The sequence below is a fragment of the Paenibacillus sp. Soil787 genome, from assembly GCF_001429545.1.
GTDB lineage: Bacteria > Bacillota > Bacilli > Paenibacillales > NBRC-103111 > Paenibacillus_E.
This window is the reverse complement of record NZ_LMSP01000001.1, coordinates 114037-171707: the sequence shown is the minus strand read 5'-3', so window position 1 is coordinate 171707 and position 57671 is coordinate 114037. Positions and strand designations below refer to the sequence as shown.

At 43.2% G+C, this 57671-nt stretch carries 46 protein-coding genes and 1 pseudogene (2 of these 47 only partly in view); 11 read left to right on the top strand and 36 right to left on the bottom strand.

From position 1 onward, the window contains the following. Both ASG93_RS00800 and ASG93_RS00795 read right to left on the bottom strand, forming a co-directional pair. On the bottom strand, window positions 1-961 hold the 5' portion of the coding sequence (locus ASG93_RS00800; protein WP_235550689.1) for an alginate lyase family protein. It extends 161 nt beyond the left edge of the window; only the first 961 of its 1122 coding nucleotides appear in the window; it begins with the start codon at window positions 959-961; the stop codon falls past the left edge of the window. Window positions 962-1040: 79 nt separating this feature from the next. After that, window positions 1041-2150, bottom strand: coding sequence for a glycoside hydrolase family 88 protein (locus ASG93_RS00795; RefSeq protein ID WP_082614690.1), 1110 nt, complete (start codon window positions 2148-2150; stop codon window positions 1041-1043). A 201-nt stretch (window positions 2151-2351) separates the two neighbouring features. Here ASG93_RS00795 and ASG93_RS00790 point away from each other — a divergent pair, with 201 nt between their 5' ends. After that, on the top strand, window positions 2352-3230 hold the full coding sequence (locus ASG93_RS00790) for an AraC family transcriptional regulator (protein WP_056827862.1): 879 nt from the start codon (window positions 2352-2354) through the stop codon (window positions 3228-3230). A gap of 47 nt (window positions 3231-3277) precedes the next feature. Here the strand turns inward: ASG93_RS00790 and ASG93_RS00785 are convergent, their stop codons facing one another. Continuing rightward, window positions 3278-4222 carry a fused MFS/spermidine synthase gene (locus ASG93_RS00785; protein ID WP_235550720.1) on the bottom strand — a complete coding sequence of 315 codons (945 nt, stop codon included), beginning with the start codon at window positions 4220-4222 and terminating at the stop codon, window positions 3278-3280. Window positions 4223-4437: 215 nt separating this feature from the next. Between ASG93_RS00785 and ASG93_RS00780 the strand changes: the two genes are divergently transcribed. Then, complete coding sequence (locus ASG93_RS00780) at window positions 4438-5694, top strand: glycosyl hydrolase family 18 protein (RefSeq protein ID WP_056827857.1); 1257 nt, start codon at window positions 4438-4440, stop codon at window positions 5692-5694. Window positions 5695-5714: 20 nt separating this feature from the next. Here ASG93_RS00780 and cdaS read toward each other — a convergent pair whose 3' ends face one another. After that, a complete protein-coding gene (gene cdaS / locus ASG93_RS00775) occupies window positions 5715-6338 on the bottom strand; it encodes a sporulation-specific diadenylate cyclase CdaS (RefSeq protein ID WP_056827855.1) in 624 nt (207 codons plus the stop codon). 243 nt (window positions 6339-6581) lie between these two features. On the opposite strand from cdaS, the gene ASG93_RS00770 reads away from it, so the two are divergent. Beyond that, entirely contained in the window at window positions 6582-6866 is a 285-nt protein-coding gene (locus ASG93_RS00770; protein WP_235550688.1) for a spore coat protein, read from the top strand. 25 nt (window positions 6867-6891) lie between these two features. Continuing rightward, window positions 6892-7170, top strand: a complete 279-nt coding sequence (locus ASG93_RS00765; protein ID WP_056827853.1) for a spore coat protein — start codon at window positions 6892-6894, stop codon at window positions 7168-7170. A gap of 107 nt (window positions 7171-7277) precedes the next feature. Here the strand turns inward: ASG93_RS00765 and ASG93_RS00760 are convergent, their stop codons facing one another. Next, window positions 7278-7463, bottom strand: coding sequence for a hypothetical protein (locus ASG93_RS00760; protein ID WP_056827851.1), 186 nt, complete (start codon window positions 7461-7463; stop codon window positions 7278-7280). Between the two features lie 204 nt (window positions 7464-7667). Then, window positions 7668-7883, bottom strand: coding sequence for a helix-turn-helix domain-containing protein (locus tag ASG93_RS00755; protein WP_216625547.1), 216 nt, complete (start codon window positions 7881-7883; stop codon window positions 7668-7670). 207 nt (window positions 7884-8090) lie between these two features. Here ASG93_RS00755 and ASG93_RS00750 point away from each other — a divergent pair, with 207 nt between their 5' ends. Then, a complete protein-coding gene (locus ASG93_RS00750) occupies window positions 8091-8486 on the top strand; it encodes a helix-turn-helix domain-containing protein (RefSeq protein ID WP_056827849.1) in 396 nt (131 codons plus the stop codon). 6 nt (window positions 8487-8492) lie between these two features. Here ASG93_RS00750 and ASG93_RS00745 read toward each other — a convergent pair whose 3' ends face one another. The 4 genes from ASG93_RS00745 to ASG93_RS00730 all read right to left on the bottom strand — a co-directional run bounded on the left by ASG93_RS00745 (window position 8493) and on the right by ASG93_RS00730 (window position 12176). Then, window positions 8493-9215, bottom strand: coding sequence for a metallophosphoesterase family protein (locus ASG93_RS00745; RefSeq protein WP_056827847.1), 723 nt, complete (start codon window positions 9213-9215; stop codon window positions 8493-8495). A 100-nt stretch (window positions 9216-9315) separates the two neighbouring features. Then, window positions 9316-10005 carry a metal-dependent hydrolase gene (locus ASG93_RS00740; protein WP_056827845.1) on the bottom strand — a complete coding sequence of 230 codons (690 nt, stop codon included), beginning with the start codon at window positions 10003-10005 and terminating at the stop codon, window positions 9316-9318. 92 nt (window positions 10006-10097) lie between these two features. Further along, window positions 10098-11003: an RNA ligase family protein gene (locus tag ASG93_RS00735; RefSeq protein WP_056827843.1), complete on the bottom strand. Its 906-nt coding sequence runs from the start codon at window positions 11001-11003 to the stop codon at window positions 10098-10100. Window positions 11004-11078: 75 nt separating this feature from the next. Then, window positions 11079-12176 (bottom strand): threonine aldolase family protein, encoded by a 1098-nt coding sequence (locus tag ASG93_RS00730; RefSeq protein ID WP_056827841.1) that lies wholly within the window; start codon window positions 12174-12176, stop codon window positions 11079-11081. A 91-nt stretch (window positions 12177-12267) separates the two neighbouring features. On the opposite strand from ASG93_RS00730, the gene ASG93_RS00725 reads away from it, so the two are divergent. Both ASG93_RS00725 and ASG93_RS00720 read left to right on the top strand, forming a co-directional pair. Beyond that, entirely contained in the window at window positions 12268-12561 is a 294-nt protein-coding gene (locus ASG93_RS00725) for a Rieske (2Fe-2S) protein (protein WP_056827839.1), read from the top strand. Between the two features lie 30 nt (window positions 12562-12591). Further along, a complete protein-coding gene (locus ASG93_RS00720; protein WP_056827837.1) occupies window positions 12592-13203 on the top strand; it encodes an amino acid permease in 612 nt (203 codons plus the stop codon). 2 nt (window positions 13204-13205) lie between these two features. On the opposite strand, the pseudogene ASG93_RS33555 reads toward ASG93_RS00720, so the two are convergent. Beyond that, window positions 13206-13707: pseudogene (locus ASG93_RS33555) on the bottom strand (LysE family transporter). A gap of 160 nt (window positions 13708-13867) precedes the next feature. Here ASG93_RS33555 and ASG93_RS00705 point away from each other — a divergent pair. Beyond that, window positions 13868-14632 carry a MerR family transcriptional regulator gene (locus tag ASG93_RS00705; RefSeq protein ID WP_056827831.1) on the top strand — a complete coding sequence of 255 codons (765 nt, stop codon included), beginning with the start codon at window positions 13868-13870 and terminating at the stop codon, window positions 14630-14632. A gap of 179 nt (window positions 14633-14811) precedes the next feature. Here the strand turns inward: ASG93_RS00705 and ASG93_RS00700 are convergent, their stop codons facing one another. From ASG93_RS00700 to ASG93_RS00655, 11 genes are all read right to left on the bottom strand, one after another. After that, window positions 14812-16179 carry an MATE family efflux transporter gene (locus ASG93_RS00700; protein ID WP_414858830.1) on the bottom strand — a complete coding sequence of 456 codons (1368 nt, stop codon included), beginning with the start codon at window positions 16177-16179 and terminating at the stop codon, window positions 14812-14814. A 2079-nt stretch (window positions 16180-18258) separates the two neighbouring features. Beyond that, window positions 18259-18444, bottom strand: a complete 186-nt coding sequence (locus tag ASG93_RS34720; protein ID WP_156410746.1) for a hypothetical protein — start codon at window positions 18442-18444, stop codon at window positions 18259-18261. Between the two features lie 31 nt (window positions 18445-18475). Then, window positions 18476-20713, bottom strand: coding sequence for a glycoside hydrolase family 105 protein (locus tag ASG93_RS00695; protein ID WP_056827827.1), 2238 nt, complete (start codon window positions 20711-20713; stop codon window positions 18476-18478). Between the two features lie 10 nt (window positions 20714-20723). After that, the gene (locus ASG93_RS00690) at window positions 20724-22475 is read right to left on the bottom strand and encodes a hypothetical protein (RefSeq protein WP_056827825.1); all 1752 of its coding nucleotides are present in this window, start codon (window positions 22473-22475) and stop codon (window positions 20724-20726) included. Beyond that, on the bottom strand, window positions 22462-23457 hold the full coding sequence (locus ASG93_RS00685; RefSeq protein WP_056827823.1) for a sugar phosphate isomerase/epimerase family protein: 996 nt from the start codon (window positions 23455-23457) through the stop codon (window positions 22462-22464). The genes ASG93_RS00690 and ASG93_RS00685 overlap by 14 nt, the downstream gene beginning before the upstream one ends. 12 nt (window positions 23458-23469) lie before the next feature. Beyond that, a complete protein-coding gene (locus ASG93_RS00680; protein WP_056827821.1) occupies window positions 23470-24342 on the bottom strand; it encodes a carbohydrate ABC transporter permease in 873 nt (290 codons plus the stop codon). Between the two features lie 26 nt (window positions 24343-24368). Continuing rightward, the gene (locus tag ASG93_RS00675; protein ID WP_056827819.1) at window positions 24369-25265 is read right to left on the bottom strand and encodes an ABC transporter permease; all 897 of its coding nucleotides are present in this window, start codon (window positions 25263-25265) and stop codon (window positions 24369-24371) included. A 98-nt stretch (window positions 25266-25363) separates the two neighbouring features. Beyond that, window positions 25364-26977 (bottom strand): extracellular solute-binding protein, encoded by a 1614-nt coding sequence (locus ASG93_RS00670; protein WP_056827817.1) that lies wholly within the window; start codon window positions 26975-26977, stop codon window positions 25364-25366. 253 nt (window positions 26978-27230) lie between these two features. Continuing rightward, entirely contained in the window at window positions 27231-29462 is a 2232-nt protein-coding gene (locus ASG93_RS00665) for a helix-turn-helix domain-containing protein (protein ID WP_056827815.1), read from the bottom strand. Between the two features lie 1050 nt (window positions 29463-30512). Continuing rightward, entirely contained in the window at window positions 30513-31532 is a 1020-nt protein-coding gene (locus ASG93_RS00660; protein ID WP_056827813.1) for a Gfo/Idh/MocA family protein, read from the bottom strand. 5 nt (window positions 31533-31537) lie between these two features. Further along, window positions 31538-32380, bottom strand: coding sequence for a sugar phosphate isomerase/epimerase family protein (locus ASG93_RS00655; RefSeq protein WP_056827811.1), 843 nt, complete (start codon window positions 32378-32380; stop codon window positions 31538-31540). A gap of 158 nt (window positions 32381-32538) precedes the next feature. Between ASG93_RS00655 and ASG93_RS00650 the strand changes: the two genes are divergently transcribed. Then, the gene (locus ASG93_RS00650; RefSeq protein ID WP_056827809.1) at window positions 32539-33438 is read left to right on the top strand and encodes an AraC family transcriptional regulator; all 900 of its coding nucleotides are present in this window, start codon (window positions 32539-32541) and stop codon (window positions 33436-33438) included. Window positions 33439-33691: 253 nt separating this feature from the next. Here the strand turns inward: ASG93_RS00650 and ASG93_RS00645 are convergent, their stop codons facing one another. From ASG93_RS00645 to ASG93_RS00630, 4 genes are all read right to left on the bottom strand, one after another. Continuing rightward, a complete protein-coding gene (locus ASG93_RS00645; protein ID WP_056827807.1) occupies window positions 33692-35404 on the bottom strand; it encodes a hypothetical protein in 1713 nt (570 codons plus the stop codon). A gap of 36 nt (window positions 35405-35440) precedes the next feature. After that, the gene (locus ASG93_RS00640; protein ID WP_056827805.1) at window positions 35441-36742 is read right to left on the bottom strand and encodes an efflux RND transporter periplasmic adaptor subunit; all 1302 of its coding nucleotides are present in this window, start codon (window positions 36740-36742) and stop codon (window positions 35441-35443) included. Window positions 36743-36773: 31 nt separating this feature from the next. Then, window positions 36774-39893, bottom strand: a complete 3120-nt coding sequence (locus tag ASG93_RS00635) for an efflux RND transporter permease subunit (RefSeq protein WP_056827803.1) — start codon at window positions 39891-39893, stop codon at window positions 36774-36776. Between the two features lie 212 nt (window positions 39894-40105). Then, entirely contained in the window at window positions 40106-40663 is a 558-nt protein-coding gene (locus ASG93_RS00630) for a hypothetical protein (protein WP_056827801.1), read from the bottom strand. Window positions 40664-40860: 197 nt separating this feature from the next. On the opposite strand from ASG93_RS00630, the gene ASG93_RS00625 reads away from it, so the two are divergent. After that, window positions 40861-41895, top strand: coding sequence for a YheC/YheD family protein (locus ASG93_RS00625; RefSeq protein WP_235550686.1), 1035 nt, complete (start codon window positions 40861-40863; stop codon window positions 41893-41895). An 87-nt stretch (window positions 41896-41982) separates the two neighbouring features. Here ASG93_RS00625 and ASG93_RS00620 read toward each other — a convergent pair whose 3' ends face one another. The 6 genes from ASG93_RS00620 to ASG93_RS00595 all read right to left on the bottom strand — a co-directional run bounded on the left by ASG93_RS00620 (window position 41983) and on the right by ASG93_RS00595 (window position 46366). After that, window positions 41983-43383, bottom strand: a complete 1401-nt coding sequence (locus ASG93_RS00620) for a sensor histidine kinase (protein ID WP_056827797.1) — start codon at window positions 43381-43383, stop codon at window positions 41983-41985. After that, window positions 43380-44057: a response regulator transcription factor gene (locus ASG93_RS00615; protein WP_056827795.1), complete on the bottom strand. Its 678-nt coding sequence runs from the start codon at window positions 44055-44057 to the stop codon at window positions 43380-43382. Before ASG93_RS00615 ends, ASG93_RS00620 begins: the two co-directional genes overlap by 4 nt. A 33-nt stretch (window positions 44058-44090) precedes the next feature. After that, entirely contained in the window at window positions 44091-44816 is a 726-nt protein-coding gene (queC, locus tag ASG93_RS00610; protein WP_056827793.1) for a 7-cyano-7-deazaguanine synthase QueC, read from the bottom strand. A gap of 55 nt (window positions 44817-44871) precedes the next feature. Further along, the gene (locus ASG93_RS00605) at window positions 44872-45552 is read right to left on the bottom strand and encodes a 7-carboxy-7-deazaguanine synthase QueE (RefSeq protein ID WP_056827792.1); all 681 of its coding nucleotides are present in this window, start codon (window positions 45550-45552) and stop codon (window positions 44872-44874) included. Next, the gene (queD, locus tag ASG93_RS00600; protein WP_056827790.1) at window positions 45552-46025 is read right to left on the bottom strand and encodes a 6-carboxytetrahydropterin synthase QueD; all 474 of its coding nucleotides are present in this window, start codon (window positions 46023-46025) and stop codon (window positions 45552-45554) included. Before queD ends, ASG93_RS00605 begins: the two co-directional genes overlap by 1 nt. 71 nt (window positions 46026-46096) lie before the next feature. Beyond that, window positions 46097-46366, bottom strand: coding sequence for a hypothetical protein (locus ASG93_RS00595; RefSeq protein WP_235550719.1), 270 nt, complete (start codon window positions 46364-46366; stop codon window positions 46097-46099). A 216-nt stretch (window positions 46367-46582) separates the two neighbouring features. Between ASG93_RS00595 and ASG93_RS00590 the strand changes: the two genes are divergently transcribed. Next, the gene (locus ASG93_RS00590; RefSeq protein ID WP_056827784.1) at window positions 46583-47212 is read left to right on the top strand and encodes a nitroreductase family protein; all 630 of its coding nucleotides are present in this window, start codon (window positions 46583-46585) and stop codon (window positions 47210-47212) included. Between the two features lie 66 nt (window positions 47213-47278). Here ASG93_RS00590 and ASG93_RS00585 read toward each other — a convergent pair whose 3' ends face one another. The 4 genes from ASG93_RS00585 to ASG93_RS00570 form a co-directional block, all read right to left on the bottom strand. Then, window positions 47279-48358, bottom strand: coding sequence for a hypothetical protein (locus ASG93_RS00585; protein ID WP_056827782.1), 1080 nt, complete (start codon window positions 48356-48358; stop codon window positions 47279-47281). Between the two features lie 232 nt (window positions 48359-48590). Then, window positions 48591-50291, bottom strand: coding sequence for a hypothetical protein (locus ASG93_RS00580; protein ID WP_056827779.1), 1701 nt, complete (start codon window positions 50289-50291; stop codon window positions 48591-48593). Window positions 50292-50407: 116 nt separating this feature from the next. Beyond that, on the bottom strand, window positions 50408-51205 hold the full coding sequence (locus ASG93_RS00575; RefSeq protein WP_056827778.1) for a Cof-type HAD-IIB family hydrolase: 798 nt from the start codon (window positions 51203-51205) through the stop codon (window positions 50408-50410). A 115-nt stretch (window positions 51206-51320) separates the two neighbouring features. Then, on the bottom strand, window positions 51321-57671 hold the 3' portion of the coding sequence (locus ASG93_RS00570) for a PKD domain-containing protein (RefSeq protein WP_056827776.1). It continues 603 nt past the right edge of the window; 6351 of the gene's 6954 nt are visible here — the last part of the coding sequence; its start codon lies off the right edge, out of view; it ends in the stop codon at window positions 51321-51323.

The following is a 57671-nucleotide window of genomic DNA, read 5'->3' as shown; positions in this document are numbered from 1 at the left end:
ACTCCACATCATCCTTGTAAGGCCATTCAGCTTTATTCATCAAATATGGCGTCAAAAAATCGATTCCCTTTCGGATTCCCCTTCCGTCGGGGAGTTGATAATCCCATAGGTTATCACTCGGAGTCGATAGGATGTGGCAGAGAGTGACCAGATTATCCAGTGCAAAGATGGAATAGGCATAAGGCTTAGTTCGCGTAAGTTCCCTCGGTAAGCTGCCGTTCTGATCCATTTGCTCAGCCAGCAGACGGGTCTTGAATTGTTCTCGGCAAAAGCCAAGCATCTCTTGATTTCCGGTCATCCGTCCAAATGCAGCTGCTTGCACGAACCAGCAGATCCCATGATTATTGGATGCGTCCCTTTCCTCAATGCCTTGAGGATGCGTGCTCATCCAATTCAAGTAACTGGAGAACCAATCTATAAGGCCCAGCCTTATAGATTCCTCCACACGCAATGCCCTTTGTAAAGCTTCAAAAGCAACCGTAACGTCGATCAAGTGAAGCGTATCAATAATCCCGATTCCTCTTCCCTCACATATGCCAGGAATCGCTTGGGCATACAGCAGATGCGGATTCATTCGGGTCTGTTCATCCAAGAAAAACCCCTTCAAAAGCTGTATCGCTTTTGCCGCATACCGCTCGTCCTCTGTGATCCGATAAGCCGAAGCCAACCTTACTACATGCGATCTCATTAGCCGCAGGGTGCTCCGGTGATGATCGAAATTACCTGGATTACTTTCGCCATCTCGGCGAATATACGGCAGTCCGTCCTCCGTATCCGGATTCGGCCACCAGTAGTCGCCATTCGAATAATAATCATGCAAGCCCCCAGGACTTCCAGGAGCAATATGATCTGTTATATGTAACATCGGGGCGTGAAGCGACTCCTCCGCATCATGGAGAATTTTGTTCTTATCAAAATAATCGTTCCATTGTTCCTTGTTTAACTTTAAGATTCCCATCATCAGGCTCCTCCCTGCAGAAAGAAATTGGCCTATGACTCACTAATTCATAATGAAATTAGCTAATCACAGGCCAATGCTGCTAGAAAATACGATTTTTCCAGCCTAACAGCTTCGCGATGGCTTCAACATAATAATAATCTCCATAGATCAAGGAAACATCGATGTTCTGTCCAGCGGGGAAGTTGCCCGTTCCGCCAAGCAGGATTGCCTCGTGCTCCGGTTGATCCCATGTCGCATAGTTCTGGGTCAAGGATAGCAGGATCCGTTCCGCTGCCCGTCGATAGAGGGCGCCCTCAACCGCTGGGAGTGCATCAGCCAGCTCAAGCAAACCAGATGCAGCGCATGTTGCCGCAGACGTGTCGCGCGGGAGACATTCCAAGGATTCGTCTGCTCGGAAATCCCAATGCGCTACATAATCCTCAGGCAAGCATGCAAGGAAATAGTGTGCAACGCGTCTAGCTGCATGGAGATATTTGGTATCCCCTGTGTAACGGTAAGTGTTGGCCATGCCATGCAGCGCCCAGGCTTGCCCGCGGCTCCAGGAAGATTGAGGTCCTGCCCCCTGCCCGCCAAGAGATTCGATGAGTTCACCCGACCTAGGGTCAAAGCTAAGAATGTGATTCACAGATCCGTCTTCTCGGATAAAGTGTTCCACCACCGTATCTGCATGTGCCTTCCCTATATGCTCGAACCTTGGATCAGCAGACTCTTGTGCAGCCCAAAACAAGATAGACAAGTTCATAGACGAATCTACGATAGACCAACCGATTTTTTCTTGATTCCATGCTCTCAGGAATTGACCAGCCAGATTGAAGCGTCCGGTTAAGAAGTTTGCCGCAAACAGCCCCCGGCGCTTACCGTCCTGATCGCCTGTCAGCTTGTATTTGATAACCGCCGTCGGCAGGAATTGAAAGCCGACATCATGATGATAGTTGTTAGCCTCGACCATCTTCTTTTCAAACTTCTCGTCCCAGCTCCAAGCCGCTTTTTTGTAATGCTCCTTGCCGGTCATTTCGTGCATAATCCACAGGATGCCTGGCCAAAAGCCGGAGGTCCACCAGTCGTGCCGCATGTCATCATAGACACCGTTTTCCTTAGCGACATGCGGAGATTTATCTCCAAGCTGCTCGATCATTCGATCTACTTTAACCTGCAGCGCCTCCCATACGAGGGGCAGTGCTTCCTTCATGCTTGCCGCGTTCTTCCACTTGTCAGCTTGAATCGTTGTCTTGTTCTCCATTCGATTCGCTCCTTTGATTGTCTATGACTCCCACCGAAATTCTTGCCCTCATTATAGCAAAAATCAATCGAACAGAGTGTAGTGCTCTTATGTTAAAATGTTGTTGTATTATGATTTAACAGAATAGAGAAGATGGGAGTCATTCTGAGTATGAAGGTAATGAATTACTTGAACCTGAATCAACACCCGGCACATCTTCAATTTTATCGAAATCGGACAAATGAATTCGCGGAAATCTATCACGCACATCAAGGCATGGAAATCCTTATCGTCCACGAAGGCACTGGTACAGTCATTGTGGAACAACAAATTTTCGATCTGGCTCCGGGTATGCTCTTTTACTTCAGACCCTTTCAGCTTCATCGGATACGCATGAACGAAGGAGCTCATCAAGCATACATTCGATCATTTTTCGTATTCGAACCAGATGTGCTTGATGGCTGTATGGCGGCATTCCCTTCTACACGTGAATTTTTCCAGAAGCTTTGGAAAGACCCCCTAACTATTCAAATGATAAGCGGATTAGACACGGAGGCTCTGCATAACTTACTCCAATCGCACCAACATACAATTGAGCATGCCAAACCAGAACAATTGCTCGAAGAGCAATTATTCTTCTTGACCAACTTGATGCATCATTTGAAAGCTTCCTACCCATTAGCCGGTTACAACTTATCTACGGAACGCAATTCCAAAGTAAAGTCCTCCTCTATTGCTGAGAAGGTCATGGAGTGGATCGAAATCCATTACATGGAGCCATTTGAGCTTAATCAACTCGCACAGGCCATCCATTTATCGCCAAATCACATATCCGCGGTTTTTAAGCAAATCGTAGGCAGCAGCATTACCGAATATTTGACTGCTAGACGCATTCGTCAAGCCTGTTTATTGCTTAAAACAAGCGATATCTCTATCCAGGGAATCGGATTGGCCGTGGGTCTGGGGAACTTCTCTTATTTTTGCCAAATGTTCAAGAAACACGTGGGATTGACCCCCTATCAGTTTAAAAGGACGTCAGGCCAACCCTAATATGAAAAGACACAAAGAGGACTATCCCATAGCCCTCTAACTTTTCCTTAACCCCCTACAGATTCTTTCTGATCAAGATGATAATATTTAAATAACCTCAGGTTTTTCAAGCTATTTGGTAAGGCTTCATTTTTTGATTCAAGAACTTCTGATGGCAATTTGAACAATGTTGCGATGTTTTTGGGGAGTGTTTGGTTGGGGACAGGCACCTTCTTTCTGCCAGGGACAAAGTTTTTAAACGAAGCGATCTGGAAGCCCCAATCTCCGAAAGAAGGGACATAAACAAAGTAGCTTTTCGTCTTCATGCCTATGCTTCTCAATGTATGATGAATGCTCCAATAGACACGCGGCATATCTTCGGTCGAATTGGATTGGATGACAATAATACCGCCTGGAGCAAGCGATTTTACTACACGTTGAAAAAACTCTTTTGTGTACAGCTTACTTATCACTTTGTCTGATGGATCGGGAAAATCAACGATAATCACCTGATAGGATTTAGTGGCAGGGAAAAATAAATTGGCATCCTTTTGATGGACATTCACGCGCTTATCAAATAATGATCGGTGATTTAATGTAGATATGGGCTTTCTTTTGGCTATTTTAATGATTTTGGGATCCAACTCAACCAAATCAACCGTTTTTACATCCTTGTATTTGAGCACTTCTCTTACTGCGAATCCATCGCCTCCGCCTAATATCAAAACATTACGTCGTCCAGGTGACATCGTCATTGCCGGGTGAACAAGTGCCTCATGATAAAAGCGTTCATCCAATGAACTGAATTGCAGCTGCTTATCCAAATACAACCGTACATCTTTCGCTTCGAGCAAGACAATATTTTGAAAACGGCTTTTACCTTTATATATGATTTTAGGTTTCCTTTGCATTAAATGTTTTAGTGTGTATTGATCCCATATATCCCCCCGCATTTGATTAGACTTTGGTTTTCTAGCTATCACCTTTTTAATCTTACTTGGAGTCTTTGTCATTTTTTGCAATGATTTCACCTCACATCATCATTTCAGTTTCATTGAATTTTCCAAACAAATTAAAATTATGATATGCCATATTTTTCGGGAAGTGTGGGCTGCGGTTCTCCTCGAATTGCCCTCCGTTAGCAAAGTGCAGCTGTTCTGAAACAGGCCTGCCTATGAATATGATTGGAAGGAAGTATCTTTGCTCTGCTGGGGGGAATGACTTTCATATGTTTATTTATACCGTAAAAAGTGGTGATTCTCTTTTTTCTATTGCTTCAAAATTTCAATTTCCCCTCGATAAAATTCGCGATGTTAACGGCGTGTTTGATCCGTCACTGGTTCCTGGTCAAGCTTTGATCATTCCAGCAACTTTCTATATCGTTCAGCCCGGAAATTCGTTATATACGATATCCCAGATGAGTTTGGTACAAATGGATACCTTGCGTAAGGCTAACGGGCTTCAAAGCGATGTATTATCCGTAGGCATGAAGCTGAATCTGCCGGTGAGACCCAAATATCCGGAAGAAGGCTTAAGTTATTTCATTCCTGCTACGCCTGAACAAATTGAAATGACGACCCGTGCCTTTTCTCCTTACAATGCCTACTTTGGCATTTTTGAATATCACATTACCGAGGAAGGGAACTTGAGCACTCTAAACAACGATGAATTAGCCGTAAGAGCTTCGCGGAAACATAGAGTTGCTCCACTGGCGACAATTACAAATTTAACTCCGGAAGGGTTCAGTCCCAATGTGACAAGACAAGTACTTAACTCTCCTGAATTAAGGAACCGTTTAATTAACAATATTTATAATTTAGTGAAAACAAAAAATTATGCTGGCGTTAATATTGATTTTGAGCAGATTCGTGCAGGGGAAAGGGACTTGTATACCGGTTTTTTACGCTTATTGAACGATCGTTTGAATCCGGAGGGATTCTTGACATCGGTCGCCCTTCATGTAAAAAAAAGCGATAGTGATTATCCTGGTTATGATTACGGAGGGATCGGTGCTGTCGTAGATTTCGTTTTCATAATGGCCTATGATTGGCATGAAACGCATTCTGGTCCTGGACCTGTCGCCCCAATCGATGAGATACGCAAAACTCTCGATTATGCCGTGCAGCGCATACCTCGGAACAAAATTATTCTTGGGGTACCCAGATATGGATATGACTGGACGATGGACAATGGAACCGTACTCAGAGCGAAAGCTGTTTCCGTTACATCAGCTACCGAAACAGCTATGAAGTATGAAGTGCCGATTCAATATTCCATTCAGTACCAACAACCTTATTTTTCATATTGGGACGAGAACGGCAAGAGACACTTTGTATGGTTTGAAGATGCGCGAGCCCGTGCAGCCAAATTTCAAACCGTTGTCGATTATAGGCTTAGAGGAGTTGGAGCGTGGCAGCTCGGATTGAATTTCCCTCAATCTGTTTTCTTGGTAGAGCATTTTTTTTATCAAAAAAGAGTGCTTTGAATCTAACGCTCTATGATCGGCTAAATCATTGGGTCCAAAGAATGAATGGGGTGCAGGATTCCCTTGTAGGCAAAGGAAGCATTGCCGGTTTCCTCTGAAACGACGAGCACAAGAGCATCAGTTCGTTCTGTCAAACCTATCGCGGCACGGTGTCGTGTCCCCATTTTCTTTTCAACCATAATATTAGATACTGGCAAAACGTTCGCAGCCGAAACGATTCGATCGGATTGAATCAATAAGGCTCCATCATGCAGCGGGTTGCCTGGGTAAAAGATAGTTTCCAATAACGAGTAAGTCAACGTTGCTTCCAATCTGATGCCAGAGTGCATAAACATATCCAGCAGATCATTCCTCTGGATCACAATCAAAGCACCATGCCTTCGTTCTGACAAATGCTGAATGCAAATGGACAAGTCTAAATAATGGCTTGTGAATGAGGATAAATAACATTGCAAATAGAAGGAAGCAGCTGTGGATTCGACTTGTTTGAAGGCTTCGCGAATTTCGTTAAATCGACTTAAGAGACAGTTATTTTCATCACTATCTAAGGTATCCAAGCTACACTCTATTTCAGCGGAAATGTGGCGCAATTGTTGCTTCAACTGTTCTTTCATCGGAGATATATCACAATTTTCTTGCTGCATCGCCACACCTCAGAACTTGATTTTATATTCACGAATAAGTTTGATCAACCACCGGTATACCTATGAATTAATATGTGCATTCAACCTTATTTGTATGACATAACATTCTGAAGGAACCTTTAAACGCCTTCGTTACATTTTGGAGGCGACCGCCCTAGTCGAACTGTCTACCTGACACTTTCCCATACCGGATTACGGTACCAGGTTAAAACTCCGATACGATTAGGGTGGCAGACTAACCCAATGTACTTACTTCAATTGAATAACAAGATGAGATTGGGTCACAATAACCAAGGGATTGGGGGTGAAGTAAAAATGTCTCAACAAAGTTTAGCTATTCACGAAGCGTTGGAATTACATGAATTGCTTTCTGCTAAAACTGTATGTCTAACAGAAGCAAAAGCAAGAGAAAAATTAGTTCAAGATCCTCAGTTAAAAGCATTGATTCAACAAGATATTCAAAATTCCACACAAGCGGTAAAAGGTATTCAGGGAGTACTTTCACAAGTGGCTAACATGACACTCTAAATTTTTAAAAGAAAGGAGAATTTTAATGACAACTGCTACAATACAACAAACTTTAACCGATCAAACGATAGCCAGTGATATGCTTATAACAGCAAAAGCAAGTATTAAAGATATTGCAACTGCTTTGTCTGAAGCAGCCACTCCACAAGTTAGAACTTTATTAAAACAACAATTTGACATGGCTGTTTCTAGTCATGAACAACTCTCAAATTTCATGATGTCTAAAGGTTGGTACAATCCATTTAATATTAAACAACAGATTCAAACTGATATTCAAAATGCGAATACTGTCCTAAACCTATAAATTGCACCGGACAAAGTTAAAGCCTGAGGGAAAGATCCCCTGGCTTTTATTTTTGCTCATCTTTGGTTTTTTCTTATCTCCTTCTTCTTTATTTTCATCATTACCATTTATTTTTTAACTTCCTCATCCGTCTTTTTTGCTTCTTGTTTATCTTTCTGTTTCTCTGAATCATCAGATGAACTTTTAGTACCTTTTTCCTTCCCCTTAGTTTCTGGTTTACAGCCAGCAATTGAGATTGCAAGTGTTACAATACTAAGCATAACAATAATCCGCTTTAATTTAGATAATTCCATCCTCGACCTCCAATGGTTATATAAGCCATTCCTGTATTTTTAACTTTTAAAATTTAAATATACATTAACGTATGAAGTGAACGAGTTGGTCCGGATAAAAGTAATAAAAGTTTCCATCCCCTGAGTCTGATGTTTTCACATCTCCTATAATAAAAAACAAGCCATCGCACGCATCGTGGATGGCTGTTACTTACTCCATTTAAACTACATCTCAATCAGAAACAACTCTTCTAAATCCTTATCTAGCAAATCACTCAATTTCTTAGCTGTAGATGGACCCACTGATTTAATCGATCGTTCAAGCAGACTGATATAAGCATGACTTAAACCCGAGTGCTTCGCCAACTCTCGTTGGGAATAACCTTTAATGACTCTCGCTTTAATAAAAACATCGGTCTTCGCCAAGATCTTTATATTCATTATTCTGCCATAGACCCCCCGTTCTCATTTTGTTCCCCTTGTAACATTATACCATTAAATTTTACTTATGCAACCATTTTCGTTTACATAAGTAACCTAATGTGGAACAATTTTATTCATTGCTCCGATTGTAATTACTTTAGTAAACTGTTACGATTATATCGTTTACTAATGTTTACTTTTGTTAGTGGGGGTGAGTGAGAGTCTATGTATTTCTACGATAAATTAAAAGATATGCGCAAATTAAAAGGTTTCACCATCCGAGAGCTTGCCGACCGTTCAGGAGTCTCAGCCGCTTATATTTCCCAACTAGAGAACGGTAACCGCGGCATACCTTCACCGGAAGTTTTAATGAAGCTGTCAGAAGGGCTTAACACTTCCTATTCCGAACTAATGGATATCGCAGGATATCTGGAGTCCTCTCCGTCTGAACAGCAATTTCAAAGCAATCCCGTTAATTTGCGGCGTTTTCTCCGTGAGAATGAGCTCATGTTTGATGGTTTTGTACTTACGACTGAAGATAAAGAATGGGTCGAGCGTATGTTGACCGTTTTGTTTTGGAAAGACCGTCAAACGAATAAATATAAATCTGACGATCAATGATTCATCTTATTTTACAAGGCCGTTTCGAACAATTCTTGTCATCATTTCTGCGTTCGGGTAGTGGACTTCTTCATATTGCTTGACCACGTCTTCAATCCGAAATGGCACACGTTCAATCGATGTTCGGATTTGTCCATTTTCAATTTCTACAATGGCATAAGCAGCTTTAGGCATACCATCAAAAGGCAGGCCTACGCTTCCGATATTCATCAGTATTTTACCTTCCATATAACGGATGAATGGCCTGTGGATATGAGCATAAATGAAGATATCCACATCCGACGCGGACATAAGCTTAGACTTCAGCACCTCATCGTCAGCGCCAGGAAGAACAACTTCGAACAGGCTATCTGGCGTCGCATGGAACGCATGAATAGAGATACCTTCTATCTCAAGATTCATTTCAGTGGGCAGACTTGCCAAATATTCGATATCCTGCTCATCCAATTGCGCAACCGTCCACTCCCGTTCCACCCTCATCATTTCGATGACCTGCTCCGGGACTTCTCCCTGATGTACGCCCCGCACAACCCATTCATCTGCGTTTCCTTTAATGACCTGCGTATGTAAAGATCTGACCAATGCAAGAGATCGTTTGGGATCCGGTCCACGGTAGCAAAGATCACCCAGAACATATACGCGGTCAATCTGATTCTTCCTTATATCCTCCAGAACGGCTTCCAGAGCGATTGCATTCCCATGTATATCCGAAATAAAGGCCAGTTTCACTCGGTTTTCCCCCTGTTTATCGATCACTTCACGATTGGATAGTCGATCACAATGACGTTCTCAAGAATTCCCTCTAATGATTGCACGAAAAGAATTCATTTTAGAATGATAGACTTTGACCAGGTTCTACGACAACACCCTTTATTCCCTCAGCTGCCAAACTCTCAACAAAAGCCGTCGGATCCTGCTTAATGAGAGGAAATGTGTTGTAGTGCATCGGAACGACCATTTTTGCTTGTAAAAATTGAGCAGCGATAACAGCGTCGCGGGGGCCCATCGTATAGTTGTCACCAATGGGAAGGAAGGCAAGATCGATTGCATTTAATTTGCCCAGCAATTGCATATCTCCAAAAAGGCCCGTGTCGCCTGAATGGTATATCGTTTTCCCCTCTACTGTTATGAGGAAACCGCTAGCCATTCCTGTATAAATATTTTCCGTAGTCCCAGGAGGGTTATAGGAAGAATCGTGCAGCGCCAATGTCATTTTCACTTTACCAAAAGGAAACTGATATTCGCCGCCGATCCCCATTCCGTGGGTTTTTGCCCCTTGGAAAGACAAGTACCTCCCCAAATCATTGGGTGCAATAATAGTGGCTTCGTTGCGCTTTGCAATCTCTAGTGAATCACCTAAATGATCCGCATGACCATGTGTGACGAAGATGTAATCGGCCTTAATATCTTCCGGTTTTGCAGCGGCTAGAGGGTTATGGTTCAAGAAGGGATCAATAATGAGCGTATGCTCCTTTAATCGAATCTCAACACAGCTTTGTCCATGAAAAATAATGTTCATACAATCGCTCCTTTGTAATTAGCTGATTTCAATTCATTGTTCTTGGTTGGGCCTGAGCCTATTTTAGCATACTTTATTTACCACTTGCTTCTTTACGATTCCCATTTACATTCCTCAGGCTTCTTATCCGGCAAAAAACCACGAAACACCATAGTCCTTAACTGATGCGTGTCGGTTCGCTCCAAATAGTCAATTCGGCAGCACAAGCGCGGTTCAATCCACTGCGTTCTCTCTTCCATGTATGTGTTCAATTGCTTAGCTATCATTAAGAACATTTGCTTATCTTCGGATTGAAAGCCAAACTCAACCACACCAACCGGCTTATTCTTCACCGTTCTGAAATTCAAGCCGATTACAAGACCAAAGGGATTCGTTCTATACCCCAATATAACCACATCAATCGATTTAAAATATTTCACTTTCAGCCAGTCGTCACTCTTGGTATCCAGTTGGTATTTGGAATCTTTCCGCTTCGCTACAATGCCTTCCATATTCCGTTCTTTCATTAACTCAAATAGCGCCTTACCTTGTCCATCTATGAACATAGTAGGCATGATAACAGATGTAGAATCGACGATGTCGCCTAGCCGCTGTTTTCGCTGCATCAACGATTCATCCAAGTGATCTCTATTTGTGTAAAGGACATCAAATACAACAAAAGTGACTGGATGTGTGTTTACAGCGCGATTAATCCTAGCAGCAATACCCAACCGACCACGATAAGAAAAATCATCAAATACCGGTCTGCCATCACGTAAAACAATGCCCTCACAGTCGAAAATCCCCGTATGAGCCTTGATTGCCGCTGCTGCTTCCTTTAATTCCGGAAATTTGCTGGAAATCAACATACCGTTACGTGTAAAAGCTTCAATGCGACTGCCCTGCTTATGTATGAGGATTCGCCATCCGTCCCATTTCGGTTCAAAAATATAATTCTCATTATCAAAAGCTTCTTTACCTATACTGACAATCATTGGCTTTATTGGCTCAAAGAGCATGTCTAACCACCCCATTATACCAGTGTGGCACTTTCGTATCCGATCTAAACAGCTCTCAAGGGATCGGGTTATCTATCAGCCGCTTACTTCTCTCATTTTCACATCCAATAACTGGAATGCCTTCTTAAGTTCATCTTTGGGTATATTCGCAAAGCGATCACCGATATTCACTTCATAATAAGAAGTCGTCTCGCTGCTCTCTCTTACAGATGGGGTTAAACCTATTCCCGTCTCCTCATACAAGGCTGCTAATATAGGTTCAAACTTCTCTTTCGGCAGATCAACATGTACATGAAACATGTTAGTCACAGGGTCTAACGGTTTTGTCACAACGCCATGGCATTGATTATAGTAGCCAGCAAGCACTTTGGCTTCTTCATAATACTGATTCATTTTAGGCAATCTCTGTTTGAAATAATGGCTGCTACTTAGGATATATGGATAAAGGCTAATTAAATCGCCTCCATGTCGTCTTTTCCATACTTTGGACTCTTTTGTAAAAGCTTCATCCCCTGCTAGGATAGCTCCTGCGACTCCGCCAATTCCTTTGTAGAAAGAGATATATACGCTGTCAAAAAGCTCACAAATTTCTGCTGCTGTCTTTTGATAATAAGGTAGAATCTCGTACAGTCTGGCTCCGTCCAGATGCAGTCTAATCCCTTTTTCGCGGCAATACGAACATATGGCAACAAGCTCCTCGTAGTCTGGCAACTGCCCGCCAATTTCACGTTGTGGTAATTCTATTAATAAACAAGCTATATCGTCTTGCATGTGGAGAACATCTTCCAGCCGGATTAGTCTGTCCTTATCCCCAAGCAAAATAGTTTCAATATGATGCAATTCTTTTAACCCGTCTTCTTCATGAATTTCCAGATGACTCAAAGGATGATAAGCCACTTTCTTAATGCCCTTCCTATCACACCAGATTCTTAAGGCAATTTGCTGTGCCATAGTTCCACTAGGGAAAAATACGGCTGCTTCTTTACCTAAAAACGTCGCCATTTCATCTTGAAAATTTTCAATCAATTTACCTGAACCATAAGTATCGCTATCCAGATTCCCGTCTATATCATTTAATACCTCTTTCAAAACCTGAATGTTTCTTTTACTATGACCACCTACTGGATAAATAGTTTGATTAAACGCTTCTAGTAATGAATTGTTCTTGCTCATTTGTATAAACCTCCATTGTCATTTTTTCACTTGGTAGAACATCGACCGTGACTTATAATTTAAACTAACCTAATTGAAAAGGAGACTAACAATGAAAGAAATCATCATTGGAACAAAGGATCAATTTAGATCATTTCCACATGAGGTCCAAGTCGAGGATAACTTGTACTTCCTCACGGAGATGGATGGCCTATACACCCTAATGTCTAGTGTTTGCCCTCATGCTGGTTACACGGTTGACTTTGAAGATGGAGAACTTGTGTGTCCGCTGCATGGATGGACGTTTGAAGTACATACCGGGCGTTGCCATAACGTGCCGAGCGCTAGGCTCCAATCCTTTGAAGTCATTCTGAGAGACGGCAATCTATTAGCTCAGATGGGTTAATCTCTAAGTATATTTTACCAATGGTCAAGCTTGATTCTGGAAAGCCCGTTTCAGGTTGCTTTGGGAAGTTACAATCTCCCTTTTGTCCCGCATGCGTTTAACGCTATTCTCATTATTGCTGGATTTTCGACCATGGTTGCTTCTTTATTTGCGGTGACAACTATCCTAATTACGTTAGCACAAGATCACGATGCTCCCTCGATTTTCGCCACAAAAACATCAGGGAACAGGCAAATGCCTTTATTCGCCATCGGTTTTACGACTGGAGGTATAACTGTAACTGTGCTGATGGCTCTTTTGCTGCCAGAGAATATCTTTGAATATGTGACAACAGCCGCTGGGATCATGCTGCTCTTGAACTGGCTTTTCATCCTGCTATCATCAGGCCGTTTATTACAACTATCCACATGGGGAAAGATCAAACGATATCTGGGCATGGTTCTAATCCTTACAGCTATCACGGGTACAGCTTTTCATGAAACGAGCCGACCAGGATTCTGGATTAGCCTCCTATTTGTCGGGATTATAGGCTTGGTTACATGGGGCATGACTTTCAAATGGAAAAAGAACGTCCAAGGAGCAACTTATAAAGCCATAAAGCTGCCAAATCCTAAACATGATAATCGTGAAGGAGCGACCTAGCATTATCCAAAGAGGGTATCGAAGGCTTTTATCCCAAAATGCAACCCAAAGACGATCAGGGATAGTCCTGATGCAATGGATATAACCGAGAGTGCGCGTGTAGTGAGAAATCTTCGAAACATACTAGCTAACGATGCCATAATTACATCCCACACACAAATACCAGTGAACATAACCCCCGTATACAATAATACATGATTTCTATCGAATACCGCGATCGTTTCTGCTAAAACGCACCAAACAAACTTTCGATACCCGAGTAGAGCAAAATAAAACAACCAAATAACCAAAGGAATGTCTTCATAAAAGGTGTTGTCAAAAATGAACAAGTCCGAAATAAATGAGTATCATTAACAGAGCATCAGCAATCATCGCCCCAATTCCTACTACCCAAGCATGAAGAAAACCTTGCTTAATCCCTTTGTCGAGCATGGCTGCATTTATGGGACCAATAGGTGCTGACAACGATAATCCCAAGAGAAAAAAACTAAGAATCGTATACACTTATCTCACCCATTCATTAATTTGTATGTACATGCTTCAAGGCTTGTATCATCCTATTCCTAGAAAAAGGCTTGTATTACAAGCAGAATCAAATTTCAAAAAAGCATTTGACATTCACGCTGCGTAAAGCTGTACAGTTATATTGTCAGGAGGTGAACAGATGGAATACACCGTGCAGCATCTGGGCAAATTGGCTGGGGTTAGCACCAGAACGCTTCGTTATTATGATGAAATTAAACTTCTTAAGCCGGCAAGAATCAATTCGTCAGGATATCGAATCTATGGTCAAGCGGAAGTGGATAGATTACAGCACATCCTATTCTACAGAGAACTAGGAGTCAGTCTGGACAATATTAAAGAAATTGTCACCGCCCCTTCCTTCAATGAAGCCACTGCCCTGAAAGAACACCATCAACAACTCCTCGACAAAAGAAAACAATTAGATGTACTGATCGCAAATGTTGAAAAAACAATTGCTTTTACCGAAGGGAGAATGGCCATGACAGATACCGAGAAATTTGAAGGCTTCAAACAAAAGATGATTGATGATAACGAGGAAAAATACGGGAAAGAAGTACGCGAGAAGTATGGCGATGATACTGTAGATAAGTCCAACCAAAAAATCAAAAACATGACACAAGAGCAGCATGACGAGGTAACTCGGTTAGCGAACGAAGTCATAGCTACACTGGGAGAAGCTTTCAAAACTGGGGACCCTGCCAGCGATCTGGCTCAAGCAGCCGCGGACTTGCATAAGAAGTGGTTAAGCTATTACTGGAATGAGTATAGTAAAGAAGCGCATGCGGGTCTAGCCCAAATGTACGTAGATGACGAACGATTTAAGGCGTATTATGATGAAAAGCAGCCCGGTACGGCTGAGTTTCTGAGAGATGCCATCCAAATCTACACTGGTTTTAAGAAATAATTCTATTGAATGAGACACTAGCACTATTTCTATTATCTCCATTAACATCCAATTCTTTTAAAAGAACCTGCATATACTAGTATTGCACCAGTCACCAGCAGCGACCGTGCATGTCACTCCAACTAAAGAAGCACAGAACCCTCAAAGGGCCTGTGCTTCTTTATATTTTTGACGCATTCTTACTTAGCGATTGTTCCTACTGTTGGCTTCACAAGTGCCTTACTTTGCCATACTCGGCTCTTCCACCGTAGATACATGAGTAGACCTCTGACCCATTCATCTGCAGCAAATGCGACCCACACGCCAAGCAGTCCCATTTTCATCACAATGCCAAGCCAATACGCAAGCGGCACTGCGATCCCCCACATGGATAGAATCCCCATTAAGACGGGAAACCTCGCATCTCCAGCAGCACGAAGGGAGTTAATCACAACTAGATTGAATGTCCGACCAGGCTCTAAAATAACGGAAAGTATTAAAATACTAGAACCCATCGCAATAATTTCCGGATTATCGGTGAACAGCTCCATCAGATCCTTGCGGAAAATAGAAGCAATTCCCACAACCACAAAGGTCACAAGAAGACTGATCCGCAAGCTTCGAATTAACTTATGATAGGCTGCCTTGAATGCTCCAGCCCCCACCATATGACCAACAATGATTTCCGTCCCCATTCCTATTGCCATTGCTAACGCCATGAAATAGTTGGTTATATTCATCATGTAGATATGCGTACTTAAAGCCGCTTGACCAATGATATTAATAAAACTGACGATCATCATATGCTGAGACTGCCATGACAGGTGCTCGCCAGCTGACGGTATGCCAATGCTCATGATTTGCTTCACAATACGGCTATCGAATGTGACATAATGCTTCAAACGAATCGGTACTGGAATACGGCGATATAAAATGACAATGAGAACGATAAGCCCAATAAGACGGCTTACCACCGTGGATACAGCTGCCCCTGTTACTCCCCACTCGGGAAAACCAAGGTTACCAAAGATAAGAAGGCTGTTGCCGGTTACATGGATCAGGTTCACACCCAACGTAACAAACATAACGTCTCTAGTCTGACCATTGGAACGAAGCACAGATGAGATCGCATAGGACAACGCCTCAATCCATATAAAAGCGCCAATGATAGTTAAATACTTTTTGGCAATCTCTACCTGCTCCGGCGCCAAATTCATTAACCGCATCAGCGATTCACCAAAGGTAACTAACAGAATGCTAATCAAAATTCCAAAGATCAAATTTATCGTAATCGCGAGAGCTGAGATGCGGCTGGCTTCTTTCGCCCTGCCGGCACCAAGATTTTGTGCAACTGCTACACTTGTTCCAATCCCGACGAAGCCAAACATTAGAATGCAGAAAACAATGATTTCGTTTGCTAAGCCGACCGCTCCTGTCACTTGATCTGAGATCAGACTGAGCATAAATACATCAGCCGTTCCCAGCATCATCCGCAGGACGGAATCAACGAATATCGGCCATGTGACCGCGAATAGACCAAGCTTTTTCCAAGATGCTATTGACTCCATGTCCATCAATCCCTACACTTTCAAGTTCAAATGCTATTAGTGTAGGATACGTAAGCGATTGCAGTCAAATGCTACTTGCTCCCATTTTGAAATCAATGAATAAGAAGCGTTGGACTGCTCACAATAATGAAGGTTTACAATACAATCAAAGGTCGTGGGCTAATGTCGAACCAACAAAAAAGTCAAAACAATCCACAAAACAAAGGTAAAAACAGCAAGAATAAAAACAACAGTAATAATGGCATTGATGATGCAAATAAACATGCCGGTAAGTAAAAGCTAAGAAAAACCGTCAGATCATCCTGACGGTCCTTTTGCATGCAAACCCATACATTTTGAGCACGGGAGGGATGGATGTGGGATAGATGGGGGGTTCCAATCGTTGCTGAAGTCGTGTTTTTTTAATTTATTATGCGGTATAAACACGACTTCAAAGGAGGCCTACCGTAAAGCGCCTTTCCACCCTCACACCCACACCTCTTCTGTTCTGCAAGATGGCTCCATTATTCGGTATTCGCCGGTGGTCATCTTTTTTAATGTCCATTGATAAAGATTGCTACTTCGATAGAATGAGTTCAAAGTGCCCAAAGTAAGCTTTAACTACAGTTAACTTGGCAACTTCGATTTCGATGAGTTGTCGTGATTACCAATGTCGTAGATTCTGCAACAATTCACATGCCAAAAGGCTATTTTGCTAGTAAAAGTTGTAGTTTGTACAACAATTCGAACCCATTTGTCGCAAAATCTCCTGTTTGNATTCTGCAACAATTCACATGCCAAAAGGCTATTTTGCTAGTAAAAGTTGTAGTTTGTACAACAATTCGAACCCATTTGTCGCAAAATCTCCTGTTTGGGGCTAAATTGTTGTACGTTATGCAACATCGAAGGGATATGAGGTGGATTCTAAGCAGAATTGTTGCACTTTATACAACATCATTCAACCGAGAATGTGGATTCTACAAAAAATAAAGCAATTCTAACCAAAAGTAGCTCTAACTCCTCTAAAAAGGCTAAATTACTCCAAAATAAGGTATCTATGTTCGCGAGCATAGTGGATATAAGCTGCTATTCTAGGTTGACGGGGAACGAGGAGCCTCTATTTCGGCGAAAATGCCGATATGAGGCTGGTAAGCGGAACATAGCGACGCTATTTTGGTGTTTTCACGGCTTTTACAGCACGAATACAGGAAATAGCGCTCCCTAGTTCCGCGAAAACTGGAAATATGCGGTTTTGAGCAAAATAAGGTCTCTATGTTCCGCGAGCATAGTGTAGTGCCGGGTAGAACAGATAACTACAATTGATTCACCGAAACAAAGCCAGCAGCTACGTTTCCCCAAAAAATTAGAAAGGGTGTACCTCTAGCTCTAGCTCTAGCTCTAGCTCTAGCTCGAAACTTATACTTTCTCAAGGATAAACGACTCCGTCGTCCTTCAGGGACGAGCGCGTTTGTCAAGGTAGCTGCGAAGCAAAAGTATAAAACTTATACTTTCTGCCCTGAAATTTAAAAATGTTCATTCATCAGTGGTGCCGCAACGCGGCATGGAAGTCTTATCTACTAAGAAAAACCTAGCGGAAGATCGATGATCACCGCTAGGTCCTTTATTGTGCTATGCGATACGTTTTGTGCATTGGGAGGGAATTGGATACAGGGTTCCAACCGTTCCTTGAAATCGTGTTTCATTAAATAATATTTAGTGGTTATAACACGATTTCAAATACGGCCGCTATCGCTTTTCCACCCCATATCTATTCCCAATTCGGTATTCATTTCCTAAACGACCTTGTCATATTCCGGGAACATTTCCCCTCCATCTTTAACGATGTAAAACATCGTTACAAGCTACACGCAGCGCGGGAGCCAGCACTATTTTCATCTGAAACGATGAAATTCATCATTAAAGTGAGGTGAATGTCTGAAATCACCTCCGCAGCGATGAAAAACATTCTTAAAGCTGAGGAAGATACTCATTGTCTCACAAATTGAAGTCTGGAACGATGAAATTCATCGTTAGAGTAAGGGGAATGCTCGAAAGCACCTCCATAACGATGAAAAACATGCTTAAAGCTGAGGAAGATACTCATTGTCTCACAAATTGAAGTCTGGAACGATGAAATTCATCGTTCCACCGCGCGACAGCCACGTCAGAGACATCTGCAACGCTGTAAGACATCGTTACAAGCCACATACAGCGCGGATATTCATCCCTTATATCACCTGTAATAAAGGGGAACCTCTCGGTCACCCACCCTTTCCCACTGATCATATTAAGTAATGATCTCATTACACAAAGTCAATCAACTTGACAAATAACCCTTCAATTTCGCGACTTCAGTTCCGGCCAGCATCATAATGCCAATTCCATGATTATCATTGGTTACCGTACGAAGATCCTCATTGTAATATTCGGGATGAAACGCATATCTAGAACCGCTGCACACACCGTGTACGTTGCCTTGGCGGTCTATGGCGATTCGGCTTAATCCGTTCCAAGCTAAAAAGGCGGCCTCCGCATAACGATTTGGTTCGCGAAGCCAAGAAAAACGGACGCCTCGAGCAAAAGCATAGGCAAACATCGCAGTGCACGACGCTTCCAAATAGGTTTCGGAAGCATTCAACACCTGATGCCATAGACCACTGTCCGATTGCAGTACTAAATAACCTTCACAAAGCTCATTAAAAAATTCGAGCAGCGCCGCTCGGTCTTCGTGCGTCTCCGGCAAAACTTCCAAAACCTCCGTTAAGGAAAACAATACCCAACCGTTTCCGCGGCCCCATGGTATGCCTGTTGCACGTCCATACTTAAAATCATAAACATGGGACATAATCCGCTGCTCCGGCATGAATAAATAATTTCTAAATCGTAAAAACTGCTTTGCCGCTTCATCCAGCGCACGGGCATCACCCGATATTTCAGCGTAACGGCGCAAGAACGGCGTACTCATGTATAAATCATCGGCCCACATGGTATCCGCTGAATATTCCCCCGGACACGTTCGGTAAAACGCTCCGTCCTCACGACGTTCCAGCTTGTTCAGCATAAAGTCCGCGATCCGGGAGGCCACAGGTAAAAAGGCGTTATCGCCACATTCCCGGTAGGCTTCGAGCATAGCTGAGCCGAAGGAACCGCAGTTGTCGAGCATTTTCATCATAACCAGCTGCTGGTTGATAGCGGGAAAGCCATATTGCTCAGCGTCCCAGAGAGAGTAATCGAACATATCCGTACATGCTTGAACGTGTTCCGTGGCATAACGAATCATGTCCGGTCTATGGAGAAAACGTCCTGTTTGCAGCAACCCGTAAATCGTAACACCGAGCGGATAATCCCAACGGGCATAATTGGTCATTGTGCCTACTGTCCATTTATTGCTCAGCATAGAGTTCTCATAATAAGGACGAATCCAAGCATGAGGAAGGTCCAGCCGCCAGTAAGCGTAGTCTGCCTTTTCCTTTACTTCTCTTGTTGTCGCATACAAACGGTCTGTTCGCTGCAAGTCGCTTAGCTCGGGTTCCGCCTCCGCTTGGAACGGTCCGACATACAGCCAAGCCGCATCTCCTGATCCATGCACTTGATGGGGAGCATATAGATCAATGGGAGCGCCGCCTATGGAAGCCGTTAACGTATACCCCCAAACGCCTTCACCGCAAACACTTTTCACAAGCAAATCGTATACTCCGTTAGATAATGGAAACTCAAATGCATAGTGGCCGGCCTTATTTTCTTTCACCGTCTCTTTTCCGTTAATCCATACCGTAATGGGTCCCGAGGAGGTGATAACCATATTCACAGGATGGCTTCCGGCTAAATGCTGACGAAAACGGGTCCAAGCAAAAGCAAGCTTGCCCGGCTGGCGGCCATACATTCTTTCCAAAGAAGGAAGCTCACGTTCTTCCTCGTTCCACTGGTACCCGGGAAACCAGCTTAGTCCGCTATTCTGTTCATAAGATAGCAGGTCAGGCAGCGCGGTTTCATCCGGCACCATATCCTTGTCCACAGGAGCGGAGAATACCCAACCTGCCTTTCCTTGTCTTTCCTTAAACGGAGCCAGTACGTTCAGTATACGGACTTTGGCTTCGTCCGATCCGATCAAACAGCCAAAGCCGGCAGGTGTATGCTTCATTTTGATGAACAAGGTGTTCCAGCCTTTTGTAAAGGTGACATTCAGCTTCACGCTTGCGTCCGGACTCATCTCGTCTATGACATTGGAGCGATAGGTTAGACTGCCGTTAAAAAAGAAGCGGACCGGACCCAGACAGCGGATGATGATATCCAGATTCCGCTCCTCATCGCTCCAAACAACGCCTGCACCATAGGCCCATTGCCCTGGCTTAGCGCTTGGAAACCGCTGGCTTAGGTCGATTTCATATAGACCTTCCTTATTTTGCAGCACGCCTGATTGATGAAATGTACGGTAGACAAACCCAGCCTGGGGATTGGCCCCGATATACCGCTGCGCCAGAACCTTCAGGATTTCGGCGTCATTGTCGCCAAAGCGGTAATGGGCGCTTTCTTGTTCTTGAAAATAAACAGTCATGTTATCTCTCCTAACCATTCGAAGCAGCGTTCGGTGAAACCCGAATATTGAATGTATGATCGATCGGTGTAATCAGATTGACAAGAAGCATTTGACAGCCCCTCGGATAAACCATATTACGGATAGCTGTTGACGAATGTTCAGAAGCAGCACCCTCTATTTCAATCCAATCTCCATTATTCTCGTATCTGACGCTGCCATTGCGCCACATGATTTTGTCTTCACCGGCGGACTCACAGCCATCGGTATGCAGCGTCCCTTCCACTCCGAAGAGAAAGACAACCTGTGTTAACACATCCGCCGGCTTGTCTGACCGAATACGCAGAGTCCATCCTTCCTTGGTCTCTGCCGCTTCAACGAAGGTCTCATGTGTCTGTTCATGGGTCATGGACCGTTTGTGATGCGGAAGCAGGTACCACGGGCTTAGATATTCCGATTCAGCTTCTGGAAGCTGCGCCTGCGGGATTGGGCCATAATAGCCCTTTTTCTCTTGCGCCTTCAAAAGGTATGCGCCACTGCGCTCCTGCAGCTCCTTGAACTTGATCGTGCCCGGCTCAAAGTTGGAGCCTGCTTGAACGCCTAGCAGCCTGGCATGGCCGTGCCGTAACGCGAAGAAAGAGGTGGCCTCCGTCATGACGGTCGCACTGGTTTTACCGCTCCGGTGTCTAGCCACCGGGGCGCCGAATTCCGGGTGAAGGCTGCTGTGTGAGATTCTTCCGTTATGACCGGCTTGCTCCATTTTGGATAAGTATAGGGAGCGATTGAAATCGCCATTGATGATTTTACGGTATTCGGTAGGAAGCTCCGCCGGTTGCACCGAGCTCTCCCGCAAAGCCGGATGAAGCAAAAGGTTCAACATGGCGTTGTTCGGAAGGGCTCCGGGATGAGTAATAGCTTCGCCGGCCAAGCTGGCCATGGCCGCAAACAAAGGATCCCGGTCATGGACCGCCATGAGCTGATAAATGGAATAATAGTCGGCAAGCGTGAACTTTTGACCAAAATCTTGACGGCCCGAATAGTCCGTCACGATCTCGCCGTCAGGGTGAACCAAATACATCATCATCCTCAGATTAGCTCGCACACTCTCGAGCAGCTCCGGCCGCTTCAGATACCGAGCGGCATAGTAAAGATTAATGTCGCTGACGGCGTTATATATGCCGTTGCTGCGCTCCGTCCATTCTCCGTCCGGAGTGATGTCCAGACCTTCAGACAACCATTCCGAAGCGCGTTCCTTGAGCGCCTCGATTCCGAAGATATCGTATAAGGAACCAAGGGCTGAGCAGATGACCCAGCGATGATTAGGCGTATGAATGCCGCCTGTCAGCAGGGCAGGAATCGTCCGCTCCAGAAAACGATTAACATCGGCTGCAACGGACTCGGCCGACTGCCACTCGCTTGACGACAGCAGCTTGTAGATTTGGGATAGCCCTACTACGTTGAAGGCTGTGTCAGGTGGCGAGTGATAGTTGGTCCAGCCCGGTGAAATGGTGCCGTCATCATGCTGAAAATTCAACATAAACCGCGACAGTTTTTTCAGTCGTTCCAACAGTGTGCTGTCGTGATAATAAGCGGAATCCGGATTGATTAGGGCAGCTGCCCATAAACCCATAATCATTAAAGAATTTGTATGACTGGGCCATGGGATCCCTGTTGCCGGATCAACAACGCCTCCGAAATAGCGACTTTCGTTATCTAACACTTGACGATCAAAAGCCTCTTGCACCCATTGATCGTTAATCTTCACAAGCTTATGATAGACCATACGGTTTACCCTCTTTCTCCATGGACGCAAATCCTGTTTGCGCTTCAAGTTTATCCAGCAATATCCGATGACTCTGTTCAATATCGTCCGGTGTGCAAGCGGCTTTCAGCTCATAAACTTTAATAGGAGCTGCAGCTATGATAGGAAGGAACCTATCAAAATACGTCATATCCCCGCTATGCAAATATGGGCACCAGTGATCCGACAGTTCGATCGTCTCATGGATATGGATGCCTACGATTTTGCCTATCATCTCATTAGCTTCTCGTGCGTTATCGTAAAGTCCCATTCGTTCCATCATGATGCCATGCCCAATGTCGTACCAGAGTCCAAGCGGCGCTCCAGCCAGCGAATCTATGATGGTAATGGCTTCTTGAAGTGTCGGTATTTGATTGCAGCGTGATCTGGTTTCAATACCGAATTGAACCTTGTAACCCCGTTTAACAGACTCGTCACATACTTCTTCCAGGCTTCTCTGAATGTTGCGTATATAAAATTCGCTCAGCGCTTCCCGCCGCTCGATCATTTTCTTCCACAACCCGCGATAAGCGGGAGAATCCGGCCCTTCTGTCTTATAAATGGCCTTCAGCTCGTGATCAATATTATACTCAAAGAGAACTTCACCCGGATGAACGACAACGGCTTCTGCACCATACCTATGGGCATATTCAGCGGAACGAAGGAGCAATTGAATAGCCCGTTGGCGCCGTTCCTCGTCTTCGAAGCCGAGAAGGACCGAATCCGTTCCATAATCCGGATCGGCCACATGCGGAAACGTATTATGGACACTGGAAATGCCTATCTCACCGCGTTCGATCATGGGCTCGATCGTCGTAAGCATATCCTTCGTCACGTTATAATTCAGTTCTACCTTCGAAAAGCCAAGAGAACGAATCTCCTCGATCATTGAACGGCCGATTGCATGTTTCTTGATATTCCAACAGGTAGAGAATGAAAAAGGTGATTTATTTATCCGATTCATTCTATTCTCCCCCTACTCTTTAACCGCGCCCAGCATGACTCCGGAAACAAAATAGCGCTGCAGCCAAGGGTATACAATGAGAATCGGAACTGTAGAGAATATAACAGTAGCGGCCTTTAAGCTTTCTGGCACAACAGACTGCATTTGGCTGCCTTCCAGTCTCATCAGGTCGTTGACCTGACTGTTCTGTATCATCTGATAAAGCTTCAATTGAAGCGGATAGAGCTCCTGTTTCGTAATATACATTAAAGCATCTTGAAATCCGTTCCATCTTCCCACCGCGTAAAAAAGACTCAGTGTGGCCAGCGCCGGCATGGACAAGCGCAAGGTAATCCGCCACATCATGCCGAAGTAGCTGCATCCGTCTATTTCCGCAGATTCTTCCAATGCCTTAGGGATGCCATTAAAGAAAGAAATGAGAATGATTAGATTAAATGCACTGATTAAACCGGGAAGCACTAAAGACCATACGGTGTTCAGCAGATTCAGACTGCGCATTAAAATATATTCCGGAATCATTCCACCGCTAAAAAACATGGTAAAAATGATGATCACCATAAGGATTTGACGACCCTTAAGCTCTTTCTTCGATAAAGGGTACGCGGCGGCGATGGTCATGATCATACTTAATACCGTACTTAGCGCCGTCAAGAAGATCGTAAAGCCCAAAGAACGAATCATCGACATATTCGTAAACACTTTCTTGTACGATTCCAAGTTCGCTTCAAGCGGCCATAAGGAAACTTTACCGGATGTAATAGGTGTTGTTCCGCTCAAAGATACCGCAATAATATGGATAAAAGGAATAAGACAGAGCACTACGCTAACTGCTATACATGCAATAAAAACTGTATCATATACCCGGTTTACTGCCCGTTCATTCATCGTATTGACTCCCCTCTACAACTCACTTAAATAATGCCGTCACCAGTCAACTTTTTGGAAGCGAAGTTAGCGCCAATCAAGAAAATCAACCCTACGACGGCTTGGAACAATCCGACCACGGTCGCCAGTGTATACTGTCCGGATTCAAGTCCGACTCGATACACGAACGTACTCAAAACTTCCGAATAATCACGGACGATCAGATTTCCAATAATATACGGTCTGTCAAAGCCGATGGATACCATATTGCCTAGATTAAGAATCAACAGCGTTGCAACGGTTGTTTTGATTCCCGGCAGCGTGATATGCCAGATGCGCTTCATCCTTCCCGCTCCGTCAACCTCGGCTGCTTCAAATAATTCCTTGTTGATTCCTGTTAGGGCTGCCAGATATAGAATCGTTCCCCACCCGGCGCTTTGCCATGCCCCCGTTAATAAATAGGTGATCAGCCAGTAATTTTTATCCGATAGAAACGGGATGGATGAATAGCCCATACCGGTGAGTATGTTATTAATCATGCCGGATTCATTGCCGAAAACTTGGTAAACGATACCACCAATAATAACCCAGGATATAAAATGGGGAATATATAAAATCGTTTGGGAAAGCTTCTTAAACCATACGACCTTTATTTCAAACAGGATGATAGCCAAAATAATCGGTGCCGGAAAAGATACCAGAAGATCAAGCAAATTCAGCATAAACGTATTACGAAGCGCTATAACAAAATCAGGATTTTTGAATACTTCCCGAAATGCCTCAAAACCAATCCAATCACTTCCGTTAATCCCTTTGAAAAAATTGAAATCCTTAAATGCAATTTGTGCGCCATACATCGGTCCATATTTAAAGACGAAAAAGTAAACAATCGGCAATGCGACTAAGGCATACAACTGCCAGTATCGTCGAAGGTATACGTTCATAATCGTTGCTTCCTCCCCTTACACCCAATCTATTAAAATCAAAGGAGCGCCAGCTTCACGCTCCTTTGATTTGGTGCAACCGCGGGCTTAACCTTCGGTTACTTTGTTTGCATTTCCTTCCATGCTGCTTTGCGTTCGTCAGCAATAGCTTGACCGCCGCTGGACATGTAGCCACTCATCATAGAGTCAAATACGGAGTCGAATTTATCTGGCTTAGCCATCGTTGCTTTCACAATCAGTTCTTCCTCTTTCGCACTCAATGTTGTTCCGTATTTGTTTTCCGCTTCAATCGGACTTGGAGAGACAATCTGTTTAATCCCGTCTGTGACAGCGAATTTAAGCACTTTATTAACATCGCTTTGATATCTTTCTGGGAAGTTCTTAATAAAAGCCGCGTCAGTTCTCTCTTGTGTATCAAGAACAAGACCGTTAGCGAGAATACCCATATCGCCGCCGCTGAACGTGTTGTTTTTAACTTTATCATCCATTTTCTCGATCACTGCCGGAATTCCATTTGCATCCAGATTGTAGTTCTGGCCCTTAACCCCTTTAAGCATGGTTAACAGATTGTCGCCCGTCGCCATCCAATCCAGATATTTAACGGCTTCGACGGCATTTTTGCTCGACTTCGGAATCATGATGTACATACCGTTCGGAGCATCGAGCGGCTTAGTGTGTTTACCGTCTTTATTGGTGTAGGCATCCACTGGAGTCAGTAACGCAGAAGGGACGTTCTTCTTCAGAGCATCGTAAGTCCCATCGTTGTAGAAAATGTTGATGGTATCCTCACTGAAGAAACCAACTTTGCCGTTGGAAATAGCTTTAGTCAATGTTTCCTTTTTACTATCCAAAGCGAAGTCCGGGCTCATCAAGCCTTCGTTGTACAGCTTGTTCATAAACCGGATGGCTTCCTTGAAGCCTGGATCCAGCATCGGAATTTCACGAATTTGCGTTTTCTCGAAGCGCTCTTGATCGCTCATATTACCGATAAAGGACCAGATAATAGGTTCGTACTGGGCAGGGGCAATACTCATGCCAAGAGGAATCACTTTGCCGCCTGTTTGTCCCGGATCTTTTTCTTTAAACGCTTTTAATACGTTATAAAGTTCATCTGTCGTTTTCGGAGCTTGTAGATTCAATTTATCAAGCCAGTCTTGACGAACGAAAGATGCATACTTGCCTGTTTCCGCTCGCTTCGCCGGAATCGCATATTGCTTCCCTTTGTATTGACCAACGCTCAAAATTTCAGGTCCAAGGAGTTTGGTGACATTCGGGCCGTATTGCTTCAACAAATCTGAAACATCTGTCAAACCGCCTTGAGTCGCATATTTACTGAAGGTACCTTTATCGTATGTGATCACGAGATCAGGAACATCCGTGTTGCTAGCCATCAAAATATTAAGTTTGGGTACTTCCTCACTTCGCAGCACCGGAACAAACTCAACATTAATATTATTCGGCTTGCCGAAATTTTCTTTAACAAAGTTGGTTAGGAACGAGTTCGTAATCGTGACTCCGTCCGGCGGATTGCCGCGATCCCAGATCTCCACTTTCAGGTTGCCGGCTTTGGCTGGCGCACTGCTGCTTGCCGGAGCTGCGCTCTGGCCTGCCTGCTCTTTCTTATCAGAAGAACAAGCGGTCAATACGGTCATGCCTGCAAATAACATGGAAAGACTTAATACAGCGAACTTCTTCGTTTTTCTTTCTTGCATGAATGCCTCACCTTACCCACTTTTTAAATTTTTTTAGAGCTCCGAAGCCGATCCCGTTTGTGGAACTGCCTCTGGAACACATTATTGCGCTTTTATGCTGACTTCGACAATAAACTAGTTTCACATGATAAACTTCAACCGTTGGAAGGCGTGAATAAACTTTTTTCCCGATAAACCAAAAAGCCATTCGCGGTCAAAAAAAAGCTTATTCCGCTCAGAATGAACCATCACTCTGGGGAATAAGCACCTTTTTTTACTTTTTCTCTGTATGTTTCAGTTTGCGGAAATCCCCAGGCGTTACACCAACAACCTTCTTGAACACTCTGCCGAAAGTAATAGCGTTGGCATATCCAACGTTCATGGCGATATCCTGGATCGTATCGTTAGTGTTTTCAAGCAACGACTCTGCCCTATTCATCCGGAGATGTACAAGAAAATCAACGAATTTCGTATTGAATTCTTCTTTGAATAAGTAGCTGGCATACTTTCCGGAAATTTGGAACTGGTCGCTCAGATGCTTCAATGACAGATCCGGGTTGGAATAATTATTCTCAATGTACTTTTTGATTTCCTCAATCAAGGCCTTATAGCTCTTGGATTCGTTCACCGATACATAAGTCTGGAATAACTCCGTCAACCACTCCGATACAATCTTCTGCACTTCATGAAGACTGGAGGCCTGCACGACGGATGTCCACATCTCATCCCACTGCTGTCCCTTAAACCTGTTTGCTAAGGTGTCAGATAAATCTCCGACCTCCCTCTCCAGTATCTTCATCAAGGTTTCAAGCTGCAGGTGTATTTCTTCATTTCTTAAATTATCATTTACAAAAGACTGAAAAATGGCATCTAGCCTTAACCGCCAGCCATCTCCCGCCAATCGGAACTCCCGAACGAACTGGGACATGGACTGAAAATATTGATAGCTATGAAAATGTGATTGTTCAGGCAGCTCCTCGCTCATGACTACGGCTTCTTGCCCAAGAGTTAGCTTATGATGGAGGGCGGAGTCGGCAGCCTGATACGATAAGTAAATCTCTGCCGGTTCGGTCACTACGGTTCCGATCCCCATCGTTAATGAAATGCGCAAATGTTCATTTATCCAACTGTGACACTTTTCACCAACGGCTCTGAGTACGGTTTTGTCGGGAATATCCTCTTTCATACTAACTATCGTTCCCAGCTTATCACTGCTTATCCAATCGTACCAGCCGCTCATATGATGGTCATTGATGATTTCATTCAATACGTTCATCACTGCGTATTTCAGAATATTTTGATCAGAGAGGGAGAAATTCTGTTGAAATTGACCATAGCGGTTCAATTCGACGATAAAAACCGTGAATCCTTTAGGCTTGGCATCGCCGGCGAAGGGCTTCATTTTCTCGATACGTTCGCTAAGGTCCACCATACGTTCGCCTTCAATTAAACCGCGGAATAGCTGTCTGCGAAGGACATGTTCATTACTCCGGCGCTCCTTCTCATAATCAGTGGTCTGCTCAATCAGATTATCCAATGCATAACTGATTACTGTAAGGTCGTCCTTTAAAGTGAGCTTCGCGTCTGTAATTGGCAGTTGGAGAAATTGCAAACGTTTCATCATTGTCGTAATAGGTTGATAATTTCGCCTTGTCATATAAAAGATAAACACCATAGCACCAATAATGGTAGAGATCCCAATTACAATCCATATATAAGAGATCAAGGATACCCAAGAAAATAGCTGCCCAGCCTGAATACCGCTTCGGAATGTCCAGTTCAGGTGTTCCGCATGAATGGTTGTTAGCACTTTGCCCTTCTTCAAATAACCGCTACCCAAGAATTCAAACACCTGATTACCGCTTTCATCATATACGTCGAGATAAGAAACGTTCCCGCTTAGGAGGCCGTTAATCATTCTTTCTAGTCTATACTTGCTTATATTAATAACCATCATCCCGTCCTGGCCAAATGGAATTGGCAAGGATCTGCTGAGGGAAATAACGGGCACTGGATTTGTCTCATTCGCTTCCGAATAATTGCGGACCTTACTCCAGCCACGACTTTCGGGCTCCTTCAGCCTTTGGCGAAGGAAGTTCGCGTCAGCGAAAGCGTTAAGCTCGACGAGTCCGCTCTGTGTAAGCACAATGTCACCTTGCTTGCGATAAATATAAATGGAATCAATTAAGCTGTAATTGTTTATTAAAGTATTCATATTATTAACTACATTATAATAACGTTCGTTCGACCTTGCATCAGCGGACGGATAAAGAAAATCGTTATAGGAGTTCTCCAGTTCCAGCTCTTGCAAAACCTTCATCTCCATTTCACTCATCGTGCGATCAACGGTGTCCACAATATAACTTGTCGAGATATGATTGGCTTTGGAAGTTTCACTTCTAGAGATATCATTAACAATAAGAAATGACATGAAAATGAGCACCGTTACCGTCAGAAGGAAGATCGGCATGTATATTAACAAAAATTTTCTCGAAAACGTATTCATTTAAGTCCTCCTCCTTCTGATTCGGTAATAGTTAATAAAGTCACAACATTGTTCCCTCCGGTACGCTCTGAAAGAGCTCTCGAATTCATTTATAATACTATAAACTTAACGAGATTGACATGTCACGATTTGGCAAGTTTGTTTGTTTGATTGGGCATAATATTTACAAAATCCACAGAGTGCGAATGCAAGAAGCAACTTATGGAGGCCCCCCCTCTTTAACCACAGTTAACTTGGCAACTTCGATTTCGATGAGCTATCGGGATTACCAATGTTGTAGATTCTGCAACAATTCACATGCCAAAAGGCTATTTGTTAGTAAAAGTTGTAGTTTGAGTTTGTACAACAATTCGAACCCATTTGTCGCAAAATCTCTGTTTGGGGCTAAATTGTTGTACATTATGCAACATCGAAGGGACATGAGGTCGATTCTAGGCAGAATTGTTGTTGCACTTTATACAACATCATTCGACCAAGAATGTGGATTCTACAAAAAATACAGCAATTCTAACCAAAAGTAGCTCTACCTCCTAAAAGGCTAATTTGCTCCAAAATAAGGCAACTATGTTCGCAAGCATAGTGGATAGAAGCTGCTAATCTAGGTTGAGGGGGAACGAGGAGCCTCTATTTCTGTGATTATGCTGTTACAGGGTCGGTAAGCGGAACGTGAGTGCACTATTTTGACGTTTTACCAGTTTTTACTTCAGAATGCGGGAAATAGAGGATCCTCGTTCCGCCAAAACGTGAAATACGTGTTTTTGAGCAATATAAGACATGTACGTTCCGCGAGCATAGTGTAATGTAGTGCCGGGCTGAACAGATAACTACAATTGATACACCGAAATAAAGCCAGCAGCTACGTTCCCCAAAAAAATTTGGAAAGGGTGTAGCTCTAGCTCTAGCTCTAGCTCGAAACATATACTTTCTGCCCTGAAAATTAAAAATTTTCATGCATCAGTGGTGCCGCAACGTGGCATATAAATCTTATCTACTTTAAAAAAAACCTTGGAAATCGTCTCCGATTTCCAAGGTTTTTCATACAAAGACAAGCTATTTTACCTTAACCCATGCTCCACGGTTATCCGCAGATTCGATTTCAGCCACAGCAATTTCAATGCTGCCCATCGTACTGGAAGGCGTCGCTATTGCAATACTTTCACCTGATAATAACGTCTCAATAAAATATTTAAGCTCGTTATAGTAGCCCATTTCCGGGGATAATTCAGGACTGAAGCCTTTTCCTTCATTCACATTTACTTGTAAGGAATCCCCTTTGAAAACGACATTGCCTTTTTCAAAATTAACTCGGAACTGCATATCGAAGCCATAATCTCCTTCAAGCGTCCAATCTGCTTGAGCATTGATGACTTTACCGTCTTCATACAGATAGTTGGCAGAAACCACATCATATCCGCTGCCCGGAACGACATTTCGTGCCAAACAGGATACGGATTCAGGCTTACCGAACAGCCAATGAATCATATCAATATCATGAACGTGCATATCTAAGAGTGCCCCGCCGCTTTTCTCCTTCTGTGTAAGCCATGGTCCCCAAGTCGGAGTTGCTCCCCCGCGGTAGAAATAACCACCAAGTGCATTACCAAACGTTTTCTCTTCAACGACCTGCTTCAGGTATACATAGGCCGGCCAGAATCTCAAGCATTGACCTATCATCAGCTGCTTTCCATTCGCCTCGGCTGCCTGAATCATATCTTTGCATTCCGCAGCATTCAGCGCCATCGGTTTTTCACACAAAACATGAAGACCATGATTCAAACATTGAACCGCTATATCTCTGTGCAGAAAAGTAGGCAGGGCAATATCCACATAATCAAGCTGTTCTTTCTCAAGCATTTCAGTCACACTTGTATATTTATTGTAGCGACCGAAGTCAATTCCGGATGAACCGGTGTCGATGTTGCCTGCAGCCGCGCGACCTTCGAGCTTCTCAGTGTCAATATCGCACAAAGCTGCAACTTGAATGGGAACTCCTTCTGACTCCAGGCGAACGTAATTCTCCAGATGGGTCCTGCCCATAAAACCTAATCCAATTAATCCAATTCTTAGCATGTTGCTTACTTCCTCCCTAAGATGGCGTCCATAGCACCCGATGTATTATAAATAATCTGTTCGCCATGATGCGCATAACCTGGAATCATTTCGGCAATGACATAATCGTCATACCCGATAGCATGAAGGGCTTTCATAACCTCTGGATAATTCACATCACCGGCTAGAAGATCAACAAAACCATGCAAGCCTCCTGCGGCGCGGCGGTAATCTTTGAAATGCACTTTTTTGATACGTTTATTTAAAATGGAAATCCAATGCTCTGGATAACCGGCATATAAGACATTCCCTACGTCAAAGTAAGCGCCCACATATGGCGAATTGATTTTATCGATAAAGTCTCTCATTTCAAGCGGCGATAGCAAAAATTTGTTCCAGACATTTTCTATACCAATGGAAACCTTCAATGATTGGGCAACATCGGAAAGCTCATTAAAGGCTTCCAAAGCGTAATCATAGGCTTGATCATAAGGAACTACTTCAGAATCCGGAATGAAATCAACGCCTACAGCACCTGGCACAACCAATATCGTATCTACACCTAGAATAGCGGCGTTCTCCAATTGTTTCTTGACGATATCTTTCGCTTTCTGACGCGTTTGTGCATGTCCACTTGTTAAAGAATATGTCCAGTATAATCCACTGGCTAAGCTTGAAAGCGCAATGCCCTGATCATCCGCAATCTTACGGTATTCCTTGATTTCGCTTTCTTTACTTTCCAAGCTCAATTGGCCAGTCTCGTTTAGAGCCAGCTCAATGCCGTCGAACCCGGCTTTCTTGGCAACAGATATACATTGTTCTACCTTCATGGAGCCTGGAAATGACCAAATATTGATCCCTTTTTTCATTGTTATCTCCTCCGTCTCTTCCCTATATTATAAAAGAGCCGCGTTCGATAAGATTTATCCAAAAAGCCGATTTATTTGCACTTTTGCAAAAATGGATATGGTAAAATGAGATTAAAAATGAGTCTGGATAAAGAACCCCCTGAGAGAGGACGAGCAGCATGGATTTCCCAAGTATACAACTGCAGGAATCACTTACCATTCAAACCCTCTTTTCTTTTCATTATTTCGAGTATGCCAAGGGATTTGTATTTGACGGAGAACAGCATGACTTCTGGGAGATTCTTTACGTGGACAAAGGGGAAGTAGAAGTCCGAGCCGATGATCACATTCATACCCTCCACCAAGGAAATATGATCTTTCACAAACCCGAGGAATTCCATACGGTTAGCGTGAAACACGAGCATACGCCGCCAAACCTTATCGTCATATGCTTCGAATGCACGTCTCCAGCCATGACTATTTTCGAGAAAAAGATTCTGTCTTTAGGAGACCGGGAAAGAAATATCCTATCCCTGATTATTCAAGAAGGTTTTCAGGCGTTCCTGCCCCCCTTTGATAAACCAACCGTTCATCATTTGGAAAGAAATCCGCATGCCCCTTTTGCCAGCGAACAAATGATCAAATCCTATTTAGAGGTTTTGTTAATCACACTCATTCGGAATCAAGAGCAAGCTTCCACGCCAGATTCGATGAAATACAAACAATCGTCCCTTCAAAAAGAAAAAGCCGAACAACGAATCGTTCAGCAAATCATGGACTATTTGAAAGCCAATCTTTCACAGTCTTTTACCCAAGACCATTTATGCCAAACATTTCATTTGGGCAAAAGCCGATTGAAGGAGCTGTTCCAATCCCAGATGCAGACAGGCGTCATGGAAGCTTTCAAGTCCCTCAAAATTGAACAAGCCAAAACTTATATGCGAGATGGCCGATATAATTTTACTGAGATTGCAGCCATGTTGGGATATGCCAGCATTCACTATTTTTCAAGAGATTTCAAGAAAACCGTTGGCATGCCGCCTTCTGATTATGCCAAGTCCGTTAAAGCCCGACTGTAGGGGCTGGTCAAGGCAAGGATATTCACTGAGTCAGAACCAGAATTTGCCCGAGGGAACGTCGATGCGCTATTTGGATGAAAAACACCCGAAATCACCAGGAAGAGGAACGACGATGCGCTAATTCACGTTTTTGAGACCTTTCCCTTACAATCGACAAAAAAACAAAAAGAGAAAGCAAGAACCTTAACGGTTTCCAAAACGGAACCCGTTACAAAAACCTTGCCTTCTCTTTTTTCGTTCATTCAATTGGCCCTTATTTGATTACTTTCATCAAGCGTTTAGCCGTTCCAGTTGGCGTTTCGATTGTTTCATACACATTGACGGTGAAAGGATAGCTGAATTGATCCGTTGTAATATTCGTGGCGTCCAGCATTTGTTTCCCGCTTATTAATTTATTTACACCTGTGAAAGAAGCGTCCTTAGAACCGACAACTCGTCCGGCGCTATCAACAATTTCAAATTTCAATTTCGAGAAATTGTTGTCAATCACGACATTTTCTTTCTGTTTAATGTCGAGATCAAGTCGGAACTTATACGTATACATCAATTGTGCAGTCGTCTGAGTGGTCACTGACACATCATTGAACTTCAGATCAAACGGATACAAGGATATCGTAGAATCTGTTTCTTCCTTCTGTACGTCTGTTTGCAGAGCTGCAATCGTTGTTGTGAAAGGTGCAGCAGCTACGGAATCGAGCAGCTTTAACGAGAAGCTGGTGCTATCTTCGGTTTGCGGCACAATGTATGAGTAGCTTACCACGTAGCTTAATCCAGGATTTAGCATCGTCGTTACATTCGTCTGACGGGAACCTTGGTAAGTAACACCCTGCGCATTCATTAATTCCGATAGGAAAGCAGGCGTAGCTGTAGGCGCTGTACTCGTATTGGTTAATTTGAACTTAGCTACCGCTGTTTGAAAGCCTTCACCTGGATTCTCATGCAGATGAAGCTCCATCAGCGACACTTCTGTTGACTTATCAACAACTTTGGTCAAAGCATCAAATGCGATCGGTTGACCAATCGTGTAAGGGGCTGCAGCCGAATTCCCTTGTTCTTTCGGCCATGCGATAGCTAGTTTGCCTGTTGCTACCGTGGTAGCTTGGCCTCCACCTTTGGGTACAAACGAATCCGTCGATAAAACGAGAAGGTTAGACAAGTTCACACCATTTTCCACTGGTATCGCGAAATGAATGTATTTCTTTTCGCCTGCCTCCAAGGTCACAGGGTCATCTCCAGAACGTTTACCTTCATAGCTCTTCTGTTCGGACTGTGCGTCTATTCGGAAAGCAGGAACCGTTTCTCGCCCCGCTCCGGGATTACTAGCCAGTACTGTCACGACGGCTACGCGGCCTGAGGCCGTATTTTGCATAGAAACTTCAACTGGTGAATACGTCAGTCCTGAATTAACCCCGGGAATAGTGAATGCCTGACCCCATGCTAAGTTTTCGAGGCTCTGGAAAGCCGTACTTCCCGTACCGCCATACCACACGGATTTAGTAGGCATAGCTAGCAGTGTAGTTTCCACCTTCGGATAGGAATAGATATCTACATTGACAAAGGATAACTGCTCAATTTGACCAATTTCCTTACTATCAACGGAAGTCATGTACACGAGCTCGCCGATTTCTTTGGGCTGCAGAGCTTCTTTATTGCTTGCACTTGGTTTCAATGTATACGAAACGCCACTAGCGGTTTGAACACGAAGCTCGTGTTCGGGAACTCGGTTCTGCACGGCCCCTCCGTTATATAAACGAACAGTAACCGCTAGTTGTGAACCTGACGCCGTTGGCGTCACGGATGCGCTTTTAATCGCGGCACGAATATCAGGTGTCAATCCGTAATTGACAGTTGGTGCAGATACACTAGGCGTCGTCGAGTCGGCCGCCCATACGGCCGTGCCTCCTTGAACGACCATTGCTCCAAGCATAATAGCTGTCAGACTAGATTTCCATGGTTTGTTTTTCATGTAAGTACTCTCCTTATTTTGAAGTTTCGCTGATGTCTATTTGGCTGCTGGTGTTGTTATCGGCTGCGACCCCGCGCTAGCACTTGCATTATCTACTTTTTGTCCGTCTTTCAAGGTGTTCTGTCCGGCAGTAACCAATTTCTCGCCATCTTTGACTCCATCAATCACTTCCTGATACTCCCCGTTAATGCGTCCCAATTTCACTTTCCGTTTCTGATATTGGTCACCTTGCTGAACAAAAACGAACGTATCGGACTCTTCACGAATGATGCTAAGCGTCGGGACTGAAATAACCTGTTCCTCTGTTTCTGTAGTAAGCTGAACCATGAAGCGTTTCCCCGGCTGCAAAAGGTGATCTGCATTCGGAACTTCCAATTCCAGTGTGAATGTTTTGGTTGACGAACTCATCAGAGGGGCTAGATAACTGATTTGAGCTGTTTCTTTTTTATCCGGAGTGTCGGGATTATAGTAAACAAGCTCTTTTTTACCTTTAACGAGCTGATAGTTCGTTTGGGACAATTCCGTTTTCAGTTTAATTGGATCTATTTGTTGAACTTGCCCTATTTTACCGGCAGCTGCCGATATCGATTGCCCCACTACCACATTAAAATCCGTTAATACCCCGCTGCTAGGTGCTTTGACACTGTAATTATCAAGGGAACGCGTGGCATCATCCATAGAAAGTCGCGCAGTTTCAGCTTGTGTTTCAATGGAGGCAATAGTGTTGGAATTATCATTAGCTGTTAATTTGTTTTGAGCGGAATCCAGACTCATTTTCGCATTATCAACAGCTTGCTTGGCTTGATCAACCAGATGCTGCGTGACGGTACCTGCATCGTAATCATTTCGAATTTTGTTATAGTCCTGCTCAGCATTCTTATACGCAGTTTGCGATCGGGTAACCGCATCAGCTAAATCCTTACGATTGTTGACTTTATCGTCTTGCGCTTTCTGCAAAGATTCCTGCGCGCTTTTCAGCGCCAACTCGCTTTTACGCTTAGATGATTCCGCATCTCGGCTATCGATATCGAAGAGCACATCGCCCTTCTCTACATAGTCGCCGCGTTTCTTCAAGACATTAAGCACTTCACCATTCGCTTTAGCGATGACATCCAGAACCGTTCCCGCAGAAACATCTGCTATTTGTTCGATCGGGGTACTGATGTTGTGTTTGGTAATGGCCTCTGTTTTAATCGGCTTTGGCTGCAATTGAGCCGTTGCGGTACCTGCTTTTCCCGGTGCGGAGCAGCCGGCCGCCAGAATAGCGGCGGCTGTCAGTAGCGTAAAAATACGCAGCGTACGATTTTTTAGAATTGGACTACTTGAGTTTGACTTCATTTCTTTGCCTCCTGAGCATTTTTCGCTTTTCTTATACATCTAAACCCGTAGGCTTCGGTTCACCTCGTTTTTTATCCCGATGAAACATGCGTGAAACACGGCCTTTGAAGCTCTCAATCAGCTCATAAATAATCGGAACGACAACCAAGGTCAGCAGCGTTGAAGTAATAAGCCCCCCAATAACGACGATACCAAGTCCTTTTCCAATTAAACCGCCTTCTGCGGAAAGTCCCATAGCCAGCGGCAGCAACGCTACAATTGTCGCGCCTGCTGTCATAATAATCGGACGAAGGCGAACCTTCCCTGCTTCAATAAGAGCATGCCTCACTGTATAGCCTTCTTCCCGCAGCTGCTGAGTACGGTCGATCAATACAATCGCATTCGTTACAACGATACCGATTAACATCATAAAACCAATCATAGATGTAATATTCAATGATTCTCTTGTAATCACAAGACCTAATAAACCGCCGATCGCGGCGAGTGGCAAAGAGAACAGAATGGCAAACGGTGCACCTGCATTTCCGAAGGCAAGTACCATAATCAAGTAAACCATCGCTATCGCTACGCCCATAGCCAGGAATAATTGCGAGAAGCTATCATTAATATCGGCAGATACCCCTTTAACCTCAGTAGATACACCATCTGGAAGTTCTACTTGTTTCAAAGCGAGTGAAACTTTCATACTCACACCATTTTTATTTTCAGAGTCGATCTTGGCTGTTACCTTCACCAGTTGCTTTTGCGATTCTCTGGCGAGTGAATTGGCTGATTGAATCTCATTAATTTTGGCAATTTCCTTCAAATAAATGGTGGAGCCGTTCGTTGTTATAAATGGAATATCACCAAGCTTTTCTAACGAATCTTTATCCGATTTATTCAAAGATACGGTCGTGGTATAGGTGATATTATCGAATTTCAAATCCCCCAAATTCTGCTTCTGGATCCACCCACGCGCCGTATCTCGAACCGTCCCTGCACTCAAGCCATACGCTCTGGCTTTCTGCTGATCTACGGTAATCTGGATCTCGGTCTTGGCATCACTCAAGTTGTCCGCGATCTCACTAAGCTCCGGGAAGGTACTCATCTTCTCCTTAACGAGTGCCGCTGCTTTGATTAATTGATCCTGATCCTCGCCTTTCAGAGAATAGGAGAAATCCGTACTGGAGATGCCTCCACCTCCGCCACCAAGCTCCTTGGGCTCAACCGTAGAGCCTAGCGGAAGCTCAGACAAGATATACGTTTTCACTTGGTCCTTTACTTTAGCTGGATCTACCTGATCGTTCACTTCTACATAAATTTGCGAAGCGTATGGTATCCGATCAGCATTACCCACCCTATTGCTCGCGAATCCGACCAAGGCTTCGACAAATTTGAACAAGGGCTGACCGTTGCTATCTTTCGTTTCCATCAGCGCTTTTTCGATTTCTTTACTTTTTGTATCATTAGCTCCAAAGGAAGTTTCATATGGCATTTTGATTTGAAAATACATCGTTTGCGACGGTTTGGAATTCGGTAAAAAAGCAACCGACAAGGCTGGAATTGTCGCCCCGATTGTTAAAATGAAGATGAAACCGGTAATTAATAAAGATTTGATTCGGTGTTTCAAAGACCATCCTAGTACAGATTCATAGAAAGTTATCACGCGTGTCTGTTTGGTCTCGTCATGCGCTTTAATTTTGCTGCGAAGCACTAATAGCTTAGCCAACATAGGAATGACCGTTAAAGCAACAAGAAGTGAGGATAAGAGTGCGCAAGCAAGCGTAATCGCGAAAGGTCGGAAGAATCCGCCTACGATACCGCTCACCATACCCATTGGAGCGAAAACCCCTACTGTCGCTAACGTAGAAGACGTTATCGCCATCGAAACTTGCTTCGTTGCAAGTTTAATTACCGACTCATTACGTTCTTGCGCTTTTTCCAAGGAGGAATATATATTTTCAATAACAACAATTGAATCGTCGACCACGCGGCCGACAGCAATAAATATACCGCCCAGCGTCATCGTGTTCAGTGTGAGACCTAACTGCCACATCAGCAGTAAAGTTATTAGAATCGATAATGGAATTGAAACAAGTACAATTATCGTCATACGTACATTACGTAAAAATAGGAGAATCATTAACGAAGCCAGGACGGCGCCAATGACACCCTCGCGAAGCAAGCCATTAATGGATGCCTTAATTTGGTCCGCACTATCATACGTATTTACGAACGTAACGTTCGGCATCGTTGTCTTCCAATCGGTAATCAGCTTGCTCAAAGCTCCTGAGAACTCAACTGCGTTAGCGCTGCTGCTTTTATACAAAATCAAGCCAATTGCCGGATTGCCGTCCAATCGCCCAATGAAATTGGACTCTGAAATCGCCTTTACTTTGGCGACTTGATCCAATCGAATGATATCGCCTTTGGGCGAAGTGATTTCAACACTTTGTAGATCAGTTATACTTTTCAGATCTCCCGTTACACGAGCCATCTTGTTATTTCCGTTAATTTCCACGCTGCCAATAGGACTCTTGGTAATCGCTGAATTAATAGAAGCGCTCACCTGTGCGGGGGTAAGTCCATACACAGCTAACGCATCTGCGTCTAATTCGATGTCAAGTGAAGTATCGCGGTTACCAACAACATCCATATGATCTATTCCCGCAAGGCCCTCTAGACTCGGCTTAATGGTATCCTTATACCATTTATCCAGTTCGGTTTGACTTATCCCATTCTTAGCATAAGCTACCAAATAATTTGAAGCGAAGGATGCAGCGCCGAACGTCGATGCCTTAGGTGCGCTTGCGGCAGCCGGAAGCTTCACTTCTTGAAGTAAGGACATCACATCCTGCTTCTTCTTGTCCGTATCCACATTTTGCTTAAACTGAATAATAATAGTCGACAGATTATCGCTCGACGTTGAGCTCATATTATCCAGATCGGCTAAATTCGCCAGTTTTTTCTCAATAGGTGCCGTTATTTCATCCATGACATCCTTCGGCGCCCCCGTATAGGTCGTGCTGACGACAACAACTGGGAACGAAACGTCAGGTAAGTTCTCTACTTTCAGCTTATTGGATGCATATAAACCGCTCCCTAACAAGATGAAAATCATAATAAATACAGCAGAGACATTTTTCATGGAAAACTGTGTTAATCGATTCATTCCTGTACTCCCCTCATGACAAGCGTAAACTTATTCTCATCAAATGTTTATACGCTAACCATACAGGTTCAATATGAACCCAATATGAACAAATAAAAAAAGAAGGTCACCAATCGTCTCCGTGGAAAACACGGGGATCTATTGGTGACCTATCTATAGCAGGTTTTGATTGAATCGACGTCATACAAGAGGTGCCATACCAGATTAGTCAGTTATGCTAACTTTTCAATTACAATGGATGCGCTTACTACAGGTGTGCCTCCACCAATAGCATTTTGCAATATCAAATTACCCATATTATCAATCCGATTCAATGTTAACGTACCACCTGCCGTTAATTGAGTAACGACCTGACCTTGGTAAGGCTGATTTCCTGCGTTTGTACCATAGTTGCTGCAAAGTACCAAGGAAGCTGGAGCAGGGCCAGCAGGGTCAAAAAACAAGCCAAACGCACTATTTCCTGGTGTAGGGAACACTTCCCAAGTTATAAGATAGGTGCCAGACTGAAGGATGTTGATCGTTTGCGTAGCTGTGAATGAAATAGCCGTACCAGTGATAAGAGAATTATTGAAAGTAACGGCTTCACCTTGCCCGCCGGGGACTAATGCAGCAGCAACGTTTTGTTCTTCTGTGCTGCAAAGGAAAGCAAATGAAGATATCCCGCCAGCTGGCCCTTGCGGTCCTTGCGGTCCTTGCGGTCCTTGTGGTCCTTGTGGTCCTTGTGGTCCTTGTGGTCCTGGAGGTCCTGGAGGACCAGGTATTCTACCCATATACAATCACTCCTTATTTGATTTCAAAATCAAGATATTCACCTAATAGCGTTTTGGCTGGGCTAATTAGCCCTAAAAGTCGGTTTTTTTCAAATAGCAAGTACGCACATTTTCTGTATGAGTGTATTCTTGTCCATACACTTCCAATTTCCTAACATATTCTGTATAGGACTTTCTTTACAGGATTAAGGAGGAAAATGATGGACAAAGGAAGCGGTTTAGTCGGTATCATGGTTGCTAACCAGCATGAAAGAAAGTATGCCCTGCAAAAATATCTGAATTGCAATAAGACCAATATGAAATTATTCTGTTTTACCCCGGCTGATATTGATTGGAAACGGAATAGCATTACTGGCATACATCAAACAAACCGAAAATGGCTTCTAAGAAAATTTCCTTTCCCTGATGTTGTTTACAACCGTTGTTACCGTCTTAATCCTCAAATCATTGAACGCTTAGGTACTATAATCGGCAGTAACAAATGCTTCAATCATATCAACCAATTTAATAAACACGAGATTCATATTCATTTAAGCCAATGGCTCGCACAATATTTACCGGAAACTATCCTATACGACAAGGAAAATGTTTTGCGCTTACTAGATGCTCATAAGGTCCTATACGTTAAACCTTGTTACGGAAATAAAGGGAAAAGTGTTTATCGAGTAGAAGTGAAGGATTCGAAGGAGATTCACATTGGAGAGCATCATTTTTTACCTAAAATCATTGTAGAAGACTCTCAACAATTCCAAGTAAATATGGATAAGCTTGTGGGCTCCACTCCTTACATCATCCAAAAAGGTGTCGATATTCAATCACTGAACGAACAAGTTTTCGATATCCGAGTACTCGCACAAAAAAATAAGCGAGGTCAATGGTCTGCCACGAACGTTATCAGTCGATTAGCTCATAAAGGTTGCTTTAACACCAGCATGTGCGAGAAGGTTTGTCTATCCGAAAAAGCACTTAAACAATTGTATCCTCCTGATAAAGTTAATGCCATCATTCGCTCGATTTACGACATAAGCTTAAGAGCCGCGGAAATCATAGAAATGGGTACCCACTGCCATTTAGGTGAACTTAGTGTTGATCTTGTGCTGGATAGTGCCGGATTTCTTTGGATCATTGAAGTGAACGGAAAGCCACAAAAAGAACTGTATGATGAGATAGACAAGCGCGATAGCGTCTATAAACGCCCATTAGAATATGCTCACTTTTTACAAAAAAAATGATTTGCATTTAAACTACTATATGGGTTACAGCTTGGCAGGGTTACATGCTTAAATAGGAAAAGGACAGCATAAAAGTATGCTGTCCTCTTATTTTTTAATTGGATATATCAGAATCGGTATCGTAACGATAAATAACGTTCCTATATCGATCTCACTCTGCAGTTCAATAGTACCATGGTGAAGTTCAACAATTTTCCGTACAATCGCAAGTCCCAAACCGCTTCCGTCTGTCTCGCGATGTCTGGACGCATCCACCTTATAAAATCGTTCAAATATCCGTTCTTGATCAGAGGCAGCGATTCCCATCCCACTATCTTGAATGCGAATGCGAATCCGGTCATGGAGAGGCTCCAACTGTATGTGTATAGTCCCTCTTACAGGTGTGAACTTGATTGCGTTCCCAAGAAGATTCATCCATACCTGACTTAATTGGTCTGCATCGGCGGTAACTTTCACTCTAGGAAGCTCCAAGTCAAGCTCCAATTGCTTACTGGACCACTGCGGCTCATAGAATACAACAATTCTGCGTAATTGCTCATCTAGATCGTATGTGGTGGGTTGAAAAGGATGATGCTCCGATTCCAGAGAGGCCAGCTTCAATAAATTTTCACTGAGACGAGATAACCGCTCACTCTCACGTTCAATGATTTCCAAGTAACGTCCGCGCTCCGCCTCGCCAATTTCTGAACCTCTTAGTGCCTTGGAAAAGCCCCGGATCGACGTAAGAGGAGACTGGATTTCATGGGAAACGTTCGAAACAAAGTCCTGCCGCATCTGTTCCAGCTGTTTCAATTCGCCGGCCATATGATTAAAACTTTGAGCTAGCTGCCCTAGTTCATCTTTTTGCTTCACAGAAACATGCACATTGAAATTCCCTCGAGCCAACCGTTCAGTAGCTAGCGTCAACTTCTTTAATGGATTTACTAGATAGCGAGACGCGATGAGAATGAGCAAGCTACCGACAATAAGTACGATGAGAAGAACAGTAATAACGGCTGTCTGCACTTGATGACGAGCTACCTCGGAGAAGTTAGGATGGATGAAAAGGGCAAAAGTTTTGCCTTCTACTTGGAGAGGCAGACCTACCTTAATCCGATTGAATGGATCTTTGGGCATCCCATAATCTAGGCTTTTATAAATGCTGCCATGTAGAACATAGTCCACTTCCGATGCTTTAATAAGAGGAATCCCTTTTTTGTCTAAAGAGATCGGCGTTGCAGGCTCACCGTTTTCGTAAAATAAAGTCAAGATGTAGTTATCATTTAATCGGTTGCTTCCTGCCACAAAAGAATCAAGATTCTTCGGCTGAATGTCTTCACTCAATGTGACTAGTTGCCGGCCTATTGCGAGCATATCTGCTTGAAATTCCGTGGTAATCAGATTTCTGAAAAAGACCGTTGCCAGCGGAAAGGCGACGGACACACTAACCACAACAATGGCTAGAAATGTCAGCACAACGCGCAGATAAAGCGACTTTATCTTAATCATGCATTCACCTCGAGCCTGTACCCAAGTCCACGAATGGTCGTAATGCGAAACTCTTCCGTCAGTGGTTCGAACCGCTCGCGCAATCGTTTAATATGCACATCAACCGTTCGGTCATCCCCTTCATAATCTATTCCCCATATCTGCTCAATTAGCTGCGTACGGGTGAAGATTTGTGCAGGATAACTAGCAAGCTTATAGAGGAGCTCGAACTCTTTTAAAGGAAGCGCCAAGCGTTGATCCTGCAGACGGACTTCAAATGCTGTACGATCGATAATCATATTACCGAGTGTGATCGTCTGAGAGGCGTTGATCCGATAGCGTTTAAGTAAAGCTTTCACACGCATCACCAACTCCACGGGGTCAAAAGGCTTCACAAGATAGTCATCAGTACCAAGCTGAAAACCTTTCACCTTGTGGACTGACTCGCTTTTGGCTGTCACCATAAGGAGGGGTAAGTCCTCATACTGCGCCCTTAATTCGCGACAAAGTTCCCAACCGTCCATCAAAGGCATCATGACATCCAATACGACTAAATCCGCCGGTATTGTTTCAAGCATGCTGAGCGCTTCTTGTCCATTGCTTGCCTGTACGACCATTAAGCCTTCTCTGGCCAAATAAACGCGAATCAGCTCTCTGATATCTGCGTCATCATCCACCACCATGATTCTGGTCACGAAACGCTCCGCCTTTCTTGCGGGAAACTTATGCTAAACGACTTCAGATATATACGGAATTGGATCTTTGGATCCCGCTTCTTCAAAACCTTTCAACCGCAAACGGCAGCTGTCGCAAACACCGCAAGCTTCCACTTTTCCATTGTAACAAGACGTAGTTAGCTCGTAAGGAACGCCGATCTTCAAGCCTTCTTGCACAATTCGTGCTTTGGTCCAGTCAATGAGAGGTGTTTCGATCGTGATCCCTTTTCCTTCAACACCGACCTTAGTCGCAAGGGCAATCACTTCTTCCACTTTATGAATAAATTCCGGTCGGCAATCCGGATATCCACTGTAATCGAGGGCATTCACTCCGATATAAATCGCTTCTGACCCCGTTACTTCTGCATATGAGGTAGCAATGGAAAGGAATAGCAGATTGCGTCCTGGTACATAAGTCACTGGAATTTCAGATTCCTCGGAACCTTCCGTCAATCCATCCACCACATTCGGAACATCAATGTTATCATCCGTTAATGCGCTGCCGCCGAAATCACGCAAGAAATCTAGCTTGATGATCTTATGACGAGCACGAACACCATAATGCTCAGCGACTTGCTTGGCATTCTCGATTTCGATCTTGTGACGCTGACCATAGTCAAAAGAAATCGGGTACAGCTCGTATCCCGCTTCTTGGGCAAGTCCCATACACGTAGTACTATCTAATCCGCCACTTAAAATGATGACGGCTCTTTTCTTATTTTCGTTGCTTGCGCTCATAGTAAACACCTCTTTTTCTTCCTATGAAAAATGGATAATTAAGTAGATACGCGCTTTACACGCCGCGCATCGCTGGATCCCAAATAATCTTATGCAGCTGCATGTTCAGCTTCACCTTGGACAATCCTGCGTTAAGCATAAGCTCGACGAGCTTACGCGGCGGCATGGTTTCCCACACCGGGCTGAACATCGGCAGTGCCTTCGTCGGGTGCTGCTCAATCACTTCCACCGCGGTGCGGAAGTCGTGCTCGCTGCCGATGACGAACTTCAACTCGTCCTGCTCGCGCAGCAGGGCGAGATTGCTCATGATCATCTGCCCCATCTCACCAGAGTCGGGCAGCTTAAAGTCCATGATGTATCGCACCTTCGGCGATGCGACACGCTCTACGAACAGGGCGAGATCGATCGCACCGTTCGTCTCGATATGCAGGTCATCGACCTGCTCCAGCTCAGCGAGCGCGTCGATTAACACGAGCGACTTCTCGCCGTACAGGAGCGGCTCGCCGCCGGTAAGGCAAATATGCCGGGAGCGGTACGTCTCTACCTTGCTGATAATTTCAGCAATGGTCATGACGTTCTCCGCTTCCGCGGGCGGGTAGCTGTACTTGGTGTCACACCAGGTACAGCGCAGGTTGCAACCAAAAAGACGGACGAAGACCGTCGGGAACCCGGCACGGGTCCCTTCGCCTTCAACCGTCTCGAAGATCTCGACCATCGGAATGCGGATATCTCGCATTACACATCCTCCTCCATCATCGAGCGTGTGATGGCCGCATAGCTGGTCGGCGTTTCCCACAGCCGGATTTCTTCCAGCATAATCGCTGGATAAAGTTGTTCCTCAAGCAAAGCTTGATGAATTTCCTCATACATCCAGACGACCATATTTTCAGCGGTTGTATTCATAGCAGGCAGTACGTCATTCAAATATTTATGGTCCAATCGGTCAACGACACGTTCTTTGGCTATACGTTTAATATCACCAAAATCTATAGCGATCCCCCGGTTATCTACTTTTCCGCGCATAATAACTTGCAGTTTATAGGTATGTCCGTGCAGATTTTTACATTTTCCCTCATAACAATGCAAATGATGCGCACTGTCAAACGTAAACTCTTTGGAAATCAAAACGGATTTGTGATGATATTTTAATTGGTTCTCTTGGATGTCACGCCCCAACATTTGCACGTCTCTGGGGATATCATAGCTCATATCTATCACCTCATAATTATGAAAAAAAAACAGTACTCTACATTCTATCACGAAGAGACCGTTTTCCACAATCAATCCTGCTGTTTTCGTCTTCCCTTTTGAGACCAGTCCAAATGACCACGAATCTCCTGAATCCGTTCATTCTCATTACGTAAATCCGATTCAATTAGAGCTGTAAGACTTTCAATTTGATCAACCACAGTATCGGGCAGCTCAACCTCTTCAACTGATTTTACAATATAAAGCAAACATTGCAGCGTCTCATCCATAAGGCTTTTCTTATTGCCGGTTAACACGACCTCTGAGAGAAAAATAAGGTGACTCAGCTCTTTTTGCGTCATTTTCAAGAGGAACATCCCCTTTCTTGCTTCCATTATCCAACATTTTCCGACATCGCGAAAGACTCTCTTGACAACTCAAACTATAACATTTATGATTACAGTAATTGTTATGAATTGGTTTACTAATTGGGATTTTTTTCAAATGAGAAAACTGAATGCTTTTAAGCCTTCGAAACAAACGCTAAAAAAAAATTATAACCTTTGGAGGGAAACCAAATGAGTACAGAAGTTAAATCCGAAGTTCTGAAAGTTTTAGAAGACCGTCATTCCGTAAAGCAATATCAAGTTGGGCACAAAATGCCGAAAGCTGATCTTGAGCAACTGCTGACATCCACGTCACAAGCACCATCTTCATGGAATCTTCAACACTGGAAGCTTCTCGTGATTGAAGAACAAGCTCAAAAAGAAAAATTACTTCCTATCGCATATGGACAAAAACAAATCATTGAAAGCTCCGTAGTCATTGCTATTCTAGGCGATCTTGAAGCTAATAAAAACTTTGAACTCGCTTTTGGTCCAGCAGTTGAAGCTGGCCACATGCCAAAAGAAGTGTATAACACTCTTGCCGCTCAAATCGAAGGCGCTTATCAATATCCACAAGTTGCTCGTGACGAAGCTATTCGTAACGCATCATTAGCAGCTATGCAGCTTATGATTGCTGCAAAAGCAATGGGCTATGACACATGCCCTATGGGTGGTTATGATGCTGCTAAATTCGTTGAAGCTTTCAACGTTCCAGCACGCTACGTACCTGTTATGTTGATTAGCGTTGGTTTGGCTGCTTCCCCTGCAAGATCTGCAGGTCGCCTTCCTTTAGATCAAATCATCGTTTCCAACACCTTTTAATTAAACGAAAAGGCATGACTTCCATCTGTTATGGGAGCTCATGCCTTTTTTTCATTTGGTACTAGCTCAATGATACTGATCCGTTTCGAACCAAATTTCATCAATTAGCTTATTTCTATACAGCATAGATACATTAAACGTTTCGTACTCTTTTTCTTTGTCCAACTCTTCAAGCAATAATGTCGCAATTAGCTCTCGATCATCCGAATCCCCTGGTTCGCGGAAATCAATGAATCCCGTTAGCTGGCGTGAACTAATATCCACAGTTGCCGTACCTATAGGCAAGCCACCGTAGGATTGCTGATAAATTTCATACGTGAGAGTATCGCCATCATCTCTGGCCAAATGAATCGTGTAATCCTCCGGAGTAGGAAGCATCGTATCCTCTTCCAAGTCATCAACCAAATCTAATAAATCAATGTGCGTTAATTCTATCGTATCTACAGTTTCCCCATTATACATCATGTTAAAAATAAACGTATCCGTTTCATCCTCATTGAAATCTTCGACAATAAGCTCTGACACCCTATCCATTTCCTCATCAAAAGGATCGAATCTCCACGTTATATCTCCAATTACATCCGTACCATATATATGAAGAGTAATTTCGGCAACGAGCTCCGATTCTTTATCATAAACATGATAATCCACACGGTTTCTACTTTCACCTACAATAACAAGCTCATAGCCCTGTTGATTCTTGCGTTCCTGGATCATATCCATTTTATCAGGAGTATTCTCTGAGTCGGTGTCATCGAATCGGGTTTCGTCACTCACCCATTCATAATCAACCTCATCGTCATGTTCGTGACGGGTGTATGAATGCGAGTCCACTTCGAGCATAGTAGGTTGTAAGGCATGATCTGTTGCTATAACGAAATCATAATCACTATAACTAACTAAAACCTCGTACTCCTCAATAGCCAATGCATCAATGACATTCTGAATGTAATCCTGGACGAATTCATACACCTTCTGTTTATCCACGAGCGTAATGGACTGCTGCTCCAGATGAATCGAGCCTTTGAGTCGATCCAATTCCCTGTAGACTAGCGTTAACGTACCGACAAATTTCCCATTGTACATAATATCGCAGACTTCTCCGCCTGCCGTTTTCAGGTCGGGTCTAAGCATAATATCGGCCACGACTTTACTCGCCTCCTCTACAGTTCTTATGATTCTTCTCTAGATTGTCCCAACATCGACCAAAATATGAGTATTCAGGATAAACGAAAAAGGACAGTTCCCAGCGTCATGGTAATGAGTATTCATATGCAGTATTGCGCGCCGCGGCAAAGTCATTCGTCCATATTATCGAGATGATGCCAGCCATTATGGTGACCCTCCTCACTAACGTTGCATGGGTCACCTGTTTAATTTATCGGATAGGTAGATAGGTAAATGGTACAGTGAATATTAATTCATTTTTATAATTTAAAGTTACTACTGTTGAACCTGTTCCATTACTATCTGAATAAACCGTATTATAACTTCCAAAAGGACTTCCATTTTTAATAAATGGAGAACTTACTACAACATCGTTCCATTCTGACTCACTTGAAAATAATTGCGTAACTTCAAATCCACGATTTATATCTGTTTTCACCAGAGGGATCGCACTTATTTGCATTTTATCTTTAATAGTTACATTATTTGTTTCATCTTTGGCTGTAACCGTGATGTCTATCGGACTATTCGTTTCAGCATTACTATCAGAACTAAAATATAATGAATTTGTATGATCAATACTATAAGTTAATCCAGTGACTGATGAATTGTTTAAATACACCGAATATGTGACGGAAGAGCCAGGAACAGGTAGTAAAAGACTTTGCAAATTCAATTTCAATTGACTTCCTAAGATTATCTTTCTATTCACTAAACTATCTTTAGGAGTAACTATAAATTTACGATCTTCTCTCTCATCTCCGTTAATAGCCGATATTATATAAGTCTCAGCTAATAAGTCTGGGGTGAATGTAGCTTTAGTACCCGTGATAGTCAAATGGCCTGAGGCTCCATTAAAATCAAAATTAGTATTAGGATTAAGGGTGAAGTAACTAGCTAAATCTATAGTAATGGAAGATTCCGCGTCTAAGATAAAGTTTTCAGTTTTAGTAATATGAAAAGGGATTCTTCCTTTCGTTAATCCTCCATGATGATCAACTATAAGAACATTCAGGCCAAAATCACCTGTTCTTAACGGAGTCAAGTCGTATCCATGTAAGATTTCGCCACTCTCATCATACTTCTCTTCAAATTGAATATTTCCGTTATTCTTATCAATAAAAATAACATCTAACATATTTTCATTTTTATCACTAAAGTAATTATGAATTTGCTGTTCGATTTCCCAACTATGAATTGGTTCTCCTATAAAGCCATGAATTTTATCTGTTGTTTCCAACTGGTAAGGTGCTGAATTAAATGAGTCATACTCAAATGGGTCATAGTTATTTATCGTTTTAGGACTTATATTCCTAAGTAATCCTTTAACTACTTGGTCATTCGTTTGATCTTGTTCAGAGGACTGACTCATTAGATTTACAACATTCGAAATATCAAACTTAAATTCATCCGGATTCCCTGTATTTGGAACTACAATAACTTGAAATGTGTCTGTGATTTGAGTGTAAGACTGCTCTTCATACCTTGTTCCAATTACAGTGAAAGTCGCTTTGCCTACAGAACTAGTATTAATTTCATAGATCCCATGATTTCCTACTATGAATTTGCCCGTAGCGATAGTCAACTCAGCCTCATTCTGTATGACATGCATATTTTGAGCACTGTACAATGAATCTAAATCAACATATTTGGTTCCGTTTAATGGAATAACAATCGTCGTTATTTTATCCACTGGAGTTGCTCGAATTGTTGGAGTTACAGAAGGTGTTACAGAAGGAGTTATAGAAGGAGTTATAGAAGGAGTTACAGAAGGTGTTTCAATAGGTATTACAATGTTTGCATACCCCTGCTGAGCAGGAGCCACCATAAAAGGGATAGCCATAATCGCCGTACTAGCAATTGCCCCTATTATTTTCTCCTTTATTGTAAAAGCTTTTTTCTCTTTCCCCATCTTTACACCACCGTTATCAATTTTCTTTCTCTCATTCTACCATACGTCATAATATGGAAGAACCCCCTAAAACGACAAAAACCCTCAAAAATCGAGGATTTTATCGAACAATTATATTATAAACAGTATTTCAAGATAGCCTCACTTACACCCTCGTCATTATTTGAGGAAGTTACCACATCCGCTGCTTCTTTCACATCTTCTGGCGAATTCTCCACTGCGATGCCGAGTCCTGCAAATTCCATCATTTCCAGATCATTATAGTAGTTGCCGATAGCCATGATCTCACTTGGATCAATCTCTAATGAAGCAGCCAAAGCTTTCAAGGCGTTGCCCTTATTGGCCTTTGCGCTCATCACATCAATGAAAAGGTCGCCACTGCGAATCATCCGCAAATGACCGTATAGCTTCTGCTGTTCCCATTCCTTCTGAACGCGATCCAAATCAGTTTGGCTAAAAAGTGTAAATTTCACGATCGGCAGCCCAAGCTCTGATATATCCGTCACGAGTTTAGGGTTGATCAGAAATTTTTGATACATCTTTTTTTCGTACTCGCTGATCCGTTCGATATACATATTAAAAGAGGTGCATACATCGAAATGAATGCCTTCTCTTCGCACATAATCTAACATAGGCTCAATTTCAGGCAGCGTAAAAGCAAACTCATTGATCAACGTCTGACCCCGCTCATCCGCGTGAACAGTCGCCGCGCCGTTGTGCGTAATCATCGTCCCCTCAAGCCCGAGCTTTTGAAGAATTGGCAGCGTACTGGCTGGAGCTCTACCGGTACATAGCACAATATGACACCCTTGATCATGCACTTCCTGAATCGTTTCAATCGTGCGTTCTGATAATTCATGCTCATCATTTAAAAGAGTTCCGTCTACATCAAGTGCAATTAATCGATATCTCAAGATTTTCGCTCTCCCTTATGCATCGCCTTTTTATCGACCTATTGTATCATAGGAAGAGATTTGATTCATCGAATTTACATAAAAAAGACAGCTATCCGAAGATAACTGCCTCCAATTATTGAACCCTATGAACTCCAACTGATTTATTGACATTGCCAATAATTTGGACTGGAATATCCTCCGTTTTCACAACACCGTTGTGGTAACGAATTTGAAAATGAATGGTTTGCAGTCCTTGAGGCAAGCCCTCCGTAAAAGACTGGAATTTCGCATCAAATAGTTCTCCGCTAAAAGAGGTCGCATCCCCTCCTGCTGCAACTAAACGCTCAGATACATATATTACATGCCCATCTAACCCTGTCGTATCGATCCAAGCTGACACTTCGTCTACAGGAGCAGGTGAACTCTTACTAGAAACGATGAAAATTTCCCCAGAGTAGAAGTCCTTAGGTGCCGCAACCGTTTGGTGACCGCTCTTTTCATGCAAAACCAACCAGTTGTCTGTATAAGTGACATCCGAATGAATCGTCAAGGGCATCGCCGAAATCATTTTAACTACGGTATTAGCAAGACGTCCATCTGATACGGTTAACGACACCTTATACATACCAGGCTTAAGGAATCGACGTGAGATATCTTTAGTAGAAAAAGTGGCAGTAACTCCGTCAGGCTGCTCTAATTTCCACGCATAGGTTAAAACATCGCCATCTGGGTCGAATGAGGTATTCATGCTTGTCACTACATCCCCCTCCCAAACCGGCTTTGGTCTCCAGTCAAATTCGGCTACAGGTGCTCGATTGATATAAAACCATGTTTGCGCGGAATAATCTGACCAAGTAACCCCATCAAATACTCTAACTCTGACGCGGAGTTTTTGACCAGCTGGAAGTTCCTGATTGACCGTCCAACTCCCCGCATTAGAAACCGTCCCTTGGTAAACCTGCCCTGAGTCAAGCAACAGTACATCATTGGCCTCATTGGTAATTTGCATTTGGAAATAAGTGAAGGTTGTACCCGGATCAGGATCGGTTTGGCTCCACTCAAAGGTAGGCCGCAGTTCAGAGAAAATGGTAGGTGCAGCTTGCGTCCCGCTTGGAATCGTCATGCTGGCGACTGGAGGTCTATTCATAGTGAACCAACCAGAGTTTGACCACTCTGAGCAATATCTTCCATCATGTACTCTAACTTGAACTTGGAAGGGGCCGTTTTGACCTTGGATTAACGAAAGACCAAACCACTCCGTTGGGTGAGTATTCCAAGTATTGGCGATTGTATAGTAATCACAGTTGTTCCAAGATTTATTGTCACTATCATAACTACAGAAGTGTGCATAGTTACCGTATCTTTGAGCATCGTACACGAACCCAAATTGGTTATACTGAACTTGAGTCCCATTAGCATCTAGAATACGGTATTGGAAACTACGATACTCCGTAGGAACATCGGGATCATTCTGATTCCAAGATGGTTTCAAAACTCCGTCAGAAATAGGTGTAGGATTAGCTTGGGTTCCGTTAGGGAAAGTCAAGGTAGCCGTGGGAGGGAATCCTAACGCAAAATACCTTTCTGACCATCCAGACCATTCTCCTTGTTCATCCTGTACTCTAATTCTAACCCTGTAAGTTAGATTGGAGTAAACAGTCATTGGATAGTTATAACTTAATGAAACAGTATGACTATCGCTGAGTACATTAGAGACTTTCGCAATATTAGGGTTATTCATACTAAACCATTGCCATTGCGGATTATTAAAATAATTATAGTAGTATTGTTGCACATCTATTTCCGAGCGTACAATTCGGCTATCCGCATCATAATCAACCGCATTCCAAGTAAATAAAGGATTGTTCCCTGCTGATCCAGACGGATTATTCATATCCGTACTCGTATGGCTCGTGATATCTACGAAAGGCGCATGATTCGCAGGTGGTGCGTCTAGCCATAATATAGCTTCTGCCCAATCAGACCACGCTCCGTATTCATCTTTAACAGCTACCCGAAACGTATAAGCCCCCATTTCTTTTACTTTCGTTAATTTTCCATTTACTGTTGTACCATCTGGCTTTATGTACTCGTATCTTCGCTCAATAATTCCCCGAGAAGCCGAATAATCTATCCCCGTTGGTTCCGTAGAGTAGGTCCAATTGTTTAACCAACGATCTGGATCATAGCTTTGATCATCATAGGATACGTTATAATAAATATCTTGATTTACATTCAAAACCCCTATGGGTCTACGATGGATCAATACATTTCTAGAATACGGGTCAGATTCAGACAGGTACTCTGCAAAGGCAGGATTCGGATATTTATAGCCAACAGGTGTAGGATCATCTGCACCAATAAAGGTTAATTTATAAATCCCTACCTTATCTAGTGTTTTTATTGGATCTCCATTAAATGTTTGATTATTGTAAGCTGAAAGTCCACTTTTACCATCCCCCGAATCTAAAAATTTCGTAAAGTTCGTATGCTCGTACTTCCATTTATCCTTACTTATCAAATGATCATCACTTTCAGGATCTACAAACTCCGTAGAGTATGTCAGTTCTTCCCCCGCAATGCCGGTATCGCTAATTTTGTTATTATCTACAATCGGCACTTTAACATAGAAGTTACGGAAATGAGAACCATATCCGCCTATGAAAAATCCATAAGTACCTTCTGTCAGTGTAAGGTCAGTTGCTTCCATAATAGGAACCGATCCCATGCGTACTTTAATCTTTCCACCTCTAACACTAACCTTTATATTGTTAAAAGATGTCGTAGACAACCAGACTGGCGTTGACCGCAACTCAGTACGCACACCACTAACGAGCTTCGATAAGCTTATTTTGTTTGTTGTAAACTCTAATCGATACATCGTATTGTGATTAGTTGCCCTAAAGATTAAACCCGAAGGAGCATTCGCATTCGTATTCATACTAGATTGCAAGAAATCGAATACGTAATCTGCGTCTGCAATACTCGTATCCTTCTTCATGGTTTGACCAATTTCTGCTAAAGCGTAGCTAGAAGGACTAGTCGTTCCACCATTTATTTTATAATAGTAGAATTTACGTTCAGATTGACTATCATCTTCATCGTAGTGAGAAACATAGCTGCCTACACTACAAGAACCGCAAGACGTCCATTGGAAATTCCATCTTCTTAACTTATAATGCTCTTCTTGAAGAACGACTTGAAACTCTCCGTCTGCACTTAATCCTGCCGAGGATACGGTATATCTAAATCTCTCTTGAAGAGTTTGTTCGTGAGAGAAGGTATTAGTTGGTCTAGTTCCTTTGGTCGTATATGAAGCGAGTTTGTTTGCATATTTATCGGCAACTACGATTTTGTTCATACCATCAACGATATAGACATACCCGTCTGCCGATACAGAATAAATCACATCAACTAAAGTTGAACTATTGCTATCTGAACCGTCCCCTCGTATTACGCTGCCGTCTGTAGTCCTCGAACGATTATTGAAATAGATATCTTTGAATATTTCTATCTTCTTCGTAACACCTGTTTGTTTATTATAAGATACAAAGTATTCACTTATGGTGCCTGCTTGGTTACTACTAGAACCCGAGCTCCCAGAACTATAGGTATCCGTAGTTAGATTCATTGGTTGTTCTCGATATAGATATACCTCTGAGTCCTCATAGATACCCGTAAGCGTAGGTGCAGGAGTTACCGTATTTGCAGGCACTTCTAAGCCAGTCTCTACATCAAGCCAAGTAGTCACTACACACCCACATTGCCATGAGTAGTTACCTCCAAGCGAAACCTTAGTTCCGTCATTGTTTAGTTTCAGGTTAGCATGAGGTGATCTGTTTCCACTCTCACTGGACGAACAGTCACCCGAACAGCCGTCATAGATGTATTGACCAGAACGCTTCCAAGATATTGTGCCATCAGACGTTTTACGATAAATGGTCCATGTCTCACTATAATCGTTACTGTTATAATATCCCGATTTGAAATCTACCGAATAAGCTCCACCTTTAGCATCATAGGCTAGAAACCTTCCTGGATTATCTGGTGTAGGCTTATTAGGAACATACTTTTGTTGAACATAATCATAAGTATTTCCCAACCCTCCATCTATCTTGGTATTCGTCCCATCAAAAAATGGAATGGAACCTATAGAACCAACCCCGTACCTGTTACCCAAGAATTGAGTATTAAATAACTGAGGGACAGGGAAAGTATGCCAAGCGTTATAGGTTGTTCTTTGGTACTGTTCGGGAGTAATCGTTAATCCTGTGGCAGGGCCATTAAAAGGCTGTTTACCATAATGAGATGTTAAACCACTAGAAGCAGTATTGTAAGTAAATCCAATATCCTTTACTTTATTCAAATTAGGGTTAGTTAAAGAAGAACCTTGCCATTGATCTCCATATGCCATTAGCATTTCATTTTCTGAGGTTGTATGAAATAAAGGGGGTTCTGGATTTGCGCTTGTGACAGAGAATGAAACTTCGGGGGAATCATTTTTGATATCAACCACATAGCTTCTGGTATTCGTTAAACCCCAATCCTCCTTAGTTTTTACCGTTAATTTATACTTACCTACCTTAGGAGCTGTAAGAATTGCCGGCCCACCAACGGATATCGGTATATTCAAAGGCATATGATCGTTAAAAATTCCATCGTCATTGCTATCATACACATATGAAATTGACGTTTCTACGATTACATCCCCATCAGGACTATAAGATAAATCCCTGAACTGAACATTTCCTCTGACGGCAAAAATAGGCAAGTTGATGACAGCTGCTGGAGGTTTATCCTCCACAACGTTTATGTTTTTAATTGCTATGTTTTCTGGCAAGCTGCGTACTCCGTAATTGTCCTTTACTTCTAAGGTTACAGTCTCGATACCAACATTCGGATAAACGGAGAGGTTATTCGTCCAAAAATACTCCGTTATCGTTCTGTTTTTAGCTGGTTTGCTGCACGCTCCATTAATCGCGTTAGATGGAAGAGGACGGTTATGTACGACGCGATTTGGCACGTTAATACAGGGAATTGGCTCAGGGCGCATGACTGTTATTGTTGCATCTTTCTGCGTACAAGCTCCCTTATCATCACACATTCTAGCCGTAATCTTATGATCGCCAACGGAATTTGGAGCGGTTAACCAAGTTAACTTTTCCTCTCCTTTTAGATAACCTAGAGATGGAAAGCTTCGAATCCAGTTACTTGTACTATCAGCAAACTTCCACTCAAAAGTAACGTAGTCGTCATCAGGGTCATAGTGACTAGGTGCAATCTCAGGAAGCAGCCTAACATTCAGCCGGTCTCCTACAATGGTATCGGGTAAAGGAGTCCTGCTGTAATAATCAGCATCAGCAAACCATCCGATCTCAAATTGAGGTGGTCGATTCGGAGGTTTTGGACCAACCGTAAACTTACCTTCATAGAAATAGGAAGTTCCTCCACAACTATCCTCAAGCTTGTATTCAATAACCACTTCACCGCTTGTAATATTGCCTGGATAACCCGTAAAACCCATCATCCCATAAGCAAAAATAGACATATCACTTGTTGAAGTACTTGTGAGTGTACTCCAACCGTATTGAATATATGTACCCGAAGTTTGGGATAAAATGAACCTCCCTTGAACGGGCGTACAGCCAGAGGGAATCGTCCAGTTTGCTTTAATTAGGTTGGAATCTTTCCAAGGAATTGAGGGTTTATCTGCTGAGGTAGTTCCGCTAAAGTTTCCACCGTTTGGTGTACAGCTGGCTTGGGGTGTGATGAATTGACTTAAAACATTATTGCTAGCACTTGCTTCGGGGATATTATCATTGGAATCTAGATTCATGGTGATGCTCTTCATGCTGCTGAATGTATATGGCACTGATTCTGTTATCGTCTGACCTGCACCTAATCCTGAAGAATAGGTGAATGTCTTGAACACCGTGCCATCTGCTGCCAAAGTCACGTTGAAGGAATCGCCACTTGGAATTGCAACGCCGATGTTTTTGAATTTAATTGTAATGTTTACACTTGAGTTTTGTGGTATACACGCTCCGGCGTCAATACTCATTGCTGCAAGATCCGGCTTAACTGGTGGGGTGTAAGACACATCAATGGAAACCTGGTATTTGTAAGTGCTTCCTTCCCAAAGTCCAATTGCGAACATCGCATAGTTACGAGATAAACCACCTGATAGGTCTTGGTCAGGAGCATCCGTAATCTGACCAGAAGGAACCATACCATCCAATAGCATAATTGTACGGATCATCCCAGTACCAGGGATATCACCCTTTCCGTAAGCTAAAGATGTCGCACCATACCCAGCACTTGGTTTCTCAGCCCCAGTTATTGTTATAGTACTTTGGTCCAATTTGTCGGGATCGGTGATATCGGCTCCCACATCTCCAGGATCGGCAGAAGATTGGCTAAAAAACCAACCAGTAGCTCGTGACACCTCATAAGCGGTAGTCACGGCATAACCTTCTTTACCATA

Excerpts from the sequence above, each read along its gene's own strand:
- ASG93_RS00685 (WP_056827823.1), bottom strand. The coding sequence starts at position 23,457 with ATGAATCGGATAAATAAATCACCTTTTTCATTCTCTACCTGTTGGAAT.
- ASG93_RS00690 (WP_056827825.1), bottom strand. The coding sequence starts at position 22,475 with ATGGTCTATCATAAGCTTGTGAAGATTAACGATCAATGGGTGCAAGAG.
- ASG93_RS00735 (WP_056827843.1), bottom strand. The coding sequence starts at position 11,003 with ATGCTCTTTGAGCCAATAAAGCCAATGATTGTCAGTATAGGTAAAGAA.
- ASG93_RS00705 (WP_056827831.1), top strand. The coding sequence starts at position 13,868 with ATGGAATACACCGTGCAGCATCTGGGCAAATTGGCTGGGGTTAGCACC.
- ASG93_RS00640 (WP_056827805.1), bottom strand. The coding sequence starts at position 36,742 with ATGAAGTCAAACTCAAGTAGTCCAATTCTAAAAAATCGTACGCTGCGT.
- ASG93_RS00790 (WP_056827862.1), top strand. The coding sequence starts at position 2,352 with ATGAAGGTAATGAATTACTTGAACCTGAATCAACACCCGGCACATCTT.
- ASG93_RS00630 (WP_056827801.1), bottom strand. The coding sequence starts at position 40,663 with ATGGGTAGAATACCTGGTCCTCCAGGACCTCCAGGACCACAAGGACCA.
- ASG93_RS00655 (WP_056827811.1), bottom strand. The coding sequence starts at position 32,380 with ATGAAAAAAGGGATCAATATTTGGTCATTTCCAGGCTCCATGAAGGTA.
- ASG93_RS00620 (WP_056827797.1), bottom strand. The coding sequence starts at position 43,383 with ATGATTAAGATAAAGTCGCTTTATCTGCGCGTTGTGCTGACATTTCTA.
- ASG93_RS00730 (WP_056827841.1), bottom strand. The coding sequence starts at position 12,176 with ATGAGCAAGAACAATTCATTACTAGAAGCGTTTAATCAAACTATTTAT.
- ASG93_RS00725 (WP_056827839.1), top strand. The coding sequence starts at position 12,268 with ATGAAAGAAATCATCATTGGAACAAAGGATCAATTTAGATCATTTCCA.
- ASG93_RS00595 (WP_235550719.1), bottom strand. The coding sequence starts at position 46,366 with ATGACGCAAAAAGAGCTGAGTCACCTTATTTTTCTCTCAGAGGTCGTG.
- ASG93_RS00635 (WP_056827803.1), bottom strand. The coding sequence starts at position 39,893 with ATGAATCGATTAACACAGTTTTCCATGAAAAATGTCTCTGCTGTATTT.
- ASG93_RS34720 (WP_156410746.1), bottom strand. The coding sequence starts at position 18,444 with ATGATCAGTGGGAAAGGGTGGGTGACCGAGAGGTTCCCCTTTATTACA.
- ASG93_RS00650 (WP_056827809.1), top strand. The coding sequence starts at position 32,539 with ATGGATTTCCCAAGTATACAACTGCAGGAATCACTTACCATTCAAACC.
- ASG93_RS00785 (WP_235550720.1), bottom strand. The coding sequence starts at position 4,222 with ATGACAAAGACTCCAAGTAAGATTAAAAAGGTGATAGCTAGAAAACCA.
- ASG93_RS00645 (WP_056827807.1), bottom strand. The coding sequence starts at position 35,404 with ATGAAAAACAAACCATGGAAATCTAGTCTGACAGCTATTATGCTTGGA.
- ASG93_RS00660 (WP_056827813.1), bottom strand. The coding sequence starts at position 31,532 with ATGCTAAGAATTGGATTAATTGGATTAGGTTTTATGGGCAGGACCCAT.
- ASG93_RS00665 (WP_056827815.1), bottom strand. The coding sequence starts at position 29,462 with ATGAATACGTTTTCGAGAAAATTTTTGTTAATATACATGCCGATCTTC.
- ASG93_RS00755 (WP_216625547.1), bottom strand. The coding sequence starts at position 7,883 with ATGAATATAAAGATCTTGGCGAAGACCGATGTTTTTATTAAAGCGAGA.
- ASG93_RS00765 (WP_056827853.1), top strand. The coding sequence starts at position 6,892 with ATGACAACTGCTACAATACAACAAACTTTAACCGATCAAACGATAGCC.
- ASG93_RS00770 (WP_235550688.1), top strand. The coding sequence starts at position 6,582 with ATGTACTTACTTCAATTGAATAACAAGATGAGATTGGGTCACAATAAC.
- queD (WP_056827790.1), bottom strand. The coding sequence starts at position 46,025 with ATGAGCTATGATATCCCCAGAGACGTGCAAATGTTGGGGCGTGACATC.
- ASG93_RS00760 (WP_056827851.1), bottom strand. The coding sequence starts at position 7,463 with ATGGAATTATCTAAATTAAAGCGGATTATTGTTATGCTTAGTATTGTA.
- ASG93_RS00590 (WP_056827784.1), top strand. The coding sequence starts at position 46,583 with ATGAGTACAGAAGTTAAATCCGAAGTTCTGAAAGTTTTAGAAGACCGT.
- ASG93_RS00700 (WP_414858830.1), bottom strand. The coding sequence starts at position 16,179 with ATGGAGTCAATAGCATCTTGGAAAAAGCTTGGTCTATTCGCGGTCACA.
- ASG93_RS00740 (WP_056827845.1), bottom strand. The coding sequence starts at position 10,005 with ATGAACATTATTTTTCATGGACAAAGCTGTGTTGAGATTCGATTAAAG.
- ASG93_RS00680 (WP_056827821.1), bottom strand. The coding sequence starts at position 24,342 with ATGAATGAACGGGCAGTAAACCGGGTATATGATACAGTTTTTATTGCA.
- ASG93_RS00750 (WP_056827849.1), top strand. The coding sequence starts at position 8,091 with ATGTATTTCTACGATAAATTAAAAGATATGCGCAAATTAAAAGGTTTC.
- ASG93_RS00580 (WP_056827779.1), bottom strand. The coding sequence starts at position 50,291 with ATGGGGAAAGAGAAAAAAGCTTTTACAATAAAGGAGAAAATAATAGGG.
- ASG93_RS00695 (WP_056827827.1), bottom strand. The coding sequence starts at position 20,713 with ATGACTGTTTATTTTCAAGAACAAGAAAGCGCCCATTACCGCTTTGGC.
- queC (WP_056827793.1), bottom strand. The coding sequence starts at position 44,816 with ATGAGCGCAAGCAACGAAAATAAGAAAAGAGCCGTCATCATTTTAAGT.
- cdaS (WP_056827855.1), bottom strand. The coding sequence starts at position 6,338 with ATGCAGCAAGAAAATTGTGATATATCTCCGATGAAAGAACAGTTGAAG.
- ASG93_RS00675 (WP_056827819.1), bottom strand. The coding sequence starts at position 25,265 with ATGAACGTATACCTTCGACGATACTGGCAGTTGTATGCCTTAGTCGCA.
- ASG93_RS00625 (WP_235550686.1), top strand. The coding sequence starts at position 40,861 with ATGATGGACAAAGGAAGCGGTTTAGTCGGTATCATGGTTGCTAACCAG.
- ASG93_RS00780 (WP_056827857.1), top strand. The coding sequence starts at position 4,438 with ATGTTTATTTATACCGTAAAAAGTGGTGATTCTCTTTTTTCTATTGCT.
- ASG93_RS00605 (WP_056827792.1), bottom strand. The coding sequence starts at position 45,552 with ATGCGAGATATCCGCATTCCGATGGTCGAGATCTTCGAGACGGTTGAA.
- ASG93_RS00795 (WP_082614690.1), bottom strand. The coding sequence starts at position 2,150 with ATGAAGGAAGCACTGCCCCTCGTATGGGAGGCGCTGCAGGTTAAAGTA.
- ASG93_RS00670 (WP_056827817.1), bottom strand. The coding sequence starts at position 26,977 with ATGCAAGAAAGAAAAACGAAGAAGTTCGCTGTATTAAGTCTTTCCATG.